Origin of the sequence: Providencia sp. PROV114, assembly GCF_032704305.1 — a bacterium.
GTDB classification, from domain to species: Bacteria; Pseudomonadota; Gammaproteobacteria; order Enterobacterales; family Enterobacteriaceae; genus Providencia; species Providencia rettgeri.
Genome location: NZ_CP120528.1, coordinates 2,422,197 through 2,479,867, shown reverse-complemented (window position 1 = coordinate 2,479,867; position 57,671 = coordinate 2,422,197). Strand labels below are relative to the sequence as shown.

The following is a 57,671-nucleotide window of genomic DNA, read 5'->3' as shown; positions in this document are numbered from 1 at the left end:
GGCTGAGAATTTTGGGACATTTTTTGGTGTTTGGCAATATCCAAACCAGATTGGAGCTTGGTCAATGGTACATGCAGGCAAATGGGGAGCATGGTCACTATTGGTGATTGTCACATTTACGATAGTCGTTCACCTTAAACATATTAAGGCTAATGTCACGATATCACGCTAAATAACGAGTTTAGTTCATTGTCTGTGAGTAAAATTCATCACAGACAATGGAAAAGCCATTATAAGTCTTGTCGCCAGGCATCTATTGACAGAGGCTCACCAAAGTGGCTTTCAATTAGTCGTCGGGTAACGTCATGAAGAGGGGCGGCTAAAACTTCTGCTGTATTACCACGTTCGACAACTTCACCTTTATCCATCACAAGCATTTTATCGCTGACGTGTTTCATCATCCCTAAGTGCTGGGTAACATAGATAAATGCAATATCTTGTTTTGCTTGCAAATCTAACATTAAGTTGATGATCTGTGACCGCATGGACATGTCTAACGAAGCTAGTGCTTCATCAGCAATGATAATTTCGGGTTGTAGAATAAGCGCTCTTGCCAGTGCAATACGTTGTTTTTGCCCCGATGCTAACATATGTGGGTAATATTCAGCGTGGTCAGCAAGTAACCCGACTTGGCGAAGCGTTTGAATAATGCGCCTTTCACGTTCTATGCCAGTTAAGTCAGTGTTTAATTTTAAAGGGAGTTCAAGCGTTTGACCAATACGCTGCCTTGGATTTAGGGACGTACTTGGATCTTGAAAAATCATACGAATACGCTGGCAACGGTAGCTATAATCACCAAAATTAAGTGGTTGTCCGTGTATAAAAATATCGCCGCTGGTGGGTTCTACAACGCCGGATAACATTCGCGCAAGAGTTGATTTTCCTGAGCCATTGGCACCAATAATGGCTAATGTTTGGCCTGCCTGTAAGTTAAAGCTAACAGGCTTAACAGCTTGCAATTCGTGCCGATGAAATAGGCCCTCACGAAAACGGAAAGTTTTGGTGAGATTACGGACTTCAAGTAAGGTTTCCATTTAAGATTGTTCCTCGGTGTTTAGCGGATAATGGCAAGCAACGAGGTGGCCTTTAATATTGCGCAGTTGAGGTGCATTGATGCAAGTACGTTGTGCATAAGGGCAACGGGGGCCAAGACGGCAACCAATCGGCAAATGTTCAAGAGAAGGAATTGCACCGGGTAACGTATTTAACCGCCCTTTATGGGGAAGAGGGCTTTCAAAATCTGGGATTGAACGGATTAACGCTTGGGTATAAGGGTGGCGTGGTCGCTGTAGGATATCTTCTGGTGTTGCGCTCTCAACCGTTTGCCCACAATAGAGTACGTTGATGCGGTCAACAAGTTTTGACATCATTTCCATATCATGGCTAATGAGCAAAATTCCCATATTATTGTTTTGGTTTAATTTATCCAGTAAACGGAAAATTTGTGCTTGAGTGGTAGACTCCATCGCATTGGTGGGTTCGTCGGCGATTAATAACCGTGGTTGGTTAGCTATCGCAATCGCTATCATGACTTTTTGACATTCACCATCGGTGAGTTCATAAGGGTAACTGCGCATGATATCTTTATGATCTTTTATCCCCACACGGTGTAACAGTTCTATTGCACGGCGTTTACGCCAATTAAAACGTTGCCACCAGCGGCCTTTATATGTCCATCCAGGAATCGATTGGATAAGCTGTTTGCCTATATCAGCGGCTGGATCGAGACAAGATTGTGGTTCTTGAAATATCATGGAGATATTATGACCAATTAACTTACGACGTTTACGTGGGCTGAGTTTTAGTAAGTCAATGTCTTGAAAGCGAAAACGGTCGGCTTTCACACGAATGTTGTCTTTCGTTACGCCACAGATAGCTTTTGCAATAAGGCTTTTACCGGAACCTGATTCGCCGACTAAACCTCGAATTTCCCCTTCAGATAATGTCATTGATACGCGATCAACAGCTTTGACTGGGCCATTGGCAGTCATAAATTCGATAGTTAAATTGCGGATGTCTAGTAGTGGCATTATTCAACTCCCGCATTGATGGCACGGTGTAGCCCATCACCTAAAAGGTTAACAAAAAGCACGCTTATCATGATAGCAACACCGGGTAAGATAACCGTCCAGGGAGCAACGTAGATAAGCTCTAAAGTATCTCCTAGCATGGCACCCCATTCAGAAGATGGAAGTTGTGCACCTAAATCAAGAAAACCTAAAGCGGCAATATCTAAAATGGCAATTGAAAGTGCCCGAGTTAGTTCAGTGACGAGAATAGGAGTAATGTTTGGCAGTACGGTATACCATAAAATAAAAATGTTTGAAGCGCCATCTAGGCGTGCGGCAACGATGTATTCTTTATCTAACTCATCATGTACAGCAACATAGATGGTTCTTACCATTCGCGGAATTAATGCAAGGCAAATAGCGAGCATCGCATTTTCTAAACTAGCTCCCATAAAAGCGACAACAATAATAGCGAGTAATAAGGATGGAATTGATAGCAAGGTATCGAGTATATGGTTAAAAACTGCAGATTTTAACCCGCGAGTCATTCCCGCTAGGCAGCCGAGAACTAATCCAATTAGTGTTGCAATCAGTGTGACTAAAATAGCTGCACCAAACGTTGATTTAGTGCCAATTAATAGCCGACTCAGAATATCGCGGCCAAGGTCGTCAGTCCCAAAGAAGAAGGCAACATCACCATAATGTGACCAAGACGGTGGTGTTAATTGGTAACCTAAAAATTGTTGGTCTAGTGCATAAGGTGCTAGATAAGAGCCAACAAAGCATAAAATTAATAAAACTAACACACCAAAAAATCCCACCATAGAAACCACATCTGATGAGAAGATATTCCATACCACTCGTGTTGGGGATGGCATTTTTTGTTCACGATAAAAATTATCTGAGGACATACCAATCCTTATGTTTTAATGGGTCCATCATGGCGCCTAAAATATCAGACAACACATTTACAGTAATCACTAGTGCGCCAATTAGCATCACGCCAGCGGATATTGCGGAGTAATCTTCTTGGCGGATAGCAGTAACTAACCAACGGCCAAGCCCTGGCCAGTTAAAAACGAGTTCAGTTACCATGGTCAGTGTCAGCATAGTAGAAAACTGTAGCCCAAGCTTAGGAATAATGGGGGGGATAGCATTATGAAAAATATGGCGGCGGATGATTTTAATTCGTGACAACCCTCGAATAGCGGCTGCTTTGATATAATTTTCACTGGCGACTTCTTCGGTGCTATTACGTACCAACCGAATAACCTCGGTTGTTGGTGCGAGTGCCAAAGTCAGAACCGGTAACACCATGTGTTCAAGTACATTGATGATCATATCTTTACGATAGGGTGAATCCGAAAGCCATGCATCTACCAAGGCAAAGCCAGTTACTGTTTTTAAATTGTATAATAGGTCAATTCGACCCGATACAGGTAGCCACCCTAAATGTAATGAGAAAAAGAGGGTTAAAACGAGTGCGAGTACAAATACAGGGACAGAAAATCCTAATAAAGCAAAAACACTGATAGCAATATCCGCTGGTTTATTACGCCAAAAAGCAGCGATAATCCCAAGTGGAATACCTGTCGTTAAAGCAAAAATAAACGCTAAAATGCATAACTCCATGGTGGCAGGGAATGTGTCTTTTAATTGTTCGGTGATGGGTTCCCCGTTAATACTTGAAACGCCAAAATCAAAATGAAGTAAGCCTTCAAAATAAAAAATATAGGCATCGATAAGTGATGCGCCACTCAGTGGTGCATTAGGCGTAAAATAGCTTAAGCTAAAGCTGACTAGTGATAGAAAGAATACCGTGACTAATAAAAGCAAAAAACGACGCAGTGAATAAATTATCATGGTTGCTGCCTCTGTTTTTTCGGAGAAACTTTTTCAGCCTGTTCCATTTCCCGATACACACCGGCAAATGAGGTATTACCAAACGCACTGATCATTAGCCCTTTTATATCATAGCGATAGGCCTGTAAACGTAAAGAGTAGGCAAGGGGTAAGACAGGTAAATCTTCCCCTAAAATTTGCTGTGCCTGATGGTAATAATCTATACGTGCGGCTAATTGCTGTGTCAATAGTGCCTTATGTAAGATTTCATCAAAAGCGGGGTTACACCAATGGCTTAAATTGGTTTGGGAACCAATCGCCGCACAGCTTAGTAGCGGGCGGAAAAAACTGTCAGGGTCATTACTGTCAGTTGTCCAACCTGCTAATGTCATATCATGGGTTCTATCCATTAATTGGTTTTCTTGGAAGCGGCCTTCAACAGAACGGATATTCATAACAATACCAACCTGTGCCAAGTCTGCTTGGATAAGCTCAGCCATTTTTAGTGGGCTAGGGTTATATGATTGCGAAGCGATCGGCACCCATAAATCCAGTTTTAGATTTTCTAACCCCATCTCTTTGAGCATTTTTTTGGAACGTTCGGGGTTATAGTCAGTGATCTTTGCTTGATTATCATAAGCCCATGAGGCTCTAGGTAAAATAGATGCAGCTGTTTCTGCTGTACCGTAATAAATTGATTGCATTAGACGTTCATTATTAATTGCATAAGCAATTGCTTGACGTACTTTTAGTTTATCTAATGGTGGTTTACTGGTATTAAATGCGAGATAGGCAATATTCATCCCAGAACGCATAGAAATCCGCAAACGTGGGTCATCTCGTAATACTTTTAATTGGCTTGCTGCAGGGTAGGCTAAAACATCACATTCGCCGGTGAGTAATTTCGAAATGCGACCAGTTCCTCCCGCCCCCATATCAACAACTACTTCTTCCATACGCGGTAAACCCTTCCAGTAATTGTCATTTCTGAGAAGTCTAACGAATTGCCCGGCTTGGTAGTCATCTAAATGAAATGGCCCCGTACCCACAGGTCGCCAATCAATTAGCTCTTGGCGATTGATACTTGAAAGGTAATCAGCGTACTCGGATGAAAGGACAGGAGCATAGTGTGTTGCTAGGTGCCATAAAAAAGACGCATCAGGTGAATTTAAGCGGAACTCCACCGTATGGTTATTAATTTTACGTATACTTTGGACACTATTGGCAAATTGTAAACTATCGAAATAAGGGTAACGTCCCCCATTGATATAATGATAAGGATGGTTTACCTCAAACATGCGAGAAAAGCTAAACACGACATCATCAGCATTCATATTGCGCGTTGGTGTATACCAAGCTGTGTTTTGAAACTTTACATCTTTACGCAGGTATAAGCGGTAGGTTGCGCCGTTATCGAGAACTTCCCAGCTAGCAGCCAGTTCTGGAACCAAACGATAGGTAAATGGATCAACATCTAATAGGCGATCATAAATTTGAGCACCGAGAGGGTCGACAATTAACCCGCTACTGACTAGTTGTGGATTAAATGTCGTTACGATCCCATTTACACAGTAAATAAAACCTTTTTGGCGTATATCTGCAGGAACCTCGTTAGCCACAATATCGGTAAAGCGCTCTTGGTTATTAAGCGCTTGTGCAGACACAGAAATGAGAAATAAAAACCAAAGAGTTAATAGGCGCATACCACTGACATCGTTAACTAGAATTGACCTATTGTAGCCTAAAAATGGGGGGACAGGGTATAAGCAAAATTTAGCCCAAAAAAGCATGAAAATTAAGCTAAAAAGGAAGTTATTAATATAATGCTTAACTTAAATTATTAAATTAATCATTGAAGTATGTCTTAATGAGAAAATATCTCATTAAAAAGCTTTACAAATGACACTGATAACGATTATCATTCGTTTTGTCACTTAAGCCAAGTGCTTATGTAGACAAGGCATGACATTGCTCACATTGCTTCCAGTGTTTTATTTAATAGCCAGCTTGGGTGCTGGCTTTTTTTTTTGTATCAACAAGCTCGTTTAGCTTCATTTCTCGTTATTACTCTAAACCCACATAGTGTAGGTCTTCATCGGTCACTTTACCTTGGAGTGTACATAAGAAACGAACCACTCCTCTTTGTTCATCCTTTTCAATAATCAGCATTTTTTCAGCTGCATTTGGGGCCAAGTTATAGTCTTGCGTTGCGTATTCGTTAAACACCCATTGGCCTTGCAAATTGTGGCGGATCATGGGTGAGTAGATATAAGTATTTCCCACCTTTAGAATAGCAATTCTTGATGAAGTATAACGGATAACCTCTTCAAAGCTTTGAGTGGTTTCAAATCCCCAAAAATAGTATTGGCCACGTAAGCCTAAATAGGTGAAGTCATCATATTTATCGAAATTACTATGACTAACAAAAAAACGATTAAAAGTCACAATTCCAGTAGGTGAAAAATTGAGATTAACAGAAACTTGTTCACCATCATCTAATTTCATGTTTTTCAATGCATTAGATGCATCATTTAAAGCGGGATACTCTTTCATTTTCTCGAAAAAAGTCGCATCACAGTAAGAGAATGTTCTCATTAATGATTCTGCGCTGACTGTAGGAGATAAGCCGAGAAGAAAAAAGGTCATAGCAAGTATATTTATATTCTTCATGATAGGCTCCTCATATAATAAATATCATATTAATAGAGATATCATATAAATATATTTCGCACAGTAGTTAAATATGACAAGGTGTAAAAATAATTTAATTGGTTGACATTAACATGATTAAAATAAACATAGTTATGATTATATAATTAACTAAATGTGCTAAAATAAATCATTATTTATGCATGCTAATTAGTATAAGTTACTAGATATAATTATTTTTATTTAAATTCTGTATGTTTTTGGAAAAGGTGATATTGTCTTACTTGTTGTTTTTGCTTATAAATTTATTTTTCTTGAATATTTTTGTTTTGATTTTCCCTATTGAAAATATGTTTTTTTTAGTGAGATGAATAAATGATTTTTGAAACCAAAATATAAAATTGGAAATGTTTAGTAATAAGTAATAACCCAAATTCTTTAATCCTGAATTTTTGATGTTTAAGTATAATACAGTAGTTCAAACAATAAATTCAAATTATTTGAACTACGTATTATTAATTCTCAATGTTTATTTGATGTTTTTTTATTAAGCCTCGTAGTTGATCATAACTTAATGATAACCGTTGTGCAGCTTTACGTTGATTAAAATGACTATCTGTTAGTGCTTGTTTTAATAGCGCTTTTTCGGATTGTTGTTGCCATTGACGTAAATCACATGGTAATGAAGGCAAAATTGTATTCTGTTGTTGGGTATGTGGCATGGGGAGTGAACTTGGTGATTCATGTAGCTCAGCAAGTTTTTCGCCAAATGGGTCAAAAATAATATTATCAACGGGATCAGCACAGTTTCCATGGCGGTATATTGAGCGCTCAATAACATTTTTTAATTCGCGTACATTACCTGGCCATGGGTAGTGTTGCAGAGCTTGTTGGGCATGTAATGTAAAACCTGTAAAGTGTGAACGTTTTAATTCACCACACATTAAAATGGCAAAATGTTCTGCTAATAATAAGATATCAGGCTGCCGTTCACGCAGTGGGGGGAGGCGAATAACATCAAAAGCCAGCCTATCTAAGAGGTCAGCTCGAAAACGGCCCTGTTTGGCAAGTTCAGGTAAATTGGCATTTGTAGCACAGATTAAACGAACATCGACGTGTAATGCTTGGCTTCCACCGACTCGTTCAAGTTCACCATATTCAATGACTCGCAGCAATTTTTCTTGAACGGACATCGGTGCGGTAGCGAGCTCGTCAAGAAAAAGAGAGCCTTTGTCTGCTCGTTCAAAACGCCCTTGATGGCGTTTTTGGGCACCTGTAAAAGAACCGGCTTCATGTCCAAATAATTCAGAATCCAGTAAATTCTCATTGAGTCCACTGCAATTGAGAGAGATAAAAGCTTCTTGCCAGCGTGGGGAGAGGTAATGAAGTCTATCTGCAATAAGTTCTTTACCCGTACCGCGTTCACCGATAACCAAAACAGGTTTATTGAGCTGAGCAAGTTCAGAAGCTTGTTCGAGTACATCGAGAAAATTACTTGAAACGCCAAGAATAGGTTCGTTGGTTTCTTTCATGGTTTTTTTTACCAATAGTTGGTTGGAAATACCGATGCTTTAACTATAAACTAAAATGAATTTTAGAGAAAGTTTATAATTATTTTATTTAAAATCATTGTGATATGAATTTTTGTTTAAAGTTGGCACGTGAGTTGCAATATGTGAATTGTAATAGCTAAATACAACATGCTATTTGTTGTTTGACTAACGGAGCGTCAGGTATGGGTTGGAAGCCAAATCAGGTCGAGGCGCTACAGAATGATTAAATCCATCAAGGGGATATAAATAATGGGTATTTTTTCACGTTTTGCCGATATCATTAATGCAAACATCGCTTCTTTGTTAGACAAAGCAGAAGATCCGCAAAAAATGATCCGTCTGATGATTCAAGAAATGGAAGACATGCTAGTTGAAATCCGTTCTACATCAGCACGCACTTTAGCTGAAAAGAAAGGCTTAGAGCGCCGTATTGAAATGGGCGAAAAACAAGTTGCTGATTGGCAAGAAAAAGCAGAATTAGCACTGGTGAAAGATAAAGAAGATTTAGCGCGTGCAGCACTGATTGAAAAGCAAAAAGTGAGTGCAATGGTTGATACCTTAAAACACGAGCTGATTATTGTTGATGAAACCTTGACCCGTTTAAAAGGTGAAATCACTGAATTAGAAAACAAACTGCAAGAAACGCGTGCGAAACAGCAATCAATGGTTGTTCGTATGGAAGCAGCACAATCTAGTCGTAATGTTCGTCGCCAACTGGATAGCGGCAAACTGGATGAAGCAATGGCTCGTTTTGAACAGTTTGAGCGCCGTATAGACCATATGGAAGGTGAAGCTCAAAGTTATGGTATTGGTAAACAAAAATCACTGGATCAACAGTTTGCAGAGTTAAAAGCAGACGATGAAATAAGCGCGCAATTAGCGGCGCTTAAAGCTAAAATCAATAAAGATCAGTAACAGTTATTTTGATGCACTGGTACGTTAGCAATATCGTATCAGTGCCATAGATAGGTTAACCATATGTATAAGGATATGTGATGGGCTACGTTTTTCTGTCTCTCGTATTAATTATTTTTCTCATTTTTATTCTGCCTATTTGGCTGTGGCTACATTACAGCAAAAAAAATAATGGGCAGGGGAGTCAGCTAACTGAAAATGAAGTACAACGTTTGATGCAATTAGCAGAGCAAGCATCACAGATGCAGCAACGCATTAAAACGCTTGAAGATATTTTGGATGCAGAACACCCAAATTGGAGGCAAAAATAATGACTCAATTTCGCAACCGCAAACTTTATCGTTTAACGGATAGACGTGTGTTCGGTGGTGTGTGTTCGGGTATTGCTGAGTACTTAGAACTTCCGGTTGCTTTGGTCAGAGCATTAGCCGTATTAGCCTTATTTGTAAGCTTTGGTATTACTTTGATTTTGTACATCGTGATGTGCTTTGTTGTCGAAGCGGCACCAAGTGGCTACCGTTCACAGAAAGATATTGGCCCAGAAGTGAGTAGTCTTATTAACCAAATTGATACACAATTAAAATCCGGTGAAATGAAGTTACGCCAGATTGAAAGATACGTTACTTCAGATACTTATACAGTGAACAGTAAATTTCGAAATCTATAGCAAATCGTATCGCCATCACATGATAAGGGATTAGGTTTCAAAACCAAATCCCTTTTGTTTTTTATCAATAAGTGAGTGACATATGGCAAATAACGTTCGTTATCGAATCAAAAAATTTGTAAAGAAACTTATTCTACAAAAAAGTATTCGAATCGCTGCGGTATTACTTATGACATATGGCCCAGCCGGAGTCGTAGGTAAAATCATTAAATTATTGACGAGTAAATGGTTGCTCAATGTACTAATTAAACGGTTAACCTAATACAATTTGTTTTATGCTAAATTATAGTACGCAATATGACGTAAAATGGGTTTAAATTGAAAGGATAAGTCTTGGGAGGAGCATGAAACGACTGCACAGTGAATTAACGGATTTGATGAATAGAAGTGTTGATCGTCATGTTAGGCTCGCAGTAACAGGGCTTAGCCGTAGTGGAAAAACCGCATTTATTACTTCACTGGTGAATCAACTATTGAATGTGAATGCCGGGGCACGGCTGCCTTTATTTTCTGCTGCGCGAGATAAGCGGTTACTAGGTGTTAAACGGATACCTCACCGTGATTTGTCAGTACCACGTTTTGCGTATGATGAAGGTATTGCTTCTCTTTATGGGGAGCCCCCGCAATGGCCAACACCAACAAGGGGAGTCAGTGAAATACGCCTTAAATTACATTACCGCTCAGAAGACTCTTTTTTGCGTCATTTTGTTGATAACTCATCATTATATTTAGAGATTGTCGATTACCCCGGTGAATGGTTGTTGGATTTACCCATGCTAGATTTAAATTATTTAGCGTGGTCTGAACAAATGAATACCTTAATCAAGGGGGAACGCGCACATTTAGCCCAACCTTGGCTGGCATTGTGTGAAAAATGTGACCCTTTAGCGCCAGTTGATGAAAATTTGCTTGCTGAAATTGCCGCTGCCTACACTCAGTATTTAGTGGAATGCAAGGCCCAAGGGCAGCACTTTATTCAACCGGGACGTTTCGTTTTACCCGCTGAATTAGCAGGAGCGCCGGCTCTGCAATTTTTCCCATGGCCGAATGTGGCCAAATATGGCGACAAAAAGTTCGCACAGGCAGGTAAAAACACCAATATTGGCGCACTACAGCAACGTTATCAATATTATTGTGAGCATGTTGTAAAGGGCTTTTATCGTGATTATTTCCAACGTTTTGACCGACAAATTGTGTTAGTTGATTGCTTACAACCGCTAAATAGTGGTGTTGATGCTTTTAATGATATGAGAATGGCATTAACGCAATTAATGCGTAGTTTTCATTATGGAAAGCGCACACTACTGAGGCGTTTATTTTCACCTTGTATTGATAAATTACTCTTTGCCGCAAGTAAGTCAGATCACGTAACACCAGACCAACATGCAAATTTAGTGGCTTTGTTGCAACAGCTAGTGCAAGAGGCATGGCAGCATGCTGCGTTTGAGGGGATCAGCATGGATTGTGTGGGTCTAGCATCAATACAAGCTACCGAAAGTGGTCTGGTAGACTATAAAGGTGAAAAATTACCTGCGTTAAAAGGGAATCGGCTAAGTGATGGTCAACCGTTAATGTTTTACCCAGGGGAAGTGCCAAAACGCTTGCCGAATGAACAATTCTGGCAAACTCAAGGTTTTCAATTTGAAGATTTCAGACCAAGGCCAACGCCAATGGATCAACCATTGCCACACATTCGTATGGACAGTGCGCTTGAATTTTTGTTGGGAGATAAGCTGAAATGAATGAACCCTTAAAACAGCGTTTAGATTTTGCTGAACATAGTGAAAATAAGACGAAAGAATCGCTAAAAAAAGCCCAAGTTTTTGATGAACGTGAACTTGAAAAATTTACACCAGTGTCTTTGGAAACAGAGCAGGACAACCAAGAAGGTGAGGTTGAAAGCCTGATTAACGAAGCGTTAAAACCAAAACGGAGTTTTTGGCGTAAATTAGTTGGCGCGGCTGCGGGAATTTTTGGGGTCAGTGTCGTTGCTCAGCTCGGCGTTTGGATCCACCAATCATGGGTAACACAAGATTGGACTGCGTTAGGTGTCGCTGCCGCGGGCGGTTTAATCGTTGTGGCGGGTGTTGGGTCTGTTGTTGGCGAATGGCGGCGGTTGTATCGCCTGAGAGAACGTGCGGAGGAACGGGACTTTGCTCGCGAATTATTGCACAGTCATGGTATGGGGCAAGGAAAGGCTTTTTGTGAAAAACTGGCTAAACAATCTGCGTTATCGATGCAACATCCTGCAATTGCTAATTGGCAAGCCACTCTTCATGACTCTCATAATGATAGGGAAGTTGTTGAATTGTATAGTCGAATGGTTCAGCCTATCCTTGATGAACAAGCTCGTAAAGAAATTAGTCGTTGTTCCGCAGAATCGGCCATCATGATTGCGGTGAGCCCGCTAGCACTGGTGGATATGGCATTTATTGCTTGGCGAAATATTCGTCTAATTAATCGGATCGCGGCAATCTATGGTATTGAACTCGGTTACTATAGCCGAATTCGGCTATTTCGCATGGTGCTCATTAATATTGCCTTTGCGGGAGCGTCTGAATTAATTCGTGAAGTGGGGATGGATTGGCTATCTCAAGACATTACCGCACGGTTATCAACACGAGCAGCACAAGGTATTGGAGCAGGCTTGTTAACTGCGCGTTTAGGTATTAAGGCGATGGAATTATGTCGACCACTACCTTGGATAGAAAACAAGCCACGTTTAGCCGATTTTCGCCATCAGTTAATTGGCCAGTTAAAAAATGTCATTCCCAGCAAAAAAGAAAAAGCGTAAAACAATCGCATTGGCAGGGTGAGTTGACAGTTTTTGCTCACTCTGCAGCATCATTTATTGATTAATGTGTTTATTCTTATTTCAAGCCTTAAAAAATAAAGGAAAACCGTGATTTTATTTGTTGATGATTATAAAGCTTACAAGCTGTCAACAATTTGTGACACAAACACTGTATTCCCTTAATGTTTAAGGCTAAAATACCTTTATTCTCTCGGCTTTTTTGATGAAGGTTCTTACCTATGCGCCTCGAAGTGACCTGCCAAGACCGTATCGGTTTAACGCGTGAATTACTTGACCTTTTAGTTCTACAAAATATTGATTTAAAAGGTATTGAAATCTCTCCTCAACGTAGGATTTACCTCAACTTTACACCTGTAGATTTTCAGGTATTCAGCACATTGATGGCAGAAATACGCCGTATTAATGGTGTTATTGATGTTCGCCGAATTTATTTTATGCCTTCAGAAAGAGAACATAAAGCCGTTTGGGCGCTCTTAAACTCATTTCCAGAACCTGTTTTATCCATAGACAACAAGCTAAATATTGAGTTGATTAACCCAATGACATTGCAGTTATTTGGTTATGATGAGGCTAAAATTCGAGAAAAAACCTTTTCACAGTTAGTTGGTAGTCAAGGACTAGTACGTTGGTTTGAACGGGAGTCACCAGAGGCGTACACCGAGAAAGTTGTCATTAAAGGCCAAGACTATTTGATGCAAGTAACACCTATTATTTTGGCTGATGAAAATGGTAAATCCCATTGTACTGGTGCGGTATTACTGTTGAAATCGGCTGCAATTTTAGATAAGCAACGCCAACAAGTTATTGAGGTAGATGGCAGCGGTTTTGAACAAATTATTGCTGTTAGCCCTGTCATGGCAAATGTGGTTGAACGAGCCAAACGTATTGCTATGCTGGATGAGCCATTATTACTTGTCGGTGAAACGGGGACTGGGAAAGATATCTTAGCGAAAGCTTGTCATTTGCATAGTGCGAGAGGAAAAGAACCGTTTTTAGGCTTAAATTGTGCTTCGATGCCGGATGATGTCGTAGAAAGTGAATTATTTGGTTATGCAGCGGGTGCTTATCCAAATGCGGTTGAAGGCAAAAAGGGTTTTTTTGAACAAGCCAATGGCGGAACGGTGTTGCTTGATGAAATTGCTGAAATGTCGCCACAAATGCAAATTAAGTTATTACGTTTTTTAAATGATGGAACATTTAGGCGTGTTGGGGAAGAAAAAGAAGTTAAGGTGAACGTTCGTGTGATTTGTGCAACACAGAAAAATTTACCTGAATTGGTTGCCGAAAAGAAATTCAGAGAGGATCTTTACTATCGTTTGAATGTACTGACATTAACTATTCCTCCATTGCGTGAACGTAAAGAAGATATTCAACCGCTGACCAAAACATTTGTCGCCAGTTTTTCCAAAGAGCTTCATATTGCTGAACCTAAATTGGCACCTTCGTTGATAGAATATTTAAGTAGTTATTATTGGCCGGGTAATGTAAGGCAACTGAGAAATGCTCTTTATCAAGGGTTAACGCAACTTAATGGCAATATATTAGATGCAGATAATATCCAATTACCTGATGTAGTTAATACCCCCGCACTCGCTTTAGATTCACTCAATGGCTCGCTAGATGAAATCACTAAACGTTATGAAGCATCGGTATTAGCACGTTTGTATCGCGATTATCCGAGTACCCGTAAATTAGCTAAACGTTTGGATATTTCTCATACGGCAATTGCCAATAAATTGAGAGAATATGGCCTTAATACGAAAAAAGAGCAAAATTAAATTAAATGTATAAAAGAATAACTTACGTATTCGCAATAACAGGGCTGGTTTTAAGTGGCTCTGGCACAGCAACAACAATACCGGAAGACGGTTTGAATAAGTATTGCCAATATGTAGTGCGAACAATGGATGAAGTCTATGAAAATGGGGCATTGTCTCAATCTTATTTTAAAGACGTATCTTTTTTATCTTGTGTTTGATATGGCAAAACCCTGCTAATACTATTGCTAATTGGTGAATTTTCCTGCTATATAACAAAGACAGCTGCTGTTTTAGGGTATCGTAATCTCATCTGATGGGTTTCAGCCTACAAGGAGTTGCCATGGATCAATTCACTATTAATTTCGTTGTAAATCGTAAGCTACGCGAATACATGAGCCAGAGCCATTATAAAAATGATATGTTTGAGTCTGCCGCCTCAGCCGCCGAACTTTATCTGATGAATAAAGCTGCAGTAAAATATTTAGCGAAGAAAAATCGTTTTACGTGGGAGGCGCTGGTAAAAAATGGCCATAAGCCTCGAGACCTCATTATTGATATTTTGACATCTTGCTGTCCTGTTACCCAGGACCAAGCCTTAAAAGTATTGAGTACGCTCTCTCATACTTTGATTTCTATAATGAGTGACAACAAGTTATTTGCGAATGTTGTTAATGCAAAGAACCACCAACCATTGTATTGGGCTCACGTAGATTAGAGTGGTGTTTATATTATTCAATAAAGCGGGAAATTCCCGCTTTATTGTTAACTACAGTGAACTAAATATGACAAAAGCTTATTTCAAACTATTTAATGCGCTGTCGTAATCAGGTTCTTCAGTTATTTCAGGAACTAATTGGCTATAAATAACGTTATTGTTTTCATCTAGGACAACAACGGAACGAGCGTTCAAGCCTTTTAATGGGCCACTAGCAATATCAACACCATAGTCATTCGCAAACGAGCCGCTACGGAAAGAAGATAGCGTAACAACATTATCTAAACCTTCTGCACCACAAAAACGCGCTTGTGCGAAAGGTAGATCAGCAGAAATGCATAATACAACAGTGTTATCCAAATCGTTTGCGAGCTTATTAAACTTGCGAACTGACGCCGCGCATACGCCAGTGTCGACACTTGGGAAGATATTTAAAACTTTTCGTTTACCTTCATAGGTTTCCAGCGTTGCTTCGCTGAGATCTTTGGTGACAAGGGTAAAAGGTTTAGCTTTTGAGCCCGCTTGTAAAAAGACACCGTTAACTGTGATGTCATTACCTTTTAACTTAACTGTCTGCGACATGAATTTTTCTCCCATTCATAAAGTGAGTCACTGATAACTTAATCTATCTTCTAATAAAAAATCTTTGCGATTAAAGGTTTTTTAATGGGCAGTTACGCAGTGCTGAGTTTTACATTGTACTAATGACCAAATTTTATACGGAAACTTTATCTCTTACCTTGAGTCCTATATGGGGCAAAACAAGATAATTTTACCTACTTTTTATTACAGTATGGTGCATCATCATTATATAACTACTAAGCTTTATCAATGCTTGCGTTTTTTGTTATGCACTTTTTAAACTGACCTATGAAGTGTAACAAAAGGAAATCGATCTGTATTGGTTTCTTGAGTCATTATTTAATTACCTGAAAAATGATAGAGATAGGGTTATGGTTCTATAATATGAGTATTAATTTATGTATATTTGAGTTAGGAAATCAATTAATTACACGAGAAATGTGGATATTTAAAATATGAAAGCATATGATAAATTAAGATAAACTACAGAGTAATTATGACTTGATATTACCTATGTTAGATATGGTTTTTTACATCATAAATTTATGTTTTTATTGGTATAGTGGGTTTTTCCAACATTCAAATTACCGAAATGAAACTTAATCAGTAAATGCAGTAACGTTGTTAATAATAGCATCTTCATTTGAAATCATTTAACTAGGCTTTTAGTTACCTTTATTTATATTAACAAGATAGAAAATATAATGCATAAACATTCATTTACATCTTTAGCGATTTTGATTTCTTCAGTTTTTGTTACTACACCAGCTATTAGTGCCGTGATACCTACAGGTACAGTTTTAGCTGAAAACCAAGAAGTTACACGGCATTTAAAAGACGAACCCGCATCTTTGGATCCAGTAAAATCAGTGGGGTTAACAGAAGCACAAGTCATGCGTGACTTATTTGAAGGGCTGGTTAACCAAGATGATCATGGAAAGCCGATCCCTGGAGTAGCTCAACGCTGGGATACGGCTGATAATCGTATTTGGACATTTACACTGAGATCTGACGCACATTGGTCAAACGGTGACCCTGTCACGGCTCAAGATTTTGTTTATAGCTGGCAGCGACTTGTTTCACCTGGAACAACATCACCATTTGCTTGGTTTGCAGCACTAGCAGGCATTAACAATGCGCAAGATATTATTGATGGTAAATTGCCAGTTGAGCAACTAGGTGTTGAAGCGGTTGATACGCACACACTAAAGATTACTCTAAATAAGCCGGTACCTTATTTTCCTTCGTTAACGGCTAACTTTAGTTTATTTCCTGTTCACCAAAAAACCGTTGAAAAGTTTGGTAATGACTGGATAAAAGCCGGAAATTTAGTTGGAAATGGCGCTTTTGTTTTATTAGACAGAGTGGTTAATGAAAAAATTGTTTTGGTACCAAATAAAAATTATTGGGATCATCAAAATACAGTCATCACTAAAGTCACTTTTGTCCCGATTAACCAAGAGTCTCATGCAACTAATCGTTATTTAGCGGGTGATCTAGATATTACCGAATCATTTCCAAAACAACGCTATCAAAAATTGTTAAAAGATATTCCTAATGAAGTCTTTACACCAGACCAATTAGGGACATATTACTATGCTTTTAATACTCAACGTGCACCAACGAATGACGTTCGTGTTAGAAAAGCATTATCCATGGCGATTGACCGCCAATTAATTGCGAATAAGGTATTAGGTACAGGGGAGAAGCCCGCAAATTATTTTACTCCTGATGTCACTGATGGCTTTAAGCCTGAAAAAGGGCTTTATAATAGCTATTCACAAAAAGAGTTAGACCAGCAAGCAAAAGTGTTATTACAACAAGCTGGTTTTGGTCCAAATCACCCATTAGAATTAACGTTATTATACAATAGTTCAGAAAACCATCAAAAAATTGCTATAGCAATTGCTTCTATGTGGAAGAAAAAGCTAGGTGCTGAGGTCAAACTAGTTAATCAAGAATGGAAAACCTATATAGATAGCCGTAATACAGGAAATTTTGATGTTATACGCGCATCATGGATAGGGGATTTTAATGAGCCTTCAACCTTCTTGTCTCTGCTCACTTCTCAGCATAGTGGTAATATACCAAAATTCAACAACCCTATATATGATGAGGTTATCGCATCGGCGAGTATTGAAACAAATGCGCAATTACGCAACCGTTATTATAATAATGCAGAAGCTATCATTGCAAAAGAAGCGCCAATCGCACCTATTTATCAATATACCAATGCACGCCTAATTAAGCCTTGGCTAAAAGGTTACCCGATTAACAACCCTGAAGATGTCGCATATAGCCATAGCTTTTATATTATTAAACATTAAAAAAGATCTCAGCCTGCACATGTTGTGGGCTGTTTTTCTGACAAAAAGAAAAAAGCTCCTTCCTCTGGAGAATGGGAAGGAGGACCAAAAAAAGGAATAAACACTACCTTTTTATAATAAAAAACTCATCGTAAATTTTATTGCTCATTTGTGTCAATTATGTGGTTTTATTTAGCAAAAATGGCGATATTTTGTGATTTATGAGGAATTGTCTGTTTTTATAAGATGTTAATCTCATTCTTTTTTCTTTGTTGTTTTATTCATGTATTGTGGAAGTGATTCTTGAAATAATTGCAAAGAATTATTTATTCGACTACAAATACCGTATTGATTATAAAAGGGAGATATTGCATGGGGCTGATTTATGGTTCTTTATTCCAAAATTCAAATCCTGTACATGCATTTCAGTTAAATGGAGACGGTGGATTACTTCCCATTGATGTGAATGCGAGTGCGAGCCAGCAGTCTCCGTTCTGGCTTCATTATGATTATAAAGATCCTCAAAGTTTTAATTGGATTCAGCAATCAGACCTCTTTAATGACCAAGTTAAGTCTGCGCTATCAGGGCATTCAGGGCGTTGGCGTTTGATACGTGTTGGTGATGGCATTTTATTAACATTGCAAACTTTAAATACCAATACTGGCCAGCGTCCTGAGCAATTAGTTGCATTTCGAGTATTTATTAATAACCGGGTAATTATTTCTAGCCGTCACCGAAAAGTAAACTCTTTAGACTCTGTTATTGATGACTTAAAACAGGGAGTAGGTGCGCAAAGCACAGGTGATTGGCTAGTAGAGGTTGCTGATTCTATTACAGATGAAATAAGTGATTTTACAGATTCTTTGCATGAGCGTTTAATTGATATGGAAGACTCCATATTAAATGGCCAAATTCCTGATAGAGGAGAATTTGCATTACTCCGTAAGCAAATTATTGTAATCCGCCGTTATATGGCTCCACAACGAGATATGTTTTCTCGCTTAACAACGGAAAAATTACTTTGGTTAGATGAAACTAATCGTCGTCGAATTCAAGAGATTTCTGACCGGTTAGGGCGTTGCATTGAAGATCTCGATGGATTTATAGCACGTACAGCGATTATTTCTGATGAGATAACGAATATGATGACTGAAATGATGAACCGGCGTATTTATACGATGTCATTAATGGCCATGATATTCTTACCAACAACGTTTTTAACGGGTTTGTTTGGTGTGAATTTAGGAGGGATCCCCGGTAATGAATTCCGCTTTGCCTTTAGTGTCTTTTGCGTTTTATTAGCCGTTTTAATCGCAACCGTCTTATGGTGGCTAAGAAAAAGCCGATGGCTCTAATATTGATGACTTATTTCCTATAACCGGACCTAGTTTGAGATAAATCAATAAAACTACTGAGGTTTTAGTGCAGTATTAGTCCTGCAGGTGAATGCAACGTTGAGCGATGAACGTTGTGCTCCATAATTGTAGTTTTTCTCATATTGAGTTCTTATACAGAATAATTGACCACTGTAATGCCGATGTAATTTACATCGGCTTTTTTTTTGCATTAAATCCGAGCAAAAAATAACCTCCAAACAAGGAGGTTATAATAAATATTATTTAACTTCAATAATATCAAGGCGTTCAGCTGCAAAGTCGGGCTTATCATCTTCCTCTATAAAAGGTTGGAGAGGCAGCTCTTCTTTGTCAAACGCAAGGTCACCGCCATTGATAACTTCATCTCCATGAGAAATATTCTTGAAATCAAATAATTCGGTATCACATAAATGAGACGGCACAATGTTTTGAGTGGCGCGGAACATTGTTTCGATACGGCCAGGATAACGCTTATCCCAATCACGTAGCATCTCTTTAATAACTTGACGTTGCAGGTTTGGTTGAGAGCCACATAGATTACAAGGGATAATTGGAAATTCTTTAGCCTGTGCAAAGCGCTCAATATCTTTTTCTCGGCAGTAAGCGAGTGGTCGGATAACAATGTGTTTTCCGTCATCGCTCATTAATTTAGGAGGCATGCCTTTTAACTTACCGCCATAAAACATATTTAGGAACATGGTCTGTAAAATATCATCACGGTGGTGACCAAGTGCAATTTTAGTTGCACCTAATTCAGTTGCTGTACGATACAGAATTCCACGTCGTAAACGAGAGCACAATGAGCAAGTTGTTTTCCCTTCAGGAATTTTTTCCTTTACGATCCCATAGGTATTTTCTTCAACAATTTTGTACTCCACACCAAGGTTATCAAGGTATGCAGGTAAAATATGCTCAGGGAAGCCAGGTTGTTTTTGGTCCAAATTAACCGCAACTAATGAAAATTGGATAGGGGCACTTTTTTGCAAACTTTGCAGGATGGAAAGTAATGTGTAACTATCTTTACCTCCAGACAAGCAAACCATTATCCGGTCACCGTCTTCTATCATGTTAAAGTCAGCGATTGCTTGGCCAACATCACGGCGAATTCTTTTTTGCAACTTATTTAAGTTGTACTGTTCTTTATTGGTTGTCATTCTATATTGTTCTGCTACTGGGGTTTATGTTGCTGATGGTTAATTGTACTTTCAGCTGTTAAATTATTATTGTTCTGTGCTTAAAGCCTAATCAGCGAGATCTATAAAAAGAGGCTCATAATAGCAGAAGCTGGGGGGGGAGTGATACCAGTTCGTTAAAAGAGGTGAAAATCTGTTGGGGTATGGCGTCTTCTTTATAGCCTTTATCTCATTGTATAAGCACTACTTAGAACGTAGTGTATGACAAAATATGGAGGAACTATGCCTGCAACTGACCCTATTGAATTGGTTTCGTCTTTACTCACCAGCACTATTAAAATGGTAATTACGCCAACGGAATATTTTTTTCAAAGTGGTACTATTGGGGATGCCATTTATATGAGCTTATTATTTTTGAATTAAAAATACTGAGAGTGCCATTATAACGAGATTAACCCACGACAAATGAAGGAAGGGCTAGCTTCCTTCATAACGGTGAGTAATTTATGGTACTAATGAGCTAGCTTATCACATAATTTTTGTAATTCAGTTAAAAATTTACCAACATGGAAGCCATCGCAAACAAGCATGATGTACCTGTACTGCTAGAGGCAGCCATGTTTTATTGTTGTCATTATAGTATTTTCCCATAGTAAATATAGGGGTAAAGACATTAGTAATATCTGCAATATTTAGATTAAAACTGTCAAATGAAACCCAAGGTAAAGATGACACATACAATACATTCTCAATTTGCTGTGATTGAGGATGCAAACTGAGATTATCTTTATACAACGTTAATTGCTGGTGATAACTCTTGTCTAAGTACTATATTTAACCCTTTCAATATAAAGCAAAATTTTTGTGATAGTACAATATATTCAGGCTCATGGTTGTGCGTTGACGTAGATATGAAATAATGTTTTGACATCTATATTGAGTATTTTAGATAGCATTACAAGGTGGTCAATAAATATTGAAAGAGTTCCATCTTCATATTTTATGTATGATTTTTCAGAAATAGATATTAGTTCAGCCATTTTTCTTGTCGTAATTTGACGTTCTATACGTTTTTGTTTAATAAATCCGCCTAATACAACATTACCAACATTATTTTTATACATAATAACCTGTCAAAAATTTAATCTTAATTTTTTTATTATCTTAGATGAGAATTAATATTCAATGGGTAATAATCTGTAAATTTAATAAAAAACAAATCTAAGGTGGTTAAGTTAAAGTAACTCTTATAAGAATAGAGTTAGTGCAATAAACGATAAAAAATAGCATTATTGTATTTTATAATCAAAAGGTGAGAATTGGCTAATATTAAATTCTATTTAATAGCGCAAAATGTGATTTTTAACTAGATGATATGTCAATTTTGCTACCATTATTTAACAGAAACTATCTTAACAATAATTATTGAAGACAGCGTCTGTTATTAGGTAATAATGATTAAGCAGATAGCGCAACTTCAATTGTTTTTTGTGCGTGAATGGCGGTGGTATCAAATATGTTTACTGTAGTATCATGTTGATTAACAAGTAATGTTATTTCAGTGCATCCTAAAATGATACCTTCAGCACCTTTTTCTACCAGAGATGTCATTATACGTTGATATTCCTGTTTAGATTCTTTGTTTATTTTTCCTAAGCATAGTTCATTATAAATAATATCATGAATTATTTTTCTATCTTGAGCGCTAGGTACTAGAACATCCAAATTAAACTTATCAATCAACCTTTGTTTATAGAAGGGCTGCTCCATCGTAAACGCAGTTCCTAAGAGTCCAATTGTTTTTATACCTGACTGTGTTATCCGTTCACCTGTTGCATCAGCTATATGTAATAATGGAAGACCGGTTTGAGATTCAATTAGTGGTGCTACTTTATGCATAGTATTGGTGCAAAGAACCAGAAAATCAGCGCCTGCAAGCTTTAAACGCTCTCCTGCATCTGCTAAACATTGTGCTGCCAAATCCCATTGCCCATTGGACTGATACTGTTCTATCTCAGCGAAATCGACGCTATATAAAACAATTTTAGCAGAATGTAGGCCACCTAACTGCTGTTTCACTCCTTCATTAAGTTGTTGGTAGTATAGTAATGTAGATTCCCAGCTCATACCACCAATGAGGCCTATTGTTTTCATTTTTCAACTTCCTATTATCATGCAGTGTTATTATTTTTCTTACTATACTGATTGTTTACAGAGGATCACAATAGAAACGAGAAATTTTCTAGGGGATTAAGAGTAAAAAACAGTTGTAATATTAAACTCAACTTAACATTACACACAATAAGGTTTTAATGTTGAACTTATTTAAATAACAAAATGATAAATATAAGAATATTTACGTTTTAAAGATGGATTTTAATTGATATCTGGTTATCATCATAATGAACATTATTTCAATAAATTTGGTCATATATGGCGAGAATAAAAATGAATTTTTTTAAAGTAATCATTGCGATACTTATTTTTGGTGCTGCATTTCTGTTAGGGGCACTATATATGAAACCAACTCAATTGAGTTTAGTTGAGCAAGTAAAAAAGAATGTTTATGATGTTTTAGCGTACCCACAAGCAGCAAAATTTAGAAATATTGAATATCATTTTTCTCGCTACACTGCGGATAATGGTAAGGTTGGTTATGTTTGTGGGGAGGTGTATCGATATAAAAATGATAAGCCTGACGGATTTAAGCGTTTTATTGTTAAATCTTATACCAATGATGAAGGCCGCATGGATATTTCTATTCCGTTTATTGACGGAGGACATGAAATATTATTGCCTGAACAGGTTAACCAAATTTGGAAAGATAAGTGCTCAAGTCCTGCTTCACCGCTCGAATAAGGAACTACGTGTGCTAAAATTTTGTAGCACACGCTTTTAGGTTATTTGTTATGCGGTCTGTTGGTTTATACATTTTAATGCTGCAGGGCGATTTATCATTTTTTTATAATAGTCAAGTAAAAATGGTGTGTTAGGGCGTTTTATCGGGGTTAATAGCCAACGTTGGATTGATAATGTGATAACGATATCCGCTAGAGAAAAATGGTTTCCATAGAGATAGTTCTGATGATTTTTTTGGGGCTGATTTTTTGATAACACAGATTCAATTATTTGCATTTTTTCATTCCATAAATGGATGCTTTTTTCCACGATTTCAGGTTGTTGTAGAAAAAAAGAATCCTGTCTTACTAGTGCCATAAATGCAGCTCGCCATGCTGGGTTGAGCTCTGAGATTTGCCAATCCATCCATTTTTCTATTTCAGCCCTAGCAAGTGGCTCTTCGGGTAATAAATCCGTCCGTTGGGATTTTGCCACTAGATACCGACAAATTGTGTTGCTCTCCCATAATGAGCCTTGTTCATGAACAAGGACTGGAATAAGCGCATTGGGGTTTAATTTTAAAAAATCGACTTGAATTAAATTCTCATGATTTCCCCAGTGATCTTCATGAATAAATTTAAGATCAAGCTCATGTGCAGTCCATAATACTTTTCGGACATTAATTGACGAAGTGCGGCCTAATATTTTTAACATTTACACCTCTGCTTAGTCGTATGAAATAACCCAATAACATGTTTTTTATTAAAATAGCCTTTCAAGCAAACCGAATATAATTTTAACGTAAAATATATAGTAACCATTGGGAACTAATAAATAAAACTGGATTATATATTACTAGTTTAGTGTTATACTGATTAAGTTACACTTTGTTTTGTTATTATTATGAAACAAAAAAGCCTTTGTGGTCAACGATGACTATGTTTTTTGATGTTCATTTTTTTAATGAATTTTTAATTTAGTAGTTTAAGGAGTCGATAATGGTTAGTAATAATAATGCACGTCGTTTGTTAGGTATGCCTTATAAATTAAGTCGTTCTAAGAAAAACATACGTGTTTCGCTAAGTTCTAAAGATAATGCCGCAGTTGCAGTACAAAAGAATAAAGCGACAGAAAAGAAAACATATCATTCAGTAACTGTTTTTTACCCAGAATATGTTATTAGTTAATTGAATGAATGTAACCCTCTAGTATTCACTAGGGGGTTGATGCTATTTAATTAAAATTGGATTTTTCTTATTAACTTACATTAACTCACTTCAATATACACCATTCCTACGCGTAACATTCAGAGCCTCTTATTATAAAAATAAACGGTAGTCATAAAATAGATTAAAGGATATTATCTGCATTAATTAAAAACTAAAAAGAAAGATCACTATTGGGTGTTGTAGAATGAAATTTTATTGTTGCCTACTATTTTTATTTTGTTTTTCTCTTTCAGGGTGTTCTACTCAATTTAAATCAGATGAAGAAACTAATCGCTTAAAATTTAATATTCAACACGCAAATACGGTTCCTATTGAGGATTCCGTTGAACCGTTGGCAGTTTCTGATATGTTGCCCGGAGATATTCTTTTATCGTCTGCTACAGGGTTAAATTCATGGGGAATTCGGTTATTTAGTATTAGCGGAGTAAGCCATGCATCTATTTATCTAGGCTTGGGCGAAGTTGCTGAATCTGTGGGAAGTGGCGTTAGGATCATTACCTTAGACCAAGCAGTGAAAGATTCTAATAACATGGTGGTATTGAGACAAGCAGGCTTAACATCATTACATGCAGAAAAATTACGCGAATTTTCAGTTCAAAATAATGGAAACAAGTATAACTATAAAGGCATTGTGATGATTGCTCCTTGGATGATCACTAAAAGAGTATGTGAACTTCCGTTAATTGGTGAAACGATACGTAATTTTTGCTTAAAAACCTTAGCTAAAGTTCAGTTAGGCGATGATGTGGACCAAGCTAATGGTTTCTTTTGTTCGCAGTTTGTCCTAGATGCTTATAAGTATGCGGGTATTCCCTTATTTGAAGGTAATTCATCGTGGATAACACCTGCGGATATATTGCATATGCGAACCGGTGATGTGCCGACTTTCATGCCCACTCAACGCCTAGCATATGTTGGGCATTTGAAATCATGGAGTTTTAGTAGTGCAATACGCAGAAAATAATAGATTATTTTAAATAAAAAAAGGCCAACATATGAAGTTGGCCTGCTAAACTGGAAGCAATGTGAGCAATGTCGTTTGTGATAAACTTGAGTGATTTACTCAAGTATTCACGAGGTAAAAGATAACCATTCTCATTTAAGAAATCAACCCTTTTTTTTATGCAGTTACTTATTCACTCTCCCTGTTTATTTTCATTTTTTGTTTATATAAAACAATCTATTGTGTATTTATTTCTCATCAAAATTGTTTTTTTAACAAAAAAAAAATTTTTTTAATTGATATTAATGAGATTATTCTTGCAGAGATTAACCATTAACAGGCGTGTTTACGATGCGAAAATTAAAGGTGGGTGTAGTTGGTTTAGGTTCTATTGCACAAAAAGCGTATTTACCAATTTTAACTAAAGAGGAAAACTGGGAGTTGGTTGGTGCTTTTTCTCCAAATCAATCAAAGGCAAAATTGGTGTGTGATAGTTATCGAATGCCCCTGTTTAGCAGTATTAACGCACTAGCACAGCAATGTGATGCTATTTTTGTTCACAGTGCGACCAAAAGCCATTTTGAGGTAATCAAGCTGCTATTAGAGGCTGACGTTCATGTCTATGTTGATAAGCCATTGACTGAGTTAATTGAACAATCGGAGCAATTAATTCAGTTAGCAGCGCGACGTCAAAAAATGTTAATGGTTGGATTTAACCGCCGTTTCTCGCCGTTTTATTTGGCAATTAAACAAGATATTAAAAATATAGCGTCTATTCGTATGGATAAACACCGTATGGATAGCGTAGGGCCGAATGACTTCAGGTTTACGTTATTAGATGATTATTTGCATGTCATTGATACTATAATGTGGATTGCACAAAGTAATGCAAAACTGATCAGTGGTAGCATTCACAAAACAAATACTGATGAATTGTTTTATGCCGAGCACCATATGCAAGCTGGCCAATGTTGGCTAACAACATCGATGCATCGCAAAGCCGGAAGCCAACAAGAGCAACTTGTTGTCATTGCTGAGGACAGTATTCATCAAATAACCAATATGAACCATTGGTGGAGTGAAAATGCCGTTGGGATCAGCGAGAAAAAACCGGCTAATTGGGACTCCATTTTGGTTCAACGCGGTTTTGATGGTGCAATTCGGCATTTTATTGATTCTGTTTCAAACCAAACTCAACCTTTGATCAGTGGAGAAGAGGGCTTGAAGGCTCAAAGAATGGTTGAAAAAATGATCTCTACAATGAATAAAGTCAGTGGTTAATTATCTTATTTTGTAAAAGTAATTATCGATTTTATTAAACGGTAAAATTTTAGTAGCTCATCACTTTATAGGAACACAGGATGATACCTTTCCAAGATAGCTCTGATGTATTATTTGTTGCAGGGTTTGGGCCGATAATGACAGATTACAAAAAAAGTCATTCTTTTTATCTTGAGTTGTTAAAGTTACCTTTGAAGCCAATAGAAGAAGGAAGCCAATATTTAACTTGTGAGCAAGATGGGCTAGAAGGTGTTAAACATTTTGCACTTTGGCCTATAGAGCAAGCTGCCCAATCGTGTTTTAGTCAAAATGAGTGGCCTGAAAATATACTCACTCCGCAAAGTTGGATGGAGTTTGAGGTTTCAGACATCGAGAAGATCACGGATATTTGTCTGAAAGAAGGCTATGTCTTATTAGTTAATAATCGCATGGAGCCTTGGGGGCAAACCGTAACAAGGTTATTAAGCCCTGAAGGCATGTTAATTGGTTTAACTGTGACGCCATGGCTAAGAGAATAGCCTGCCTTTATTTGTAGTTAGAGATCTCATTTATCTTTGTGGATAAGAGACATTTATTAGTAATTGTTTATAATTTTGTTGTAGAACTTCATTTTAACTATTTTAGGAGGGGTTATGTATAAAACGATTCTGGTCCCTATCGATTTAACAGAAGATGAATTAACCAGCAAAGCCGTTCGTCATGCTGTTAATCTTGCAAAGCAATCTAGTGCTAAAATTCATCTTATTCATGTTTTGCCAATTTCTTCAGCAATTATTAATGCGTATGCTTTAGGTTACATGGAAATAAAAGACCGTGCGACGGTGAAAGCGGAAGAAGACATGAAAATGTTAATGGATTCAATTGATTTACCTCATGATGACGTTAGTTATACTATAACGTTTGGTTCTCCACGAGATGAAGTGATTAATACAGCAAAAGACATTAATGCCGATATTATTGTCATTGGCTCTCGTCGCCCAAATATTACAACTCATCTTTTAGGGTCAACAGCGGCGGGTATAGTACGTTACGCTGAAACATCAGTGCTGGTTGTACGTTAATAATTAGAGAAGAGCCTGCTCAATGGGTAGGTTCTTTTTTATTTCATTATTTGTATTGCCAATTCAATCAGTTTTAGCACTCAAGTTAATTGATCTTACTTATAACAAGGTGAATTTGAGTCAGTATGGAAAAGTTTTCACAAGAATTACTGCGTGTTGAACACTTTGTTCTGAGAGTTTTACGTTTTTATTTACTCGGGCTTTTGATTTTTTTTCTTGGGTTATTACCCGGTATAATCGGTTTTTATTTTATTGAAGGCCATTCAGCTGTTGAGTCAATGCTTAATGCGTTGTCTATGTTGAGTGGGCAAGCTATTGAGCCGGCTCCAATTACACGGGGAGGCCGTTTCTTTATCGCTATTTATGGTTTATTTTTACAAAGTGTTTTTATTATCAGTATTGGATTAATTGTAACTCCTTTTATTCATCGTATTTTGCATAAATGGCATTTAGAAGAATAATTTTTTGTTGTAATAGTAAGGGGCTTCACAGCTTTTTTAGTGCAGTAAGGCTATACTTCTAAAGACTAAAAAGGAAAATATTCACCCGCTACGCCTAATAACCAAGTTGTAAAAATACGCAACAATATAACTTGAATAAAAACGTCAACATAATTAATAAGGGGCATCATATGTATCAAACAATTTTGGTTCCCGTGGATATATCTGAAGATGTACTAACAGATAACGCATTAAAACATGCTATTTATTTAGCAAAAATTTCAGATGCGAAAATTCACTTATTTCACTCAGTTCCAGATGTTTCAAGATTTTCAATGAGTTATAGTTATCATTATGATTTACTGTCTTCATTTGCTAAAAAAGCACTTGAGCGCTCTGAAGAGCAGCTAAAAGAAATTATTGAAAAGATTGATTATCCGTCAGATAAAATCTCTTATAAGGTGGAGTTTGGTTCACCAAGAGATAAAGTTTTATCAGAAGCTGAGGCTATTGATGCTGACCTTATTGTTATCGGCTCACGCAATCCAAGTATTTCAACCCATTTATTAGGTTCAAATGCTTCTGGGATTGTTTCCTATGCGAAGATCTCGGTTCTCGTGGTTCGGTAAATAAAATAGCCTGCTCAGCAGGCTATTTTTTTGTCTATTAAAAGCGAACAATTCTAGGGTGTTTTTACCGCTTCTTTGGCTTGCTCAATTGCTTTAAGTGCTTGGCTGCAAGCTTGCTCTTGTGCATCATCTGGGTAGCTAGCAAGGGCTTTTTTCGCTTCCTCTAATTGTGACTTCATTAATGCAATTTGTTCACCTGCATTGGCTTCATCTTTATATTGTTCTTCAGCTTGCTTAACAAGGTCATTCATTTCTTTGAAATAAGTATCACAGGTTGCACCTGCATTTGCATTAAATGCAGTGAAAGCCATTAAAAGGCTAAACGCAATTGGAAGAGTTTTTTTCATCGTATTTTCGCTTTTAAAATTCATAATATCGTCAGAATAACATTCCATATTCAAAAACGCACCACTCGAACACGTGAATGTTTTTAACTAATAAACTTTTTCTGCATATTGAGAATATTCCTGTTAGTCACTGTCAGAAATAGCATAATTTGCAAAATACAAATGATAATCATTCTTGACTATGGATGATACAAAAGTGTACATTCAAGTACACTTTAATTAATGATGACAACAGAGATGATTGTGATGAGTAAAAATATGATAAAAACAGAAAATTGGCCAATCTGCGAGATGAATATATTTCCATCAACTATGGATGAAACACGTTTATGGTTAGAGGAAATGGATATGTTATTGGCGAGAAGAAATGAATTTGTATTGATATATCCTCCAGTGGTTAAAAAAGAAAAACCATCATCAGAAGATATGCAAAGTATGAAATATGTGCGTCGTTGGTTGAAAGATGCAAAAGAAGCAATGGAACAGCATTGTCGCGCTCTAGTTGTTACGCTACAACCTGATGGCCGAGATAAAGAGGAGATGGAACGCATGGCTCCCATGTTGTCTGCGTTGTATGGTCCTCAAGTTTTAATCGCAACGGATGCAATAGCTGCAAAAGAGCAAGCCCAATCAGTTTTAGCTTAGTCGATTGTGGTTTTACTGATTTTACGGATATAACTGGCGATGATATCGACGGACATAGCAATTTGCTGTTGAATAAATTCATCGCTGGGCTTGAAATCGGCAACACAAAAAGTGGTGATAAACACATCCGCTTTTAGCATTTCTAGGTAGCGTGAAGAAATACTTAATAATGTTGTTTCATTTACTTTAACATCAGGAAGTAAAGCCAATTTCTGTGTTAACAAGCGATAGCTTTTTACAGGGCCTTGCTCAAAAAATGCATGGGTTATTTCAGGGAAACGGTTGTATTCACCTAAAATTAACCGATATAACCCGATGGATTCAGGTTTAAGAACATTCAATAAAAATCGAGAACCATAAAAAGAAAGTATGGACTCAATCGTATTTAGTGAGGGTGTTTTTTCGTTAGGTTCTTGAAAAATATCATCAATCATAGATGCAATAACAGCGGCAAATAACCCTTCTTTATCACCAAAATTTTTATATAAAGTCGTTCGAGAGCCTCCAGCACGTTCAATAATCATATCCAGAGTTGCACCTTCAAACCCATATTGCAGAAAAATTTCAGTTGCGGCAGTGATCAAAGCCTGATGACGACGTCGGCCTTTTGGGGTTTTAGCTGTAAGCGTGCTACTCATGAATGGCTAATCCTACTCTTTGTCTTCAAATAAGAAAATAACATAACAAATTTTACCAAATAGTTTAAATCACGTTACCTCAATCACAGATTTACCTGAAAGAGATCATCATTTAAGCTGATATTTGTCTTTATGATATTTATAAAGATTAACATGTTTAGGATGATATCTGAATGGTTGTCACAATATTGGGGGCAAGATGGCAGAGCATGCATTGAATGAACAAAAAATAGACCAAAATGATCCTGTTGATCAGCAACGTGAGGTAACTCGGCTATGTATTGAGTGTGGCTTATTGTTATTGCAACATGGCGCTGAAAGTATGCTCGTTGAACAATTGACAACCCGTTTGGGCATTGCACTTGGAGCAAATCAAGTTGATAGTGCAATCTCATCTAACTCATTAGTTTTAACCACCATAATTGATGGCCGCTGCCTAACGTCAACACGGCGTATTATTGACCGTGGTATTAATATGCATGTTGTCACCGAAGTCCAGCATGCGGTCATTCTCGTCGAACATCATTTACTAGACCGAAAACAATTACACAAGAAATTATCATCGATTAAACCGTTGCGATATCCTCGATGGTTAATGGTTTTGATGGTGGCTTTATCTTGTGCTTGTTTCAGCAAGTTGAATGGAGGGGGATGGGAAAGTGCATTAATTACATTTTTAGCCAGTGGTTGTGCAATGTATGTGCGACAAGTGTTAACTTCTCATCAAATGAACCCATTGATTAATTTTTGTATCACTGCGTTTGTTGCGACAACGGTCTCTGGATTATTACTGAAAATACCGTATTTAGCAGTCACTGAAACGATTTCTATGGCTGCCAGCGTATTGCTTTTAGTTCCGGGCTTTCCATTAATTAATGCAGTCGCTGATATGTTTAAAGGGCATGTTAATACAGGTTTAGCGCGTTGGACAATGGCGAGTCTCCTTACTTTGGCTACCTGTATTGGGGTTGTATTAGCAATGACAATCTGGGGTTTAAAAGAATGGGCATAGAATTTCTGTTCTCCTTATGTGAAAAAATGCTACTAGCGGCTATACCAGCAGTCGGGTTTGCTATGGTATTTAATGTGCCTGTTAGGGCATTGAAATATTGCGCTTTATTAGGTGCTATTGGCTATGGCTTTAGAATGATATTGATGACACTAGGGCTGCAAATCGAGTGGGCAAGTTTTCTTGCAGCAATTTTAATCGGTATTATCGGTATTCAGTGGTCGCGCTGGTGGTTAGCTCATCCTAAAGTGTTTACTGTTGCTGCCGTGATCCCAATGTTTCCAGGTATTAGTGCCTATATTGCAATGATTTCAGTCGTTAAAATATCGCAATTTGGCTATGATCCTGAATTAGTTGAGGTTCTAGTGACTAATTTCTTAAAAGCGTCTTTCATTGTTGGAGCCTTGTCTATTGGTATTTCTTTACCTGGTTTATGGCTATATCGCAAAAGACCAAGCGTGTAATTTTTAAGGGATGGCTTGCTGGTATTCTTGCTATATCCGTAAGCCATACTTTTTTCTTTTACTAATAAGAGTTAGATATTCTATTAAAGCTGCATAAATTCTGATGTGGGTGTTAACCATAAAATTGAGTCATCGCTGATATCATTAATGCTACTATTTGATTAGAATATGTGATATTTCTTCTTATGCATTAATGTGTTAGAGGAAAAACTAACGCATTCATTTCAATTCTTCGAATATATTCTTATTAGTGGTATTATTTTGAAACAATTTAGCTTGTCCAAATATTATCAATTTGTTTTTTCGATTCTATTATTTATTTTTTCTGCTTTTTCATTTTCTGCACCAAGTTCATTTACTGAAGCCAAAGCACTGAGTAAAACTCAGGTTTATGCAGATCAAAATCACCAAGGTGAGGGAACAATATACTGTGGGTGCCAGTGGGAATGGGCAGGAAAAAGCGGAGGAAAAGTCGATTTAGCCTCTTGTGGTTATCAAGTGCGTAAACAACAGAACCGAGCCGAACGCATTGAATGGGAGCATATTGTTCCTGCATGGGTGTTTGGTCATCAAAGACAATGTTGGCAACAAGGTGGGCGAAAAAACTGTGTGTCTAGTGACCCTATTTTTGGCCAAATGGAAGCCGATCTGCATAATTTAGCGCCTTCTATTGGTGAGGTGAATGGTGATAGAAGCAATTTTAGTTTTGGGCAATTACCCGCTAATACGCCATATCCATACGGAATGTGCCGCAGTCGAGTTGATTTTAAACAAAAAGTCTTTGAACCAAGAGATGAGGCCAAAGGGCAAGTAGCCCGAGTATATTTCTATATGCATGACCGCTATAACTTATCTATGTCACGTCAACAACAACAGTTACTGATGGCTTGGGATAATAAATATCCTCCAACCCCTTGGGAAATCCAGCGTGATAATCGAGTCGCTAAGGTGATGGGCCATCATAACCCATTTGTGACAGGGGAGAAAAAATGGAGTTTAAATCATAAAAATAGCGCAGAGGGTGTTAATATTTCACCAGTCTCACCTTTAAATCAGCAACAAGTAATAGAAAATAAATCTATTGTACCAAATACGGTTGAAATTAAAGGTAATCGTAATTCTAAAAAATATCATTTTTCACATTGTGCTAGCTTCAATACCATCGCTGATAAAAATGCCGTCATCTTCACTGACGAACAATCGGCTAAAGCCGCAGGTTTTGAGTTAGCGGGAAATTGTAAAATACGCTAATTATCCTTTAAAACCGCAATAGTTAACTAACTGATTATTGCGGTTTTATTTTTTTATTTTTATGTGTGGTAACGAAAAATTTTAATAAACGCCCAAAATTTTGTTAGAAAAATGTTGCTTTATCAAAAAAAATGACGCTATATTTAAAGCAGATGAAAACTGCAATAAAAACATGGACTCATTGAGGCACTAAAAATATTGCTGCTTGTCATATTACTGTCATATAGATTCATTAGTTTAAAAGTATCGCTGTTACAGGAGAAACTAATGGGAAATAAGTGTTTATACACGCGAGTACAAAACCGGTTACCACTCCATCATGAAATTTTCATGGTGAGATTGGTAACCGGTTTTTTTATTAGCCGAGTTATTGCATGGAGTTACAGCCACATAATAGATGTTTGATATTAACTTTGAGCTTGAAGGGAGCTCACCTCTGTTTTGAATAGTCCGTCATTTGAATTGACATCACTGATACCTGGAAGGGTTAATACTATGAGTAGACAGAAAGCTGCAACAAAGGCACGTCGTGAAATGAAACGTTCATCACGCAAAGATCGCTCAGGTCGTTTTGATATCAATAACGTCGCATCATTTGCTGAATTTACTGGCATTGAAGCTATCGGTATGGCAAAAGAACGTCGTGATGAATCCCCTATATTGCCCAGAAATGAAGCTCAAAAACTCTATATTAATTCCATTAAACATAAGCAATTAATTTTTGCGAATGGCGAAGCGGGATGTGGTAAAACCTATATCAGCACTGCACTTGCAGCTGATGCGTTAATTCATAAAGATATCAATAAGATTATTGTGACAAGGCCCGTTCTTCAAGCGGAGGAAGATCTCGGTTTTTTACCGGGTGATATGTCAGAAAAGTTTGCGCCTTACTTTCGTCCTGTCTATGACGTATTGGTGAAAAGGCTCGGCGCATCCTTTTTGCAATATTGTTTGCGCCCCGAAATTGCTAAAGTGGAAATCGCGCCATTTGCTTATATGCGAGGTCGAACATTTGAAAATGCCGTCGTGATATTAGATGAAGCGCAGAATGTCACTGTCACGCAAATGAAAATGTTTTTAACTCGGCTTGGTGAAAATGTGACGGTGATTGTCAATGGTGATGTGACCCAGTGTGATTTGCCTGAAGGTGTGTCCTCAGGGTTAACCGATGCATTACAACGTTTTAGTACTGATGAAATGGTTTCGATGGTGAATTTTACTATTGAGGATTGTGTGAGATCACAATTGTGCCATAAAGCCTTATTGGCTTATAACTATTAATTAGTTTTGTTATTAATTATATACCCCGCGATTTGTTCGCGGGGTATAGGTTAAATCTTTATCGAGGCAATTGATTAGTGGTAGAGCATTTCATGTACGATTTGCTCATCTGTGAGGGTATATGGGTAATAGGTTGGCCAATTTTCTAGTTGGCTTAATAATTTTTCCTGAGATTCGTTTCCCATATACAGGTGGAAATGCCCCGAGGCCTGTGGCTCAATAATATGGTCGCTAAACTGGATAAATTTGGGCGCTTTTGAGTTAGCATCTTTGCATTCAAACAAGTAACGGACGCCTTTTTTCCCTGAAGTGTAATGAAGAATTTTGTAACCGGCGTAGTCATATTTACAGCGGCTTACGGCACCGTTTTGGGTAAACTCAATAACATCATTTTCAATTCCAATGCTGTCAACATCGGTGGCATAGCCTTTTTTATAATATTCACGATACTCTTCAACCGTTTTATCTTTATTTTTCTTTGCTTTACTTTCTAAAACTTCATCGAGCTTTCCATTTAATAGTAATGGATTAACCGATTCCCAGATGCCTTGCCAATCGCTAAGAGACCTATCTTTGACGTCAGCATCTTCAAAAATCCCTTTTGAAGCTTGGAGTGCTTTCTCTGATTGTGGATGAGAGTGACTATGTGAGCCATGAGCAGCTGCTGTATAGCTAGTGAGAGCTAATGCGACATAAAGACTGGTTTTTAAAATTGCCATTTTGTACACAGTGGTTTTCCTATTTTTGTAGTGAATATAACGACCATAAAAACCATTATGTTATAACATAACAAATATGAGAATGAAAAGTATTTTAGGAAGTTTATTGATGAGGAATGTAATGACTAAAAACGTGATGAAGGCAGATAGGAGCAGGATATGAGCTCGCTTAGTAGAGTTTATAATCAATAAGCGAGCTAACTATTTGAACCGAAGTTAGTCGTCAGGGTTGTCCATTACAGCATGGCGTTCATGGTGATAACCTTCCTCATCATAACCATATCGCCAGTAAGGAATTGCATAGATATCATCACGACCAAAACCTTTTTCACGACGAATATAACGACGCAAATCACGAATAATTTGGTCTTCACCCGCAATCCAAAAAGCGCAATCATTGTTTGGAATGTCCCAAGACTTAAACGTGCTAATTAATTCAGCTGTTTTGGTGATATCACCACAGATCCAAATTACGTCAACGTGTTCAGGTTTTTTCAGTTCTCGCACGTCTTTTGGGCTATCTAACCGTAGTACGACTTTACCTTGGGCATTTGCTGGCATTTTTTCCAATAATGCGGCAATAGCGGGTAGAGAACTTGAATCACCGGCCATGAAGTAATGTTGTCTGGCAGGCAATAATGGGTCTGGGCCACCCGGATTGGTAATCCCCATCCAATTTCCTGGTTTTGCATCACGTGCAAATAGGTATGCAGGGCCAGTTGCGCCATCATGCATAGCAAATTCAATATCTATCTCGCTAACTTCAGGGCGGATGGCTCTGACGGTATAGGTACGAACAAATGGACGAGGTTTGTCTTCTGGCCAGCTACGGCCTTCTTTACTTAGGATAGGGAGTGCGGGCTGGCTGATTAAATCAGGGGCTAAAAATATTTTCAGGTGCCCACCTTCACAATCAGTTGGGTATGTATTGAGTCTTTCACCGGTGAAAGTAATGCTGCGAATAGATGGGGTGATATCGGTAATGGATTTGACTTGAATGAGCTGTGGTGGAGCCGGGCGGTAGATGTTTTTTTCAACGGGTTGTTCAGTGGCCACGGACAATCTCCTTTATTAATGATAATTTTATTATATGGTAATTATTATCATTATCATGAATAACTTTGTAAGTTGCAACCGCTAGTGAGTGATTGGAAGAGGATATTTATAAAGAGAGATTTTCAACAGTAGGGAGGCAATTTACAGTGATGAATTGTTGATTTTAATAAAAATGCCGTATGATTTTTAGCATACGGCATATCGAAAGGTAGATTACTTCACTTTCATTCCGGCTGCGGTCATCATCAATTTAAACACGGAAGAGAAGGCAAATAGCGCCAATACACTTCCGAACCAGATAATGGCCATCCAACCGAGTTTTTTCCACCAAGGGGAGGCTGCCACGTTATCAGTGGTAACCTTGTTCTGGGGTAATTTTTCCTCTGAAGACATAGTAACTCCAATAGGTATAAACCAAAATAACAGGAATAATGAATAACGCACCGACTAACATAAAGCCTAAACTTTCGGATGGGCCAGCGGCATCACGGAAACTGACTGCGGGTGGAATGAGCGTTGGCCAGATACTGATACCTAGGCCAGTAAACCCAAGGAAAATCAACATTAAAGCCGCTAAGAATGGCACGCTATCGAATCGTTGTCGCTTAGCACTTTTTAGGATCAACCAAGTACAGCCTAATACCAGTAACGGAACAGGTAAAAAGAAGAACAGGTTTGGCAGAGAGAACCAACGCTCAAAAACGGCCTCATTTAACATCGGAGTCCAGAGACTGATCACCGTAATTACCGCTAACATCAGTAATGTTAATGGCCGTAGAACACGATACATCGTGCTACGTAAGTGGCCCTCAGTTTTCATGATCAACCACCCACAAGCTAATAGTGCATAAGCCACAACAAGGCCAAATCCGCAAAATAGTGGGAAAGGCGCGAACCAATCGAAATACCCCCCCATGTAAACACGGTTTTCTACATGGAAGCCTTGGATAAAGGCGCCAACGACCACTCCTTGAACAAAGGTGGCAAAAATTGAACCCCAAATAAAGGCGTGATCCCAATGGCGGCGGTGTGATTCATCCGCTCTAAAGCGAAACTCAAAGGCAACACCACGGAAAATCAAGGCCAATAACATGAAAGTTAATGGAATTGACAGGGCATCAAGGACAATCGCATAAGCGAGAGGAAAAGCACCAAATAAAGCGGCTCCACCTAAAACCAACCAAGTTTCATTGCCATCCCACACTGGGGCAACGCTGTTCATCATCAGATCACGGTCTTGGCTGTCTTTCAGCGCAGGGTAAAGGATCCCAATGCCTAAATCGAACCCATCCATGACAATATACATCAACATACTAAATATGATGATGACAAACCAAATGAGAGGTAAATCAATGCCCATGAGCTGCGTCCTCCGCGATACCTTTACGAATTAATTTCATCATGTACATATAGCCAATCCCGAAAACACCGCCATAAACGACAAAAAAGGCGATTAAACTGATGCTCATGTGCATTTCACCATGTGCACTGACCGCATCAGAGGTTCGTTGTAGCCCATAAACAACCCATGGCTGGCGGCCAATTTCTGTTGTAAACCAACCTGCAAGGATGGCTATCAGCCCAGAAGGTGCCATTAAAAACATAAAACGTAAGAATGTTTTCGACTCATAAAGGTTTTTACGGTAGCGAAGCCATAAACCCCAAACTCCAGCCGCTATCATTAATAAGCCAAGCCCGACCATTACGCGGAATGACCAAAACACCATAAACACGTTAGGCCTATCTTCTGGGGCATATTCTTTTAGCGCGGGGACTTGTTTATCAATACTGTGTGTTAAAATCAGGCTTGCTAAATAAGGGATTTCGATAGCGAATTCTGTTTTTTCCTTTTCTTGGTTTGGAATACCAAACAAGATCAGCGGAGTGGCTTCTCCGGGTTTGTTTTCCCAGTGACCTTCCATTGCAGCCACTTTAACCGGTTGATGTTTAAGTGTGTTTAGGCCGTGAGCATCCCCGATTAAAGCTTGAACAGGGGCTAAAACTAAAATCAACCACAGGGACATGGAAAACATTTTTTTCATGGCACTGGACTTGTTGCCTTTGAGCAAGTGCCAAGCGGCGGAAGCCCCAATAAAAAATGCTGCAGCAAGGAAAGCTGCTGTAGTCATATGCAGTAATCGATAAGGGAAAGAGGGGTTGAAAATAACGGCAAACCAATCAACGGGAACAATGCGCCCATCAATAATTTCAAAGCCTTGTGGTGTTTGCATAAAGCTGTTGGAGGCCAAAATCCAGAATGTGGAAATAATCGTTCCTAGCGCAACCATGCAAGTAGCGAAGAAATGCAATTTTTCACCTACACGGTTCATCCCAAACAACATAACACCGAGGAAACCAGCTTCTAAGAAGAAGGCCGTAAGAACCTCATAAGTGAGTAATGGCCCTGTAATACCTCCCGCAAAATCTGAGAAAAAGCTCCAGTTAGTGCCGAATTGGTATGCCATAACCAAGCCAGAAACAACACCCATTCCGAAATTAACCGCAAAAACTTTCGACCAAAAATGGAACAGTTTTATATAGTCTTGATCACGAGTTTTAAGCCATAAACCTTGTAGCACCGCAAGGTAACTTGCGAGCCCAATCGTAATGGCTGGAAAAATAATATGAAACGAGACCGTAAACGCAAATTGTATACGGGCAAGTTCCAGCGCAGTTAGTCCAAACATATTGACCCCTGAGTGGATATGTTAATGACACGCAACATTCAACGTTTTGATGAGAGCAATTGAGGCGCTAATCCTTAGCAAAAGAGATTGCTCACACCTGAGTGCAAAATAATCGCCATCCAACGAAAAATGTTTTGTGCTTATAGTTAAAAAAAAGTCAGGTGAATGTGTGGATAAGTAGAACATGAGACGATAAACTATAATAGTAACAATTATTGAGATATTAACTATAACAGTTGAGGCGGCTATGACGAGATACGAACAATTAGCAGCGCAAATTCGTCAGCAAATTGAAGACAATATCTGGCAAGTGGGCGACAGATTACCTTCATTGAGGGAAAGTGTTAAACAGTCTGGTTTAAGTTTAATGACTGTTGTGCAAGCATATCAGTTGCTTGAAAGCCAAGGATGGGTCGTTGCTCGCCCGCAATCAGGGTATTACGTGGCAAACCGCAATAACGCATTTGCTGCCGCAAAAGGAGGTAAAGGGCTACATTTGAATGAAAATGTAGAGATTAACGCCTCTATTTTTGGTGTCTTACAAGCTTGTAAGGACCCGAATATTATCCCATTTGGCTCCGCATTTCCAGAGCCCGCCTTATTAGATGACCCAAAACTCGCGAAATCACTCGCGTCTGTCGCTAGGCGCTTATCGAAATTTAATACACCAGCTAATTTGCCGCCTGGTAATGAACAACTGCGTCGAAACATTGCTCAGCGTTATGCAACTCAAGGGATCCATGTTGCTCCTGATGAAATCGTGATTACAGCAGGAGCCATGGAATCTTTAGTTCTGAGCTTACAATCAGTCACTCAGCCCGGGGATTGGGTCGTTATCGAATCACCTGCATTCTATGGTTCACTTCAGGCAATTGAGCGGTTAAAACTCAAGGCAATTGCTATTAAAACAGACCCGCTATTTGGTATTGATCTTGACGCGTTAGAGGATATTGCAAGCAAATATCCAATTAAAGCCTGTTGGCTGATGACACATTATCAAAATCCATTAGGCGGTACGATGCCGCAAACGAACAAAAAACGATTGGTCGATATCCTGAATAAGCAGCAAATTGCATTAATTGAAGACGATGTCTATGGGGAACTTTATTTTGGTAACAAACAGCCAATACCCGCAAAGGCACTAGATACTAAAGGAAATTTCTTTCATTGTTCTTCGTTTTCGAAATGTTTAGCGCCGGGGTATCGAGTGGGTTGGGTTGCCGCGGGTCAACACGCGACAAAAATTCAACATTTACAAATGATGAGCACCGTTTCTGCTAGCGTTCCCACGCAATTAGCTATTGCGGAGTACTTATCATTAGGGGGATATGACAACCACCTTCGTAAACTGCGTTTAACGATGGAACAACGTCAGCACCAAATGTTGAGTGCAATAGCAAAATACATGCCTCAGTCAGTAAAAGTTAATACACCAAAAGGTGGGTATTTTTTATGGCTAGAATTTGAACCGCCATTTAATGCTATTCGTTTGTACCAACTCGCACTAAAAGAGGGGATCAGCATCGCACCGGGAAGTATGTTTTCCACTAGTGATCAGTTTAATCATGCATTTCGTCTGAATGCATCGTTTACATGGAGTGAAAGGGTGGAAGAAGCAATGAAAACTTTAGGCCGTTTATGTCACTTTTTAATCAATGAGAGGCGTGATTAGTCACATTATCATTGTTAATTCATTGCCTTGAAAGATTAACTTTGCCAATCTAAGTATAAATCTAAATGTGTTAGCAGCAATAAATGGGAGGTAATGTGAAAATAAAATGTTTTGACACAATGGAGTTACCTATCCTGGATTGGCATGATGGCGGGGGGGCCAGCCAAGAAGTATTTTGCTGGCCAGTGGCATCGGACTATTCACTACGCGCAAGTATTGCAACCATTGAGCAAGGGAGCTATTTAAAACGTTATGCGGAAGGAGAAAGGTTGGCAGTATTGTTGAATGACCAGCCGCTTCTGTTAACCGATACCAAAGCATTTGAGTGCCGATTAGAGCATGCAGGTGATCATGTCCAATTTTCAGCCCAGCAATTTTGTATGGTAAAAGTCCCAAAGCCATCAGTTAAGTTAATGAATTTTATTTTTCTAGATGATAGGTGGGCGGTTAAAAACTACTTCATCACTGAAGAGTGTAAATTACCAGCTAACCAAGCAGGGTTAGTCTATGTACTCAATGGCGAATGGGAAATTTCTGGCGCAAATTGTCATCTTATGGCGCAAGGACAAGGAGCCTGGTGGCTACCTGATATCGGTGAAGGGGTGATAAAACCACTTAGCACCGATAGCAAGTTAATCTGGATTGAATTATTGCCTCGCTAACTAGTAGCTAAACCGATAGCAGCGAGTGTTAGCATACCGCCTGCAACCCCCTCGGTTATACGGCGTTTTTTATCATTATAAGCTCGCTTATTATGCATGGAAGCAAATAATGCACCTATCACACCATAGATTACGACACACGAAAGTATAAAAGCAGCTGAAAGTATCAAAGACTGAACTGCCACACTTTCTGTCAGCTTAATGAAATTCGGCAAAATAGCGAAATACACCAATAACCCTTTAGGGTTAAGAAAGCTCGTCAGAAATGCTTTAGCTATTACTGCCTTTGTTGACACCGTTTGAATTTTTAAGTCTCCCGCTTTCATCGCAGATAATACCATGCGGATAGCAAGATAAGTGACATAAGTCACTCCAACCCATTTAATGGTGTGGAAAATCATAGGGGAAGCCGCAACAATCGCCGCTAAACCAAGTGCAGCCAGAATCGCATGCGCCATATAGCCCAGTATAATACCTAAATTAGCTTTCAAGGCAGCAGAGGTGCCTCCTGATAATCCTTGTGCGGAAATAAAAAGAATATCTGGGCCTGGTGTGCAGACTAAAGGGACTACGGTTGCGCTAAATAAGAGCAAGGTCTGTAACTCCATTTCAATTCCTCATTATTGTTTATTGTTAATTCACGCAACTGGCCAGTAGCAATAAAATTATAGCGATAATCCAGTGATATTGGATTTTTTTATTGCTTTAAAATAAACAATAATTGGTATTTAATATCAAAAATTAATATTAAATTGAGGTTGAGTACCAATGAAAGAAAATAGGCTAAAATTGGATGCCATTGATAGACGCATCTTACAGATTTTACAAAGAGATGGAAAAATTCAGAATATTGAATTAGCTAAAGAAGTGGGGCTTTCCCCGTCCCCTTGTCTGCGTCGTGTGAAATTGCTTGAAGAAGCCGGGGTTATCAAACGTTATATGGCCGTATTGGATGGCAGTAAAATTGGAGCCGGTCTTTCTTTATTTGCACGTATTTGGTTTAAAACACAAGATGCCAAGACCATCAACCAATTCGTTGAAGACATTAAACAGATGCCTGAAGTCGTTGAATGCCATCTAATGGCAGGGGAATGTGATGCTTTGATCCGTATTGTAACGCAAGACTTAGCCTCTTATCGTCGATTTCATGCAGATCATTTAACGCAAATTAGCAGCATTCAGAGTATAAAGACGGAGGTGCCAATGGAAACGGTTAAGGTGACTTATGCTTTACCACTTTGACGATAATGACCAACCGCGTGATAGTGACGAGTTGGGAGTGTCTAACGATGAATTATAATTATATCTTTAATTATGATAAAAAGATAAATAATAACTATGCTGTATTTATTAGAGAGGTTTATAAAATAAAAGAAATTAAATATGATAAATATGAATAGCTGAACATTTTTTGAAGTTTAATTTTACAAATTGAAATATTATTTCCTCTCTTTTAATGTTGAAAGGTTAGTTTAATATTATTTTAGAATGCTATTAAATGAGGTATTTGAATTTTATATGGCGATTTTTAAAGAGATAATTCTCATATAATGAGAACATGATTGAGTAATAACCTAGCCATAACGACAGCGATAGCTAATCATTTGATATATAAATAATGAAAGGAAAGTTTTTTTGATCCTGCGCAACACCATACTACGTCACTTACCTATACTGATATTAATTAAAAATCAAAATAATATAATGCGAATGTTTCTTATTTAAAATTATTTTCAATTTGCTCGGTAATGATGTGAGTATTTATAAGCATATTTCTAATTGTTATTGGCATTATAATGACAGTCTATTAATTGATTATTTACATTCTGAACCTAATTGAAAATTCACTGAATAATAGGAACTGTTTGCTCATAAATTGAAGGGAAATTTATGATCTATCCTATTACTGATAGAACAATATCGACAGTAAATAATCAAAAATTTAAGCGCTACGCTATTCGCTATTTGGATATCGAACAGCAAACACAGCAGGCAATCATAGAATATGGCCTTAATTTTGAAGCCCCTTTTGCACAGCAACATGAAATTGAGAAACTCAAACTAAGTATAAAGAATCATGGCGCAACTTTTGCCAATAATGGGAAGAGTATACATTGTAATTGGCTCTCGAGTGCTTGCGTGCAATGTCGTACGGGAGAAGGGAGTTATACGACATTTTTGTCATTAAAATGCCACCGCGATTGTTATTTTTGTTTTAACCCAAACCAAGAAAATTATCAGGGTTATCAACAGGAAATGCGTGATGCGCTTGGGGAAATTGATGCAATTGCCGAGCAAGGTTACCCTCTGACCCATATCGCACTAACAGGCGGGGAGCCTCTACTTTTTCGCCAAGAAAGTATCGAGTTTTTCCAAGCCGTCCAACAGAAATTACCTCAGGCTCATAGCCGTTTATATACCGCTGGTGACCCATTAGACCGTAATACCGCATTAGCTTTAGCGAAGGCAGGCCTACAAGAAATCCGTTTTAGCATCAAAATTGATGATTCAAAAGAACGTATCACCAAAGTTTTGCACCGCATCGCGTTAGCTCGTGAAATTTTTCCAGCGGTTATGGTGGAAATGCCGGTGATCCCCAGTACAGAACAGCAAATGTATCAGTTATTAACTCAGCTTGATGACATTGGTATTGATGGTATCAATTTATTAGAGTTTTGTTTCCCACTAACAAATAGTGAAGCGTATCAAGCTCGAGGCTTCGAACTTAAAAATCCACCTTATGAGGTGTATTACAACTATTGGTATGCTGGTGGATTGGCGGTTGCACAGAGTGAATTAGCTTGCCTTCGAGTGCTTAATTTTGCACTCGAAAATAAATTATCGCTTGGGGTGCATTATTGCTCTTTAGAAAATAAACACACGGGGCAAGTGTACCAAAGTAATGCTTTTTTTGAACACAATGAAAAAATATTAGGAAAACATTACTTCTTCTCTTCTCAAGATTATTTTTTTAAAAGCGCCAAAGTTTTTGGTGATGATTGTGAAAAGGTGGAGGTTTTACTGAAACAAACAGGCGTTTCTTATTATCAAGATTTGTTACATGGGTTTTTGCAATTTAACCCTGAAGCAATTTACTTATTAACCTCGCTAGACAAATTACCTATTGCGTTGACCTCTCACATTGTTGAGCCCGATGAACAGGGCAATCCTTTAATTAAAGAAGTGCAAATTGAACTCACTACACCCGCTGAATTTTTACTGACTGACTTGTAGGGATACATTTATGACTAATGACGACCAAATTTTAGATTTTCTGTATGCGCGTCAATTTGCTTATGACGTATTGCGGCGTTTGTTTATGGAAGAACCAACGCCAGAGTTATTAAGTTATTTGAGAGATTCAGGATTGCTGTTATTTCCCTGTGATGAAGTATTACCCGCGATGAGAAATGCCATAAATGACATGCATAAAGACTTAAACAATAGGCAGCTAAAAGCCAATACAGAGGATTTTGAAAACTTGCATTGGGATTTTACTCGCTTATTTATTGGCCCAGAAGCCCCGCCAGCAGCGCCATGGGAGTCAACTTATGTTTCCCGTGACAAACTGTTATTTCAAGAAAGTACCTCAGCAGTGAAATCCTTTTATGAACAGTATGGCGTTCATTTACCGGAAGGGGATAGGGAAGCCGCTGACCATATTGGTTATGAGTTAGATTTTATGTGGCATTTAAGCCTGCGTATTACTGAACTTATTGATAGCGAAAATGAAACCGTTGATTGGGTTAACGTAAACGCGTTGTTGCTCGGGTCTGCCACATTTTTAAATACCCATCTATTGGCGTTTATTACGCCATTTTGCCGCTCAATGCATAACCATGCAGACACATTATTCTATCGTCAATTAAGTTCATTAGTTGAGCTTTTTTTACGCAATGATATTAAAAAAATCAATGAATTAGTCAATTTATAATAATAAACAAAATGAAGAGGTAAGAGCAATGTCAGAAAGACAGAAAATAGCCTTGAGTCGCCGTTCATTTATAGCTTGGACATCGGCGGCATCAGTGATGGCTACGTTACCGCTGAGTAAGCAATTATATGCGGCAACACCAGAGGAAGAAAAAGCGGTTGAGCAAGCAACTGATGCGGTCACTCAAGGGAAATGGAAGCCCGTGGCCTGCTGGCATAACTGTGGTGGCCGCTGTGTTAATAAAGCATTGGTGGTTGATGGCGTAGTTGTTAGGCAAAAAACCGATGATGTAGTTGCGGACTCACCTGATTTCCCACAACAACGAGGTTGTTTACGTGGCCGTTCACAACGTAAACAAGTCTTTGGCGCAGATCGCTTAAAATATCCAATGAAGCGTAAAGGCTGGGCTCCCGGTGGTGGAGATAAAAGCTTGCGAGGCCGAGACCAATGGGTGCGCATCAGTTGGGATGAAGCATTAGATATTGTGGCATCAGAATCGAAACGTATTAAAGAAAAATATGGGAATGAATCGATTTGGATCACTGGCGGTAATGGTGTTGATATCCAAAACGTTTATGCGAAAGCCGGGGGATTTGTTGGCGATTGGGGAACAACCTCATGGGGGGCATGGTTTGAAACACCGGCGCATTTAGGGTTACTTGAAGGGTTTTATACTTTTGGTACCAATGACCGCTTTGATATGCGTAACTCCCAGTTAATCGTGATGTGGGGAGCAAACCCAGCGTGGAGCAGCCCTGGTAGCCCAACTTATAATTACTATCAAGCGAAAAAAGCGGGAGCGCGCTTTATTAGTATTGACCCAAGTTATACGACCACGGCAGAGTTAATGGATGCAGACTGGTACCCTATCAACCCCGGTACTGACCATGCTTTAGCTCTGGGTATCATGTCTGCGTTATTAGAAATGGATAGCCCTGACAACCCATTGATTGATTGGGATTTCTTACGCCGTTGTACGGTTGGTTTTGATGAAAATAATATGCCAGCAGGCGCTGACCCAAAAGGTAACTTCAAAGATTATCTGTTAGGCACCTACACGGGAGAGCCTAAAACACCAGAGTGGGCCTCTAATATTTGTGGTCTGTCAGCTAGCGATATTCGCAAGTTAGCGTGTGAAATCGGCGGCACTAACCGAGTCGCATTGCTTACCGGTTGGGCGCCTGCTCGAATCCATAACGGTGAAGGATGGGTGCAAGCATTCTCAACATTAGGCTTTATGACTGGCCATATGGGAAGGCCTGGTCGCATGACTGGGGTCAGCTGCCACTTCGCAGCTGGAAATAATGGCACGCGGCTTGTAATGGCCGGAGCAAGTGGGTTACCTTCAATCCCAAACCCGGTTAGCTTGAAAATTAATCACAATGAGCTTAACCGTGCATTATTAGAGAAAAGATTCCGCCAACGTGGTGTAGGGGATGTCGATGCAAATATCCAAATGATAATTCACCCGTTTAATGCGACACTGCAAACACGAGCTAATATTTCGCAAAGTGTTGAAGCTTATCGTAAAGATGTGGAACTGATTGTAACTGCAGCATATGTTCCACATACTTGTGCTAAATATTCGGATATTGTCTTACCCGTGACGACAGAGTGGGAACGAGAAGGAACCATATTAAATCCAAGTAACCGCGAAGTTATTATAGCTGCAGTGAATGTAACTCCGCCACTTTATGAGGCGAGAAGTGACCAGTGGATTGCCAAAGAAATAGGTAAACGTCTGAGGATTGATGTCGATGAGGTTTTTCCTGTTTCGGAAAAACAACAATTTTTTAATAAACTCAATGGCGCAACGATTATTGGTGAAGATGGTAAGACCACAGAGCCATTAATCACCATTACCCAAGCGGATATTGATGAATGGCAAGTAACAGGTAAGCCACAGCAAGGCCGAATTACCCTCAACGAATTTCTTACTGTTGGGAAATACCAAGTCAAGCGTACTTCTGGTGATAACTATGGTTATATTGCCTATGAAGATTTTATTCGCGACCCTCAAGCCAATCCACGACCAACACCGAGTGGTAAGTTCGAAATTTACTGCCAAACATTAGTCGAAAAAGCCGATGAATGTGGTTGGACGAAATTACCTCCAATTCCTGAATATATCCCATCCGCGAGCGGTTATGAGGCAAGTTTTAGCGACTTCTCGAAGAAGGAAAAAGGGGATTATCCATTCCAAATCTATAACCCACACTACTTACGTCGCTCTCACAGCACGCTTGATAACGTGCCTTGGTTGCGTGAACAGTGGCCAAGTCCAATTTATATCAATGCGTCTGATGCTAAACGTTTAGGTATTAAACACGGTGAAACTGTGTTGATAACGAGCCCACAGGGAAAAATTGTGCGTCCCGCATTGGTGACACAAACGATGAAGCCGGGTGTGGTGGCATTACCACATGGAAGTTGGACAAATGTTGATGAAAAAACAGGGATAGATATGGCGGGAGCCGACAATACGCTAACTATTCAGGTCCCTACAGGGCTTGGGACGTCAGGGTGGAACACGATGCTATGTAATATTGAAAAATGGCATGGAGACCAGCTAGTTCCAGATGCTGCAATTCCACAGCGTATTATTTTTTAGGGGGCAATAAGAAATGGATAAACAAGTTGGATTTTATATTAATGTTGCCACTTGCATTGGTTGTAAAACCTGCGTTGTTGCGTGTAAAGACAAAAATGATCTTGAGGTCGGGCGCAACTTTCGTCGTGTGTATGATATTGAAGTAGGTGAATATCCACGTCCTCGGACTTGGCATTTGTCTATTGCCTGTAACCATTGTGATGACCCGCAATGCGTCAGCCATTGCCCTACTACCGCAATGCACAAACGAGAGGAAGATGGCGTTGTATTAGTCGACCATGATAAATGTGTGGGGTGCCGCTATTGCACATGGGCTTGTCCATACGAGGCACCTCAGTTCGATGCCAGTATTGGAATGATGACTAAGTGCGACACTTGTCTTGATCTTCGTGAAAAGGGCGGAAATCCAATGTGTGTGGATTCTTGTCCTATGCGTGCGATTGAGTTCGGCCTAATTAGCGAATTACGTAAAAAATATGGCTCGAATGCAGATATTGCAGGGTTACCTAGTTCAAGTATTACCAAACCGAACTTGGTTGTCGGTACAAAAGGATAAGGAGAATTATCATGCATGAATTTCCATTGGTGGTTTTCACCTTATTTATGCAAGCTTCTGTAGGGTGCTTGCTAGTTTCATTGGTGTGCTATTTTCGTGTACTTGAAGGCGGAAATAACCGACAAAGCGTCCAGTTTATTAAACTGCCTATTTTAGCAAGTTTTGTTTTGGGCTGTGTAGGGTTATTAGGCTCACTATTTCATATGGGAAACCCGCTACACATGTTTTACACCATGTTGCATGTGTCGACCTCATGGATGAGCCGTGAAGTGTGGGCGACGGCAATCTATATGGCGCTCTTGTTTTTCATTATCGCACTGCTATTGCTTAAACAAAATGCGAATGCGTTGCTACTGCTGCTGAGTGCGTTAGCCGGTATTATCTATATGTATGCAATGTCAGCATTATACGCTAACACCTTGTTTAACCTCTGGAATGGTTTATTTACCTACGCCAGTTTCTTTGGCGCGGTGTTATTGCTTGGTGGTGTAGTTGCGGCATTATTACTGGTAGGTTCTTTACGTCGCCATGGCAAAGAAGCGCAATTAAAACGTGTGGTCAAAATTGCGCTAGGTATGGGTGTTATAGGAATTTTACTCATGTTACTGGGCGCATTATCTCTGCTAGGGAATATGGGAGAGCCGATTTATATGGGAATGACGCCACGTGAACTTCCTGATGGTTTAGTGAATTTAAGTATTGTTAGAATCATACTTATTGCATTAGGGGTATTGTTTGTTGGTCGTTTACTGTGTCAAAAAAATGGGCACAATGTGAATGCAACATTTGTGATGTCACTGGCAACACTCTGTATTTTTGTTGGCGAGGGAGTTGGTCGGCTGGTATTTTTCTCACTAGGCGGTTAGTTCTTATTAGAAGTAAAATATTATCTGTTTTGCTTTTAACCATATGATGTCGTTAAGTAATATGCTCCGAGGGGAAATTTTCCCTCGGATTTTTTAGTTTTCTTCAGTTCTTTTCATTCTAAATCAAAAACAATAACCCTTTATATAATAAGGAATTAAGCTAGAGTAATTTCAAAATAAATAGTAAATTAAGTTGATTATCTGTAATGATTCTAATTATCATTATTGCTCTTAATCTCCTTTGTTACGTATTCCTTATGAATTTAAAAACTAGCAAACTACTCATACCATTAGCAATTTCAGCTACATTAGCGCCTTATTATGTTTTCGCTGTTGATAATTCAAGAAATGATCAAATTACAGTTACAGGTAATTGGCTTGAAAATACTGAAGATGGTGAGGTGGTATTTAATCACCCAGGTGCTCGAACAGTAAGATCTCAACAGCAAATTAAAGAATCGGGCAGTGAAACCATCGGGGATGCTTTAAAAGGGATCCCAGGTGTGCAGGTACGCGAAAGTAATGGGACAGGGGGGAGCGATGTTTCCTTAAATGTAGGGGTACGAGGGTTAACCTCACGTCTTTCACCGCGCTCAACGATTTTACTCGATGGTATGCCATTAGCCGCTGCGCCTTATGGTCAACCTCAGTTGTCGATGTCACCATTATCACTAGGTAGTATTGAATCTATTGATGTGATCCGTGGAGGGGCTTCTGTGCGTTATGGGCCGCAAAATGTGGGTGGCGTAATTAACTTTGTGACTAAACCTATCCCGAAAGACTTTTCTGGGGGTGTTTCACTTCAAACTCAAGGAGCTAAAACGGGAGGGCTAAAGACACTGGTGGATGCGTCCGTGGGGGGCTCAAAAGCGGATGATTCAGCGGGAGCGCTATTGCTGTACTCAGGGTTACACGGGCAAGGCTACCGTAAAAGCAACGATAATACTGATATTGATGACCTGATTTTAAAAACCCGTTATGCCATAACAGATAACGACGAACTACTGGCTAATTTTCATTACTATCATGCGATGTCAGGTATGCCTGGAGGGTTGACTCAAGCGCAATATAATGCGGACCCTTTCCAATCAACACGGTCTTATGACCGTTTTGAAGGCAATCGACAAGATATGTCATTGAAATACAAACATGAAGAAGATGACAAGCAATTTGAGTTAATGACATGGTTTAGTAAAAGTTATCGGGGTAGTTACATAGAAAGTGAGCATAAAGATAAAGCGAATGAAAGGCGTTTAGTTTCTTACCCTCGCCACTATACCGCTTATGCCATTGAACCGAGTTATTCGCAATTATTCCGTTTTAATGATATTTCACACGAAGTAACAGTGGGGTATCGCTATTTAAATGAGACCGCAGACGAAAAAGCTTACCGTTCAAATTGGTACCAAACGGGTACTCAAAGTTCGCGGCCGAGTACCAATGATTATTATCAACACACATCGGGTGGAACAGAAGCCCATGCGATTTATCTTGATGACACTATTGATGTTGGCAACTGGACAGTGATCCCCGGGATCCGCTATGAGAACATTAATATTCATTTAAATGATAGTTTTAAAAACCAAAATAGAAGTAAGCGCTATAGCGAACCACTTCCTGCGCTGGCCGTGATCTATCATATTGATGATGAATGGAAGCTATTTGCCAATGCGAGTACGTCATTCGGCAGTTTACAGTACTTCCAATTGAATACTAAAGGGGTTGGGAATTCCCCTGCGAATGGGTTAAGTGCAGAAAAAGCCCATAACTACGAAGTGGGGACTAAATACGATAATACCGCGCTATCCCTTGAGGCGACCTTATTCTATATCGATTTTGATGACCAACTGCTTTATGTTGAAAATACAACGGGTTGGACAAATTTGGGCGCCACAACTCACCAAGGTGTGGAATTGGCGGCAAGGTATAACCTGTCTGACCTGAGCGATAAATTGGATGGTATCAGTGTATACAGCACCTATACCTACACGAAAGCGGTTAGTAAAAAAGGTGACTTTGCCCATAAAGATTTACCGTTTTATTCACGACAGGTCTTTACCGCAGGTGGCCGTTATGAAACGGGAAATTGGGTATGGAACTTAAATACCTATGCGCAATCTACCCAAGAATCGCCAGGAACATCAAGCCATTATGTAACAAAACCCAGTGCGGATGGTCGATACGGAACAATCCCCGGTTATATGGTATGGGATGCACGAGGTGAGTACCATTTTGGTAAAAGTTTATCTGATTTAACGTTATCTGCTGGTATTAAAAATCTTTTTGATCAAACCTATTTTACACGTTCTACGGATAATAATTATGGTATCTATGTGGGGCAGCCAAGAACTTACTATGTTCAAGCATCCGTAAAATTTTAATAAATACAAGGCAAAACAATGATAATGAGAAAAATTATCAATATATTCGTGCTGATTCTTGGCGTAGTTAGCCTACTATTTTCGACTAGTAGCTTATCCGCACCTATCACGGTGACGGATATAGCGGGTAGGGACGTAACCGTCAATGCGCCGGTATCTCGAGTGATGCTGGCAGATAGCCGCGTTTTGGTTGCGCTGAATATATTACATCCACAAAATCCACTAAAAGGGATTATTGCTTGGGATGATGCGTTAATAAAAAAAGCGCCTGACCTGAGTGTGGCTTATAGTAAAAAATTCCCAGAATTAAGCAAGATCTCTGTTTTCCCAAACCCGTATACAACGGACTTTAGCGTTGAGAAAGCGTTGGTTGCACAGCCAGATTTGCTCATTTTTGATATTGGCTTAAAGAGTAAGCTCACAGAAAGTGGCACTCTATCATTATTGGAAAAAAGTGGCTTACCTGTGATTTTTATCGATTTTAGACAATATCCACTGAAAAACACCCTGCCGAGTATGACGTTATTGGGCCAAGTATTTGGTGAGGAACAACAAGCGCAAGCATTTAATCAGTTTTACCAGCAAAAGTTAGACTTAATCCGTTCAAGAGTGGCTAAACTTAGTCAAGAGCAACGTCCAAGCGTATTTATTGAACGAGCCGCTGGTATCCAAGGTGAAGATTATTGCTGTAAAACGTTTGGTAATGGCAATTTTGGTGAATTTGTTGAAGCAGCTGGTGGAAATAACCTAGGTTCCCAATGGTTCAGTATTGGAATGGGGGGAGAAATCAGTGAAGAACAACTGATTCACAGCAACCCGGACTACTATTTAATGACGGCAGCAGATTGGGATAACACTCGTAAAGGTAGTGCTTCTGTGCCATTAGGATATACCGGAAATAAACAAACTTCTTTGGCTAGGCTGAATAAGCTAATGGATCGCCCTAAATTTCGTTCATTATCTGCCTTCAAAAACAAACAAGTATTGGCACTCTATCAGCAATATTATGATACGCCATTTAATATTATTGCGGTGGAAGCAATTGCAAAATTCATCCACCCTGAGCTGTTTGCAGACCTTGATCCGCAAGCAGATAGCGATTACTTACATAAAACGTTCACTGCCTTAGAAGGTGATGGTGTGTTTTGGGTTCAAGCGGAATAATTATCTTCTCATGTAGCCCGCTTTAGCGCTGTTGGCAGCTAAAGTGGGCAAATAGTTTATTAGCTAATAATAGTTTAAGCCTCGTTGATCACCGGCAAAATAATTTTTGACGGGTGCTCACTAGAAAAATGTAGGCTATTACAGGCTATTTTCCACGTTCTGTCACCTGCGATAGTTTTACCTGTATTTGTATTGAAGTCATACTTAGGGAAGTTGCTACTAGAAATATCTAATCGGATACGGTGCCCTTTTGCGAAACGATTTGCACAGGCAAAGGGCTTAATTTTCACTTCGACAATTTCATTGGGTGTTAATAATTCCTTTTTCTCATATCCATGCCGAAAACGGCAGCGAATAATGCCATCTGTAATATTCATGGCATAACCTTGTGGGTAGTCGGCACTAGGTGGGTAAACATCAATAAGCTTTGCAGTAAAATCCGTATCTAAAGCATCACTACTGATCCAAAGCGACACCTCTATTTCACCAGCTAAACAGACATCTGTTTGTAATTCTTCGGTTTCGAAAACTAAGACATCACAACGGGCAGAAAGAGGTAGGTTATTTTGTTTGCTACCAAAAAATTGCGGTAATTCACGTTGGTTAAAAGCTCCTCCCCAAAATATCGGTTGGCCTGAAGTTAAGGCGCCGCCAATGGTAGGGACTGGGTGCTTAGGGTCATAACAATAGGATATTGAGGCTGTTTTAGTGTAGGAGTGAAGAGATAATTTGTTATCTGGCCACAAATAATATGCAGTTTTTTCAGTATTTGCTAAAGGCCATTGATGGCAGTTAAGCCATTTTCCACCATGCTCTATACGCCCTTGTCGGTTACGTTTACCGCTTCCACCACCCATCATAAATATCGTTACATCTTCATGATTGTTTTTGGAATTTTCATTTTTTAAGTGGGCTTCAAACCAGTTCAACCGGCAAGAAAGCCAACTTTCACTGACATTGTTATCAAATGCGGCGATATCACCGAACTCTGCGTCACCGCTATGCGTGATATTGCGGTCACCATGGAGCCAAGGGCCCATGATTAATTTTTGAGGTGATTGTTTTTTAGTAACAAATGCATGATAGTTATCTAATGTTGAACTGACATAGGCATCATACCAACTGGACATGAATAATACTGGGATATCAGGTATTTGATCATAATAGCCTTCAGCATAGATGCCGATTTTCTGCCAATAATCGGAAAAACACTCTTCTTCCCATTGTTCAAATAAATACGATTCATATTCAGGGACGTGTTTAAGCAATGTTTGTCCTTGATACCATGGCATTGTTGTGAACCACTCATGGATATTTTCTTGTTCGAGTGCAGCTAAAATATCGGGAGATTGCTGGGCGACTGGGCTTAGTTTAGCTTGTTTAAATGCCCAAGTTGCTTGTTTGAGTTCAAAAGCGCCTCCTTGACGGATCCCACATTGATAGGCGTTGGCAAATCCACCGGAATCCAGCACCATCGTGTGTAAGCCTGGTGGGTTTAGACACGCCATTGCTAATTGTGTATGAGCGGCATAAGAGAGGCCCATTGAACCTATTTTGCCATTACACCAGGGTTTTTCCATAATCCATTGTAATGTATCAAAACCATCCTCGGCTTCATTAATATATTTTGTGAACTTTCCTTCGGACTCATAGCGTCCACGGCAATCCTGATACACAACAATAAAACCATACTCATTGAAGTATTTCGCCATTTCTTGGCGTGTTATTTGCTGGCCTGATACCGTTTTTTCCGAACGAGAAGGTGCGCTTTTATCATAGGGGGTTCGCTCTATAATAACGGGAAAAGACGTAGCTGATTGAGTTTGTGGAAAGTAAACATCGGTAGATAGCATTATTCCATCACGCATTTTTATCCGGTAATTCTTCATATCCATTTTATTAATACCCTATGGTCACGGCGATAGTCAGTAAGCCGATACTGATTGCCATAAAAATTAAAAATAGCGGTAAAATATACTTCGCCCAAGTAGTCCAACTTACGCCTGCCGTAGCTAAGAAGATTAATAACCCACTGGATGTTGGTGTGATCATGTTAGTCAGCCCATTACCCATTAAAAATGCAAAAACGGTTGTTTGAGGAGAAACCCCAGAAATTTCACCAACGGGGCCTAAAATTGGCATTGTGACAGCGGCTTGCCCAGACGTTGATGGAATGGCAATGTCTAATAATAGTTGAGAAATAAACATGCTATATGATGAAACATAAGGACCGTGATTACCGACTAGCCCAACTAATTGATGAATAATGGTATCGAGAATTTTACCTTGAGAAAGAATAATTTCGACCGCAGTCGCTAACCCAATTAACACTCCTGCGATAAGGACTTTTTTCATTCCACTGACAAATGCGTTAGCAGCAGCACTTGCGGTTAAACCACTACAAAAAGTTAAAATGACACTTAAGAATAAATAGTAAGCAGATAAATCATTATTTTTCCAATGCCAGCGATTAGATGCATAGACTAAAAATGCAACACCGATAGCTAAGACAATTAACATAAGTTTATGACGATGGGTTAATTGTGTGGTTTGATTATGTTCTTCAACCACATAGCTTGTGAATGTCGTTTTACGAATACTATAGAAAATAAATAAAATACCGAGTGTAATAAAAATAAGGTACGCTGCAATCCGCATACTTAAACCACTAAAAACCGGGAGACCAACAAGCGGTTGTGCGATAGAAAGTGCATATGGATTGGTGATGGAGGCGAGGTATCCTACCTTAACCGCAATCGCTACAATGGCAAGCCCAATAAGTTCATTCAACCCAACGCGTTTCACTAAGGCAATAACCATGGGAATAACCAAAAGATACTCTTTGGCTAACCCCATAAAGGTACTTCCCATGGAAAATACAATCATTAAGAAAGGGATCAACAAATAGATATTGCCTCGGGTGACGTGAAGCAACCGTTCTAACCCTGATTCTATTGCCCCTGTTTTATTGAGAATTCCAAACATTCCTCCGATGAATAGAACCATATAAATAAGCGGTGATTGTTTAACAATTCCTTCGGGGATCGCTTTAAACAGTTGAGGTAAACTGACGGGAACGGCAGTACCTTCTGCTGATTTTTCAGTACCTAATAATTGCTCTAACGTGATGTCTTTAGTGATAGTTTGGTAAGAGTCCGGAATGACTTTTTTACCATCGCGCTCATATTGGCCTGAATTAACAAAATAAGTCATTAAAAAGGCAATGATAACAATAGTTAACATTACTAAAACTGGATTCATTTGCCAGCCTGGTGGTGACGATGGAGTTTGTATAGTGTTGTTTGTTGGTTGCATGGTGTTGTCTCTTTTATTGTATTAATTATGAGTCGTAACCGAGCTGCCTTGATATGCGTAAAGCAGACAGAAGCAGTTGTTCAGTCATATCTTGTTCTTTTTCATCAGAAAAACGGCTTAGTGGTAAGCTAATGCTCAGTGAAGCAATGCATTCCCCGTGTTGTGAAAAGATAGGTGCGGCAATAGCACCGATACCTGCGGTTAATTCGCCTCGGGTAATGGCAAAACCTTGTGAGCGTATGGTGGCAATTGATTTTTCAATTGAGGGATTCTTTTCAATAAAATGTGCTTGAACATCTTTAGGGGAGTAAGCCAATAGTACTCTGCCTGACGCTCCAGATCCTAACGGCCGGCGATTGCCAGCTTCACTGCGTACTTGAAGTGATTGCCCTGATGGCTTATGAAGAACTTGTAAAATTTCACCGTTGTCACGTATACGCATTTGAATGTTTTCATCAAAACGTTGACGGAGTTGCTCTGCTTCAACTTCTGCGACTTGGATATAGTTTATTTGCTGGCGAGCGCAATTCCCCAAGCTTAATAATTGATGGCCTAAATGATAGGTCACTGGGTTTTCATTTTTTTGCACGAAATGACGGTTTTCTAACGTGCATAATAAACGGTATACCTTGGATTTATTCATGCCAGATAAGCGTGCAAGTTCACTTAATCCAAGATTGTTTTTTTCACCTAATAGCATTAATAACAATAAAGCATCATCAACGGCAGTGACAATATTCTCTTTCATCTTAACCTCGGTTGGTTTATACAGTAAACCATTGGTTTATTTGATAAAATTAGCATGGAGAATAATAAAAAATGATTCAAGAGAGTTGTTAATAAATTGTGACGTGAGTTAGGGTTTTAAAAAGGTTTATGTCAGTGAAAAAAAGAAAAATGAAATATTTATAAGATAAAACAATTGGTTATATAAAACGTAAAATGAGAAAGTTTTGCTGACAACGTGAATAGAAATTATTGTAAATGGGAAGCTAATCGTCATTTATGGCGGTTATTTGGTTCATCTAGTGAAATTGGCTCGTACATCAGTAATAAATAAAAGAACCTCCAGTGAAAAAATGTGTCATTTTTATTGAATTTTTAAGGAGAAAATACGGGAATGGCAGAGATTATCAAAAAGCATCGAAGATATTTCTTAAATAATGAGCCTTATGGCAAAATGAAATTCACTTTTCTTAATGGATAATAGAGATGAAACTAGCGCTGGTTGGTTCTGGAAAAATAATCATGTCGGCTCTTGATGCTTTAATACAGGTGCAAGGGATAGAGCTAGTCGCACTGTGTGTTCGGGCGGAAAGTATTGAAAAGGGACAGGTTATTTGCCAACAATTCGGTATAGCAAAGTTGTATACTGATTATCAAAAGTTGTTACAAGACCCTGATGTTGAGGTGATATACATAGGTTTGCCAAATCATTTACATTATCAGTATACCTTTGATGCATTGATGGCTGACAAACATGTGGTATGCGAAAAACCGTTTACACCAAATTGGCAACAGTTACAGGCGTTAATTTCCATTTCACAGACTAGGGGGCTTTTTTTGTTTGAAGCCATTACGTCTATTCATACCCCTGAATTTCACTTTATCAAGCAACACATTGATAAAATAGGTGAAATCAAAGTGATTCACGGTAATTATTCCCAAT

Annotated in this window: 58 protein-coding genes (2 of these 58 cut by a window edge); 35 read left to right on the top strand and 23 right to left on the bottom strand. The window is 38.8% G+C overall.

The annotated features are described in order from the left end of the window. A protein-coding gene (locus tag P3L37_RS10995) for a DUF817 domain-containing protein (protein ID WP_042851575.1) crosses the window boundary here: on the top strand, nucleotides 1–172 show its 3' end. Its footprint begins 695 nt before the window's first position; 172 of the gene's 867 nt are visible here — the last part of the coding sequence; its start codon lies off the left edge, out of view; its stop codon occupies nucleotides 170–172. A 58-nt stretch (nucleotides 173–230) separates the two neighbouring features. Here P3L37_RS10995 and sapF read toward each other — a convergent pair whose 3' ends face one another. The 7 genes from sapF to pspF form a co-directional block, all read right to left on the bottom strand. Next, nucleotides 231–1,034 (bottom strand): putrescine export ABC transporter ATP-binding protein SapF, encoded by an 804-nt coding sequence (gene sapF / locus P3L37_RS10990; protein ID WP_004910462.1) that lies wholly within the window; start codon nucleotides 1,032–1,034, stop codon nucleotides 231–233. Further along, nucleotides 1,035–2,030: a putrescine export ABC transporter ATP-binding protein SapD gene (sapD, locus tag P3L37_RS10985; RefSeq protein ID WP_004910464.1), complete on the bottom strand. Its 996-nt coding sequence runs from the start codon at nucleotides 2,028–2,030 to the stop codon at nucleotides 1,035–1,037. Continuing rightward, on the bottom strand, nucleotides 2,030–2,920 hold the full coding sequence (gene sapC, locus P3L37_RS10980; protein WP_004910466.1) for a putrescine export ABC transporter permease SapC: 891 nt from the start codon (nucleotides 2,918–2,920) through the stop codon (nucleotides 2,030–2,032). The genes sapD and sapC overlap by 1 nt, the downstream gene beginning before the upstream one ends. Next, a complete protein-coding gene (gene sapB / locus P3L37_RS10975) occupies nucleotides 2,907–3,872 on the bottom strand; it encodes a putrescine export ABC transporter permease SapB (RefSeq protein ID WP_004910469.1) in 966 nt (321 codons plus the stop codon). The genes sapC and sapB overlap by 14 nt, the downstream gene beginning before the upstream one ends. Further along, entirely contained in the window at nucleotides 3,869–5,554 is a 1,686-nt protein-coding gene (sapA, locus tag P3L37_RS10970) for an ABC transporter substrate-binding protein SapA (RefSeq protein ID WP_042851809.1), read from the bottom strand. The genes sapB and sapA overlap by 4 nt, the downstream gene beginning before the upstream one ends. 361 nt (nucleotides 5,555–5,915) lie before the next feature. Beyond that, nucleotides 5,916–6,521 (bottom strand): hypothetical protein, encoded by a 606-nt coding sequence (locus tag P3L37_RS10965; RefSeq protein WP_004910472.1) that lies wholly within the window; start codon nucleotides 6,519–6,521, stop codon nucleotides 5,916–5,918. A 494-nt stretch (nucleotides 6,522–7,015) separates the two neighbouring features. Beyond that, the gene (gene pspF / locus P3L37_RS10960) at nucleotides 7,016–8,032 is read right to left on the bottom strand and encodes a phage shock protein operon transcriptional activator (RefSeq protein WP_109911273.1); all 1,017 of its coding nucleotides are present in this window, start codon (nucleotides 8,030–8,032) and stop codon (nucleotides 7,016–7,018) included. A gap of 270 nt (nucleotides 8,033–8,302) precedes the next feature. Between pspF and pspA the strand changes: the two genes are divergently transcribed. From pspA to P3L37_RS10925, 7 genes are all read left to right on the top strand, one after another. After that, entirely contained in the window at nucleotides 8,303–8,968 is a 666-nt protein-coding gene (gene pspA / locus P3L37_RS10955) for a phage shock protein PspA (RefSeq protein ID WP_004263893.1), read from the top strand. An 80-nt stretch (nucleotides 8,969–9,048) separates the two neighbouring features. Further along, on the top strand, nucleotides 9,049–9,279 hold the full coding sequence (pspB, locus tag P3L37_RS10950) for an envelope stress response membrane protein PspB (protein WP_004910474.1): 231 nt from the start codon (nucleotides 9,049–9,051) through the stop codon (nucleotides 9,277–9,279). Beyond that, a complete protein-coding gene (gene pspC / locus P3L37_RS10945) occupies nucleotides 9,279–9,635 on the top strand; it encodes an envelope stress response membrane protein PspC (protein ID WP_109911274.1) in 357 nt (118 codons plus the stop codon). Before pspB ends, pspC begins: the two co-directional genes overlap by 1 nt. A 344-nt stretch (nucleotides 9,636–9,979) precedes the next feature. Further along, nucleotides 9,980–11,377, top strand: a complete 1,398-nt coding sequence (locus P3L37_RS10940; RefSeq protein ID WP_196718504.1) for a YcjX family protein — start codon at nucleotides 9,980–9,982, stop codon at nucleotides 11,375–11,377. Continuing rightward, nucleotides 11,374–12,429, top strand: a complete 1,056-nt coding sequence (locus tag P3L37_RS10935) for a YcjF family protein (RefSeq protein ID WP_109911277.1) — start codon at nucleotides 11,374–11,376, stop codon at nucleotides 12,427–12,429. The genes P3L37_RS10940 and P3L37_RS10935 overlap by 4 nt, the downstream gene beginning before the upstream one ends. Before the next feature lie 239 nt (nucleotides 12,430–12,668). Continuing rightward, nucleotides 12,669–14,228, top strand: coding sequence for a transcriptional regulator TyrR (gene tyrR, locus P3L37_RS10930; RefSeq protein WP_004910482.1), 1,560 nt, complete (start codon nucleotides 12,669–12,671; stop codon nucleotides 14,226–14,228). 322 nt (nucleotides 14,229–14,550) lie between these two features. Continuing rightward, nucleotides 14,551–14,925 (top strand): hypothetical protein, encoded by a 375-nt coding sequence (locus P3L37_RS10925; RefSeq protein WP_042851578.1) that lies wholly within the window; start codon nucleotides 14,551–14,553, stop codon nucleotides 14,923–14,925. 78 nt (nucleotides 14,926–15,003) lie between these two features. Here P3L37_RS10925 and tpx read toward each other — a convergent pair whose 3' ends face one another. Continuing rightward, nucleotides 15,004–15,507 (bottom strand): thiol peroxidase, encoded by a 504-nt coding sequence (gene tpx, locus P3L37_RS10920; protein ID WP_004910486.1) that lies wholly within the window; start codon nucleotides 15,505–15,507, stop codon nucleotides 15,004–15,006. A 704-nt stretch (nucleotides 15,508–16,211) separates the two neighbouring features. Between tpx and P3L37_RS10915 the strand changes: the two genes are divergently transcribed. Continuing rightward, nucleotides 16,212–17,834, top strand: a complete 1,623-nt coding sequence (locus P3L37_RS10915) for an ABC transporter substrate-binding protein (protein WP_272667298.1) — start codon at nucleotides 16,212–16,214, stop codon at nucleotides 17,832–17,834. A gap of 351 nt (nucleotides 17,835–18,185) precedes the next feature. Beyond that, nucleotides 18,186–19,169, top strand: coding sequence for a zinc transporter ZntB (gene zntB / locus P3L37_RS10910; RefSeq protein WP_004910490.1), 984 nt, complete (start codon nucleotides 18,186–18,188; stop codon nucleotides 19,167–19,169). A 260-nt stretch (nucleotides 19,170–19,429) separates the two neighbouring features. On the opposite strand, the gene ttcA is transcribed toward zntB, so the two are convergent. Beyond that, a complete protein-coding gene (gene ttcA / locus P3L37_RS10905) occupies nucleotides 19,430–20,344 on the bottom strand; it encodes a tRNA 2-thiocytidine(32) synthetase TtcA (protein ID WP_004910491.1) in 915 nt (304 codons plus the stop codon). Nucleotides 20,345–20,584: 240 nt separating this feature from the next. Between ttcA and P3L37_RS10900 the strand changes: the two genes are divergently transcribed. Next, entirely contained in the window at nucleotides 20,585–20,746 is a 162-nt protein-coding gene (locus P3L37_RS10900; RefSeq protein WP_155242205.1) for a hypothetical protein, read from the top strand. A gap of 135 nt (nucleotides 20,747–20,881) precedes the next feature. Here the strand turns inward: P3L37_RS10900 and P3L37_RS21395 are convergent, their stop codons facing one another. Both P3L37_RS21395 and P3L37_RS10895 read right to left on the bottom strand, forming a co-directional pair. After that, nucleotides 20,882–21,097, bottom strand: a complete 216-nt coding sequence (locus P3L37_RS21395) for a CatA-like O-acetyltransferase (protein WP_410479548.1) — start codon at nucleotides 21,095–21,097, stop codon at nucleotides 20,882–20,884. Between the two features lie 684 nt (nucleotides 21,098–21,781). Then, the gene (locus tag P3L37_RS10895; RefSeq protein ID WP_110731887.1) at nucleotides 21,782–22,477 is read right to left on the bottom strand and encodes an aspartate/glutamate racemase family protein; all 696 of its coding nucleotides are present in this window, start codon (nucleotides 22,475–22,477) and stop codon (nucleotides 21,782–21,784) included. Nucleotides 22,478–22,840: 363 nt separating this feature from the next. On the opposite strand from P3L37_RS10895, the gene P3L37_RS10890 reads away from it, so the two are divergent. After that, complete coding sequence (locus P3L37_RS10890) at nucleotides 22,841–23,182, top strand: hypothetical protein (protein WP_181937006.1); 342 nt, start codon at nucleotides 22,841–22,843, stop codon at nucleotides 23,180–23,182. 48 nt (nucleotides 23,183–23,230) lie between these two features. Here the strand turns inward: P3L37_RS10890 and P3L37_RS10885 are convergent, their stop codons facing one another. Further along, on the bottom strand, nucleotides 23,231–23,875 hold the full coding sequence (locus P3L37_RS10885; RefSeq protein WP_004910501.1) for a glutathione S-transferase family protein: 645 nt from the start codon (nucleotides 23,873–23,875) through the stop codon (nucleotides 23,231–23,233). A 284-nt stretch (nucleotides 23,876–24,159) separates the two neighbouring features. Here P3L37_RS10885 and sra point away from each other — a divergent pair, with 284 nt between their 5' ends. The 7 genes from sra (at nucleotide 24,160) to P3L37_RS10850 (ending at nucleotide 28,744) form a co-directional block, all read left to right on the top strand. Next, on the top strand, nucleotides 24,160–24,348 hold the full coding sequence (gene sra, locus P3L37_RS10880) for a stationary-phase-induced ribosome-associated protein (RefSeq protein WP_004910503.1): 189 nt from the start codon (nucleotides 24,160–24,162) through the stop codon (nucleotides 24,346–24,348). A gap of 226 nt (nucleotides 24,349–24,574) precedes the next feature. Continuing rightward, on the top strand, nucleotides 24,575–25,354 hold the full coding sequence (locus P3L37_RS10875; protein ID WP_109911282.1) for a YaeF family permuted papain-like enzyme: 780 nt from the start codon (nucleotides 24,575–24,577) through the stop codon (nucleotides 25,352–25,354). 330 nt (nucleotides 25,355–25,684) lie between these two features. Further along, nucleotides 25,685–26,614, top strand: a complete 930-nt coding sequence (locus P3L37_RS10870) for a Gfo/Idh/MocA family protein (RefSeq protein ID WP_109911283.1) — start codon at nucleotides 25,685–25,687, stop codon at nucleotides 26,612–26,614. A gap of 80 nt (nucleotides 26,615–26,694) precedes the next feature. After that, on the top strand, nucleotides 26,695–27,132 hold the full coding sequence (locus tag P3L37_RS10865) for a glyoxalase (protein WP_110731888.1): 438 nt from the start codon (nucleotides 26,695–26,697) through the stop codon (nucleotides 27,130–27,132). Nucleotides 27,133–27,246: 114 nt separating this feature from the next. After that, nucleotides 27,247–27,675, top strand: a complete 429-nt coding sequence (locus tag P3L37_RS10860) for a universal stress protein (protein WP_004910510.1) — start codon at nucleotides 27,247–27,249, stop codon at nucleotides 27,673–27,675. Between the two features lie 125 nt (nucleotides 27,676–27,800). Beyond that, nucleotides 27,801–28,136: a hypothetical protein gene (locus P3L37_RS10855; RefSeq protein WP_004910512.1), complete on the top strand. Its 336-nt coding sequence runs from the start codon at nucleotides 27,801–27,803 to the stop codon at nucleotides 28,134–28,136. 170 nt (nucleotides 28,137–28,306) lie between these two features. Further along, complete coding sequence (locus P3L37_RS10850; protein WP_004910514.1) at nucleotides 28,307–28,744, top strand: universal stress protein; 438 nt, start codon at nucleotides 28,307–28,309, stop codon at nucleotides 28,742–28,744. A gap of 53 nt (nucleotides 28,745–28,797) precedes the next feature. On the opposite strand, the gene P3L37_RS10845 is transcribed toward P3L37_RS10850, so the two are convergent. Further along, the gene (locus tag P3L37_RS10845) at nucleotides 28,798–29,091 is read right to left on the bottom strand and encodes a DUF5339 family protein (protein WP_036958707.1); all 294 of its coding nucleotides are present in this window, start codon (nucleotides 29,089–29,091) and stop codon (nucleotides 28,798–28,800) included. A gap of 246 nt (nucleotides 29,092–29,337) precedes the next feature. On the opposite strand from P3L37_RS10845, the gene P3L37_RS10840 reads away from it, so the two are divergent. Next, nucleotides 29,338–29,736 carry a hypothetical protein gene (locus P3L37_RS10840; protein WP_231136489.1) on the top strand — a complete coding sequence of 133 codons (399 nt, stop codon included), beginning with the start codon at nucleotides 29,338–29,340 and terminating at the stop codon, nucleotides 29,734–29,736. Here P3L37_RS10840 and P3L37_RS10835 read toward each other — a convergent pair. Beyond that, nucleotides 29,733–30,374, bottom strand: a complete 642-nt coding sequence (locus P3L37_RS10835) for a TetR/AcrR family transcriptional regulator (protein ID WP_004910519.1) — start codon at nucleotides 30,372–30,374, stop codon at nucleotides 29,733–29,735. The genes P3L37_RS10840 and P3L37_RS10835 overlap by 4 nt on opposite strands. 199 nt (nucleotides 30,375–30,573) lie before the next feature. Between P3L37_RS10835 and P3L37_RS10830 the strand changes: the two genes are divergently transcribed. The 4 genes from P3L37_RS10830 to phoH all read left to right on the top strand — a co-directional run bounded on the left by P3L37_RS10830 (nucleotide 30,574) and on the right by phoH (nucleotide 34,379). After that, nucleotides 30,574–31,386, top strand: coding sequence for a threonine/serine exporter ThrE family protein (locus P3L37_RS10830; protein WP_004910522.1), 813 nt, complete (start codon nucleotides 30,574–30,576; stop codon nucleotides 31,384–31,386). Then, nucleotides 31,377–31,847, top strand: coding sequence for a threonine/serine exporter (locus P3L37_RS10825; protein WP_004910523.1), 471 nt, complete (start codon nucleotides 31,377–31,379; stop codon nucleotides 31,845–31,847). The genes P3L37_RS10830 and P3L37_RS10825 overlap by 10 nt, the downstream gene beginning before the upstream one ends. 276 nt (nucleotides 31,848–32,123) lie before the next feature. Beyond that, on the top strand, nucleotides 32,124–33,098 hold the full coding sequence (locus tag P3L37_RS10820; RefSeq protein WP_410479547.1) for an endonuclease: 975 nt from the start codon (nucleotides 32,124–32,126) through the stop codon (nucleotides 33,096–33,098). A gap of 495 nt (nucleotides 33,099–33,593) precedes the next feature. After that, nucleotides 33,594–34,379, top strand: coding sequence for a phosphate starvation-inducible protein PhoH (gene phoH, locus P3L37_RS10815; RefSeq protein ID WP_004910528.1), 786 nt, complete (start codon nucleotides 33,594–33,596; stop codon nucleotides 34,377–34,379). 74 nt (nucleotides 34,380–34,453) lie between these two features. Here the strand turns inward: phoH and zinT are convergent, their stop codons facing one another. The 5 genes from zinT to P3L37_RS10790 form a co-directional block, all read right to left on the bottom strand. Then, nucleotides 34,454–35,098: a metal-binding protein ZinT gene (gene zinT / locus P3L37_RS10810; protein ID WP_272667300.1), complete on the bottom strand. Its 645-nt coding sequence runs from the start codon at nucleotides 35,096–35,098 to the stop codon at nucleotides 34,454–34,456. Between the two features lie 216 nt (nucleotides 35,099–35,314). Beyond that, nucleotides 35,315–36,154 carry a siderophore-interacting protein gene (locus tag P3L37_RS10805; RefSeq protein ID WP_004910533.1) on the bottom strand — a complete coding sequence of 280 codons (840 nt, stop codon included), beginning with the start codon at nucleotides 36,152–36,154 and terminating at the stop codon, nucleotides 35,315–35,317. A 213-nt stretch (nucleotides 36,155–36,367) separates the two neighbouring features. Next, nucleotides 36,368–36,499 carry a DUF2474 domain-containing protein gene (locus P3L37_RS10800; protein WP_004264009.1) on the bottom strand — a complete coding sequence of 44 codons (132 nt, stop codon included), beginning with the start codon at nucleotides 36,497–36,499 and terminating at the stop codon, nucleotides 36,368–36,370. 4 nt (nucleotides 36,500–36,503) lie between these two features. Continuing rightward, nucleotides 36,504–37,514, bottom strand: a complete 1,011-nt coding sequence (gene cydB, locus P3L37_RS10795; protein WP_109911285.1) for a cytochrome d ubiquinol oxidase subunit II — start codon at nucleotides 37,512–37,514, stop codon at nucleotides 36,504–36,506. Further along, the gene (locus P3L37_RS10790) at nucleotides 37,504–38,841 is read right to left on the bottom strand and encodes a cytochrome ubiquinol oxidase subunit I (protein ID WP_109911286.1); all 1,338 of its coding nucleotides are present in this window, start codon (nucleotides 38,839–38,841) and stop codon (nucleotides 37,504–37,506) included. The genes cydB and P3L37_RS10790 overlap by 11 nt, the downstream gene beginning before the upstream one ends. A 247-nt stretch (nucleotides 38,842–39,088) precedes the next feature. Here P3L37_RS10790 and P3L37_RS10785 point away from each other — a divergent pair, with 247 nt between their 5' ends. Both P3L37_RS10785 and P3L37_RS10780 read left to right on the top strand, forming a co-directional pair. Then, nucleotides 39,089–40,513, top strand: a complete 1,425-nt coding sequence (locus P3L37_RS10785; RefSeq protein ID WP_004910542.1) for a PLP-dependent aminotransferase family protein — start codon at nucleotides 39,089–39,091, stop codon at nucleotides 40,511–40,513. Between the two features lie 95 nt (nucleotides 40,514–40,608). Continuing rightward, nucleotides 40,609–41,175, top strand: a complete 567-nt coding sequence (locus tag P3L37_RS10780) for a HutD family protein (protein WP_238562678.1) — start codon at nucleotides 40,609–40,611, stop codon at nucleotides 41,173–41,175. Here the strand turns inward: P3L37_RS10780 and P3L37_RS10775 are convergent. Further along, nucleotides 41,172–41,783, bottom strand: coding sequence for a LysE family translocator (locus tag P3L37_RS10775; protein ID WP_109911287.1), 612 nt, complete (start codon nucleotides 41,781–41,783; stop codon nucleotides 41,172–41,174). The two genes, P3L37_RS10780 and P3L37_RS10775, sit on opposite strands and share 4 nt — an antisense overlap. Nucleotides 41,784–41,943: 160 nt before the next feature. Here P3L37_RS10775 and P3L37_RS10770 point away from each other — a divergent pair, with 160 nt between their 5' ends. The 8 genes from P3L37_RS10770 (at nucleotide 41,944) to P3L37_RS10735 (ending at nucleotide 52,687) form a co-directional block, all read left to right on the top strand. Beyond that, nucleotides 41,944–42,417, top strand: coding sequence for an Lrp/AsnC family transcriptional regulator (locus P3L37_RS10770; RefSeq protein WP_109911288.1), 474 nt, complete (start codon nucleotides 41,944–41,946; stop codon nucleotides 42,415–42,417). Between the two features lie 648 nt (nucleotides 42,418–43,065). Beyond that, nucleotides 43,066–44,409, top strand: coding sequence for a radical SAM protein (locus tag P3L37_RS10765; RefSeq protein ID WP_272667297.1), 1,344 nt, complete (start codon nucleotides 43,066–43,068; stop codon nucleotides 44,407–44,409). A 10-nt stretch (nucleotides 44,410–44,419) separates the two neighbouring features. Continuing rightward, the gene (locus P3L37_RS10760; protein ID WP_117161967.1) at nucleotides 44,420–45,109 is read left to right on the top strand and encodes a molecular chaperone; all 690 of its coding nucleotides are present in this window, start codon (nucleotides 44,420–44,422) and stop codon (nucleotides 45,107–45,109) included. Between the two features lie 28 nt (nucleotides 45,110–45,137). After that, on the top strand, nucleotides 45,138–47,720 hold the full coding sequence (locus P3L37_RS10755) for a molybdopterin-dependent oxidoreductase (RefSeq protein ID WP_238562677.1): 2,583 nt from the start codon (nucleotides 45,138–45,140) through the stop codon (nucleotides 47,718–47,720). A gap of 13 nt (nucleotides 47,721–47,733) precedes the next feature. Beyond that, nucleotides 47,734–48,276, top strand: a complete 543-nt coding sequence (locus P3L37_RS10750; RefSeq protein ID WP_004264054.1) for a DMSO/selenate family reductase complex B subunit — start codon at nucleotides 47,734–47,736, stop codon at nucleotides 48,274–48,276. Nucleotides 48,277–48,287: 11 nt separating this feature from the next. Next, nucleotides 48,288–49,142 (top strand): dimethyl sulfoxide reductase anchor subunit family protein, encoded by an 855-nt coding sequence (locus P3L37_RS10745; RefSeq protein ID WP_238562676.1) that lies wholly within the window; start codon nucleotides 48,288–48,290, stop codon nucleotides 49,140–49,142. Between the two features lie 257 nt (nucleotides 49,143–49,399). Continuing rightward, on the top strand, nucleotides 49,400–51,523 hold the full coding sequence (locus tag P3L37_RS10740; RefSeq protein ID WP_110731891.1) for a TonB-dependent receptor family protein: 2,124 nt from the start codon (nucleotides 49,400–49,402) through the stop codon (nucleotides 51,521–51,523). A gap of 18 nt (nucleotides 51,524–51,541) precedes the next feature. After that, nucleotides 51,542–52,687, top strand: coding sequence for an ABC transporter substrate-binding protein (locus P3L37_RS10735; RefSeq protein WP_109911294.1), 1,146 nt, complete (start codon nucleotides 51,542–51,544; stop codon nucleotides 52,685–52,687). A gap of 74 nt (nucleotides 52,688–52,761) precedes the next feature. Here P3L37_RS10735 and P3L37_RS10730 read toward each other — a convergent pair whose 3' ends face one another. From P3L37_RS10730 to P3L37_RS10720, 3 genes are read right to left on the bottom strand one after another with little or no spacing between them, the layout of a single operon-like run. Beyond that, complete coding sequence (locus P3L37_RS10730; RefSeq protein WP_204163251.1) at nucleotides 52,762–54,582, bottom strand: CocE/NonD family hydrolase; 1,821 nt, start codon at nucleotides 54,580–54,582, stop codon at nucleotides 52,762–52,764. Nucleotides 54,583–54,586: 4 nt separating this feature from the next. Next, complete coding sequence (locus P3L37_RS10725) at nucleotides 54,587–56,002, bottom strand: YfcC family protein (RefSeq protein WP_238562675.1); 1,416 nt, start codon at nucleotides 56,000–56,002, stop codon at nucleotides 54,587–54,589. A gap of 25 nt (nucleotides 56,003–56,027) precedes the next feature. Beyond that, the gene (locus tag P3L37_RS10720; RefSeq protein ID WP_004910559.1) at nucleotides 56,028–56,750 is read right to left on the bottom strand and encodes an IclR family transcriptional regulator; all 723 of its coding nucleotides are present in this window, start codon (nucleotides 56,748–56,750) and stop codon (nucleotides 56,028–56,030) included. A 464-nt stretch (nucleotides 56,751–57,214) separates the two neighbouring features. Between P3L37_RS10720 and P3L37_RS10715 the strand changes: the two genes are divergently transcribed. Next, on the top strand, nucleotides 57,215–57,671 hold the start of the coding sequence (locus P3L37_RS10715; protein WP_110731892.1) for a Gfo/Idh/MocA family protein. Its footprint extends 524 nt past the window's final position; the window shows 457 of its 981 coding nt (coding positions 1–457); its start codon is at nucleotides 57,215–57,217; the stop codon falls past the right edge of the window.

Coding starts and splice junctions, on each gene's coding strand:
- sapF (WP_004910462.1), bottom strand. CDS start 1,034: ATGGAAACCTTACTTGAAGTCCGTAATCTCACCAAAACTTTCCGTTTT.
- sapD (WP_004910464.1), bottom strand. CDS start 2,030: ATGCCACTACTAGACATCCGCAATTTAACTATCGAATTTATGACTGCC.
- sapC (WP_004910466.1), bottom strand. CDS start 2,920: ATGTCCTCAGATAATTTTTATCGTGAACAAAAAATGCCATCCCCAACA.
- sapB (WP_004910469.1), bottom strand. CDS start 3,872: ATGATAATTTATTCACTGCGTCGTTTTTTGCTTTTATTAGTCACGGTA.
- sapA (WP_042851809.1), bottom strand. CDS start 5,554: ATGCGCCTATTAACTCTTTGGTTTTTATTTCTCATTTCTGTGTCTGCA.
- P3L37_RS10965 (WP_004910472.1), bottom strand. CDS start 6,521: ATGAAGAATATAAATATACTTGCTATGACCTTTTTTCTTCTCGGCTTA.
- pspF (WP_109911273.1), bottom strand. CDS start 8,032: ATGAAAGAAACCAACGAACCTATTCTTGGCGTTTCAAGTAATTTTCTC.
- pspA (WP_004263893.1), top strand. CDS start 8,303: ATGGGTATTTTTTCACGTTTTGCCGATATCATTAATGCAAACATCGCT.
- pspB (WP_004910474.1), top strand. CDS start 9,049: ATGGGCTACGTTTTTCTGTCTCTCGTATTAATTATTTTTCTCATTTTT.
- pspC (WP_109911274.1), top strand. CDS start 9,279: ATGACTCAATTTCGCAACCGCAAACTTTATCGTTTAACGGATAGACGT.
- P3L37_RS10940 (WP_196718504.1), top strand. CDS start 9,980: ATGAAACGACTGCACAGTGAATTAACGGATTTGATGAATAGAAGTGTT.
- P3L37_RS10935 (WP_109911277.1), top strand. CDS start 11,374: ATGAATGAACCCTTAAAACAGCGTTTAGATTTTGCTGAACATAGTGAA.
- tyrR (WP_004910482.1), top strand. CDS start 12,669: ATGCGCCTCGAAGTGACCTGCCAAGACCGTATCGGTTTAACGCGTGAA.
- P3L37_RS10925 (WP_042851578.1), top strand. CDS start 14,551: ATGGATCAATTCACTATTAATTTCGTTGTAAATCGTAAGCTACGCGAA.
- tpx (WP_004910486.1), bottom strand. CDS start 15,507: ATGTCGCAGACAGTTAAGTTAAAAGGTAATGACATCACAGTTAACGGT.
- P3L37_RS10915 (WP_272667298.1), top strand. CDS start 16,212: ATGCATAAACATTCATTTACATCTTTAGCGATTTTGATTTCTTCAGTT.
- zntB (WP_004910490.1), top strand. CDS start 18,186: ATGGGGCTGATTTATGGTTCTTTATTCCAAAATTCAAATCCTGTACAT.
- ttcA (WP_004910491.1), bottom strand. CDS start 20,344: ATGACAACCAATAAAGAACAGTACAACTTAAATAAGTTGCAAAAAAGA.
- P3L37_RS10900 (WP_155242205.1), top strand. CDS start 20,585: ATGACAAAATATGGAGGAACTATGCCTGCAACTGACCCTATTGAATTG.
- P3L37_RS10895 (WP_110731887.1), bottom strand. CDS start 22,477: ATGAAAACAATAGGCCTCATTGGTGGTATGAGCTGGGAATCTACATTA.
- P3L37_RS10890 (WP_181937006.1), top strand. CDS start 22,841: ATGAAACCAACTCAATTGAGTTTAGTTGAGCAAGTAAAAAAGAATGTT.
- P3L37_RS10885 (WP_004910501.1), bottom strand. CDS start 23,875: ATGTTAAAAATATTAGGCCGCACTTCGTCAATTAATGTCCGAAAAGTA.
- sra (WP_004910503.1), top strand. CDS start 24,160: ATGGTTAGTAATAATAATGCACGTCGTTTGTTAGGTATGCCTTATAAA.
- P3L37_RS10875 (WP_109911282.1), top strand. CDS start 24,575: ATGAAATTTTATTGTTGCCTACTATTTTTATTTTGTTTTTCTCTTTCA.
- P3L37_RS10870 (WP_109911283.1), top strand. CDS start 25,685: ATGCGAAAATTAAAGGTGGGTGTAGTTGGTTTAGGTTCTATTGCACAA.
- P3L37_RS10865 (WP_110731888.1), top strand. CDS start 26,695: ATGATACCTTTCCAAGATAGCTCTGATGTATTATTTGTTGCAGGGTTT.
- P3L37_RS10860 (WP_004910510.1), top strand. CDS start 27,247: ATGTATAAAACGATTCTGGTCCCTATCGATTTAACAGAAGATGAATTA.
- P3L37_RS10855 (WP_004910512.1), top strand. CDS start 27,801: ATGGAAAAGTTTTCACAAGAATTACTGCGTGTTGAACACTTTGTTCTG.
- P3L37_RS10850 (WP_004910514.1), top strand. CDS start 28,307: ATGTATCAAACAATTTTGGTTCCCGTGGATATATCTGAAGATGTACTA.
- P3L37_RS10845 (WP_036958707.1), bottom strand. CDS start 29,091: ATGAAAAAAACTCTTCCAATTGCGTTTAGCCTTTTAATGGCTTTCACT.
- P3L37_RS10840 (WP_231136489.1), top strand. CDS start 29,338: ATGAGTAAAAATATGATAAAAACAGAAAATTGGCCAATCTGCGAGATG.
- P3L37_RS10835 (WP_004910519.1), bottom strand. CDS start 30,374: ATGAGTAGCACGCTTACAGCTAAAACCCCAAAAGGCCGACGTCGTCAT.
- P3L37_RS10830 (WP_004910522.1), top strand. CDS start 30,574: ATGGCAGAGCATGCATTGAATGAACAAAAAATAGACCAAAATGATCCT.
- P3L37_RS10825 (WP_004910523.1), top strand. CDS start 31,377: ATGGGCATAGAATTTCTGTTCTCCTTATGTGAAAAAATGCTACTAGCG.
- phoH (WP_004910528.1), top strand. CDS start 33,594: ATGAGTAGACAGAAAGCTGCAACAAAGGCACGTCGTGAAATGAAACGT.
- zinT (WP_272667300.1), bottom strand. CDS start 35,098: ATGGCAATTTTAAAAACCAGTCTTTATGTCGCATTAGCTCTCACTAGC.
- cydB (WP_109911285.1), bottom strand. CDS start 37,514: ATGGGCATTGATTTACCTCTCATTTGGTTTGTCATCATCATATTTAGT.
- P3L37_RS10790 (WP_109911286.1), bottom strand. CDS start 38,841: ATGTTTGGACTAACTGCGCTGGAACTTGCCCGTATACAATTTGCGTTT.
- P3L37_RS10785 (WP_004910542.1), top strand. CDS start 39,089: ATGACGAGATACGAACAATTAGCAGCGCAAATTCGTCAGCAAATTGAA.
- P3L37_RS10775 (WP_109911287.1), bottom strand. CDS start 41,783: ATGGAGTTACAGACCTTGCTCTTATTTAGCGCAACCGTAGTCCCTTTA.
- P3L37_RS10770 (WP_109911288.1), top strand. CDS start 41,944: ATGAAAGAAAATAGGCTAAAATTGGATGCCATTGATAGACGCATCTTA.
- P3L37_RS10765 (WP_272667297.1), top strand. CDS start 43,066: ATGATCTATCCTATTACTGATAGAACAATATCGACAGTAAATAATCAA.
- P3L37_RS10760 (WP_117161967.1), top strand. CDS start 44,420: ATGACTAATGACGACCAAATTTTAGATTTTCTGTATGCGCGTCAATTT.
- P3L37_RS10755 (WP_238562677.1), top strand. CDS start 45,138: ATGTCAGAAAGACAGAAAATAGCCTTGAGTCGCCGTTCATTTATAGCT.
- P3L37_RS10750 (WP_004264054.1), top strand. CDS start 47,734: ATGGATAAACAAGTTGGATTTTATATTAATGTTGCCACTTGCATTGGT.
- P3L37_RS10745 (WP_238562676.1), top strand. CDS start 48,288: ATGCATGAATTTCCATTGGTGGTTTTCACCTTATTTATGCAAGCTTCT.
- P3L37_RS10740 (WP_110731891.1), top strand. CDS start 49,400: ATGAATTTAAAAACTAGCAAACTACTCATACCATTAGCAATTTCAGCT.
- P3L37_RS10735 (WP_109911294.1), top strand. CDS start 51,542: ATGATAATGAGAAAAATTATCAATATATTCGTGCTGATTCTTGGCGTA.
- P3L37_RS10730 (WP_204163251.1), bottom strand. CDS start 54,582: ATGGATATGAAGAATTACCGGATAAAAATGCGTGATGGAATAATGCTA.
- P3L37_RS10725 (WP_238562675.1), bottom strand. CDS start 56,002: ATGCAACCAACAAACAACACTATACAAACTCCATCGTCACCACCAGGC.
- P3L37_RS10720 (WP_004910559.1), bottom strand. CDS start 56,750: ATGAAAGAGAATATTGTCACTGCCGTTGATGATGCTTTATTGTTATTA.